Genomic DNA, 57,671 nt, shown 5'->3' with positions numbered 1-57,671 from the left:
GCTTCGCGGGGTACCGGGATGTGGCCTACGGTTTAAACACCTTTGATGCGGAAGTTTTTGTGCAGGCTCAAGCCGTTGCCAATTGGCATGGAAGCCATACACGGTGCCCGCGCTGTGGCAGCCCCACCGAGATCAAGTCTGCAGGGTGGATGCGTTTGTGCGCCCAGGATGGATCCGTACACTTTCCGCGTACTGACCCGGCTGCCATAGTGGCCATTGTGGGGAGCGATGACAGGATTTTATTGGCAAGTAACTTCCAGTGGGAAAAACACAGGTACTCGACCGTGGCTGGTTTCGTTGAGGCTGGCGAGAGCGCCGAACAGGCAGCAGTACGTGAGATTGCTGAAGAAGTGGGCGTGCACTTGCACTCCCTGGACTACATTTCTTCACAAGCATGGCCGTTTCCGCGGTCACTGATGCTTGGATTTATTGGTTATACCAATGACACTGTTGCAACACCTGACAATGTTGAGGTCAGGGAAGCGAGGTGGTTCTCCAGGGAAGAACTGCAGAGCGCCGTATCCAATGGTGAAGCTGTGGTCTCACACAGGCTCTCCATTGCCCGGTCCTTGATTGAGCACTGGTACGGCGGCCGTATTTTGGAGCCAGGTGAAAGCGAGTGAGTTTTGACCCGCAGCAATCGGGGCTGCCGGTGATGGATGAAAGCACGGCTGAAGAACGAATTTTGGCAGGTTTGGATGATGAGCAACGCACAGTAGCCACCACTCTAAGCGGGCCCTTGTGTGTTTTGGCAGGTGCCGGAACAGGGAAAACACGGGCCATCACACACCGCATTGCCTACGGTGTGCACACGGGTGTGTACAACCCGAACAGGCTACTAGCAGTGACTTTCACCGCCAGAGCAGCAGCGGAAATGCGTACCAGGCTTCGTGATTTGGGTGTTGGCACGGTCCAGGCCCGGACCTTTCACGCTGCCGCGTTGCGGCAGCTACAGTACTTCTGGCCGCACGCCGTTGGAGGCCAGCTGCCTGGTTTACTTGACCACAAAGCCCAGATCATCGCTGAGGCGGCACGGCGTTTGCGCCTGCCCACAGACAGGGCAGCCATCAGGGATTTGGCTGCCGAAATTGAGTGGGCAAAGGTGTCGATGCTGACGCCGGAAACCTACCTGATCAAAGCAGAAGACCGTGGGGAGCCTGGCGGCCTGGACAAAGTTGCTGTGGGGCGTCTTTTTCAGGCATACGAGGATGTGAAAGCTGACAGGAACCTCATTGACTTTGAGGATGTTCTGCTGATCACTGTAGGCATTTTACAAGAGGACCCGCGTGTGGCTGCCACCGTACGCGACCAGTACAGGCATTTTGTTGTTGACGAATACCAGGATGTGTCCCCGCTCCAGCAGAGAATGCTTGATCTGTGGCTCGGCGGTCGTGACGAGCTATGCGTTGTTGGTGATGCGAGCCAGACAATCTACTCGTTCACGGGTGCCACTCCGCGGCACCTCTTGGATTTCCCTAAGCGTTTTCCAGCAGCCAGCATGGTAAAACTCGTGCGCGATTACAGGTCCACACCCCAAGTAGTGGGGTTGGCCAACACTCTACTAAGTAGCCGACGCAGCGGTGGGCTCAGCGCCGACGCCCTATGGTCCAAACCGTTGGAACTGGTGGCCCAACGCCCAGGCGGGCCAGCACCTGAATTCCTTGAGTGCAGCGACGACGAGGCTGAAGCGGCTGCCGTTGCGGCCAAAATCAAGACGCTGATCGCCAACGGCACTCAAGCAAGCGAGATCGCCGTCCTGTTCAGGACCAATGGGCAGTCCGAGGCTTATGAGCAAGCGCTCACATCTGCCAGTGTTGGCTACCAGCTGCGCGGCGGTGAACGTTTCTTTGCCCGCAAAGAGGTTCGTGATGCCATGCTGCAATTGCGAGCAGCCTCACGTGCGGCCGAGGATGAGCAATTGGGGCAGCTAGTCCGTGATGTGCTCAACAACCTTGGTTACCAGCCCGAAGCGCCTAAAACTGGAGGGGCAGTGCGTGAACGCTGGGAGTCGCTGTCAGCAATAGTTGCCCTCGCTGACGAACTGGCAGTCTCCCGAAGCACCCCTGAACACACCTTTACGCTGATTGATTTCGTGGCGGAACTTCAAGATAGGGCCTCGGCTCAGCACGCACCCACTGTCCAGGGTGTCACACTGGCCTCGTTGCACTCAGCTAAAGGTCTTGAATGGGATGCGGTCTTCCTGGTTGGCCTGAGCGAAGGGTTGATGCCAATTTCCTTTGCTGACACATCGGAAACCGTGGATGAAGAGCGCAGGCTGTTATATGTGGGAATCACCCGTGCCCGCGAGTTCCTGAACTTCTCCTGGTCCACGGCGCGCACTCCAGGGGGCCGTGCCAACCGCAAACCCTCCAGATTCCTTGACGGGCTGCGGCCCAACTCAGTGGGTGGAGCCCCCACGGGACCGCGCCAGCCCACGGTACGAAAGTCACGGACTGCTGTTGGCCCTTCTGTGTGCAGGGTGTGTGGGAAGATCCTCAACACAGGTGCCGAACGAAAAGTGCAACGCTGCCCGGACTGTCCGCCAAATTACGATGAGGCTATTTTTGATCAGCTGCGTCAATGGCGGTTAGCTGAGTCCACCACCAATGCGGTGCCGGCGTTCGTGGTCTTTACGGATGCAACGTTGATGGCGATTGCCGAAGCGGCCCCGCAAAACCTTGACACGCTTGCGGGGTTGCCCGGGGTGGGACCTGCAAAACTGGAGCGTTACGGAGAAGCAGTGTTGGAGATTGTGGCCAAGGACTGACTTTGCCATTGGCAGCCGCAGTCAGGATGGGTAGAGAACTCCTGGTGCGTCCATCTGCCGTTATCCGGGTGAAACGTCAAGACTGCTGACCACGAGCTTGGGCGGTTAACTGCGTCGAGAAACAGTAAAACGTGCGTGGCTGCAGTGCCAGCCAATGTTGCAGCAAGGGCTGTACTCTCTAACAGTTCTGCCCGGGGCCGCCGATCCGCCGACTGTGCCGAAACTGTGGCAAGTTGGTTGCAAACATCCAGCCATTGCGGATCATGGAGGTTTCGGTGCCTTTCAACGCATTCAGCGCATGCCGTTTCTCCGGGCAGAACAAAAGGACCCACCGTACCGTCCTGCTCGCGCAAGAGGACAAAGAGGTGTGGCCGGTCAGCGGCAAGAAAGCGCGCAGCTGTTTGCGCTGGAACGGCATCGTGGCCCACCACAACGGCAAGATCAAGGCATCGCAGGCTGGGACCTCCGGCACCGCCGTCGTGCACTATGTGAGCATGGCAACTTGGGTCGATGCTTAGCAGGTGTCGACGCACGGCAAGGGATCGTGACAGGCCAATATCGCTGAGTCTGAATGAGCCTGGACTGACGTCAGTTGCAGCTACGGGGCTGTCGTCCTCAAGAAGGAGTGTGCCCACGCCGGCGCTGACCAGAATGGCGGCTAATGAGGCCCCGGTGCGCCCCAAACCAATAAGATGGACGACTCCGTGTTCGCGCCTTGCCATGAAGTCGCGGCACGGGGACTGGTATAGGCCCAGCAGCGCCGAATGCTCAGGTGACAACCGCTCGGCCCGGTAACCCTGCGTGTGCAGTTGCGCATCGGTGAAAAGCAGGTCAGCGAGTTTCAAGCAAATTTCCTGCGCTCGCAGAGTATCTACGCCCAAGGAGAGTGCCCGCTCCCAGACTTTGCCATCGGGGATTCCTTGACGCAGTTCCTGAATAAAGTCCAGTTCAGAGTCCTGCAGCCCTTCAAGTATCAACCCACCGGCACTAAGGCCTATCTGAACGCTGTGGTGTCCGCGACGGACCATACGCAGGCCCGGGTTAAGCTGTGTCATGGCTGCCTCACGTAACATTTTTCTGGAGAGCACTAGGGTGTGGTCTTGGGCTACGATCATCGCATTTTTAGACAGCTGCTGGGAGGGGTTTTCCACAGCTGAAAGTTATCCACAATCCACGACGTCATTTTCAAATCCACAACAATTTGGCTGTACTCTCGAGGCATGGCAGCACCATCAACACCACGTCCACTTGCTAGCAGGAAGTCTGGCGGCGCGAATCGACCCCAGTCCCTCGGCAAAGGAACACCGGGCCCAATGGGTGACTCATTTTCGCTTTACAAGCTCAGTAACGGGGAGCCTGTTCTTGTGAGACGAACAGCGAGACGCAAGAACGGCTTGGCTGCTTTCTGGGAGGCTGGCCAGGCGGTGATTGCCGTACCTGCGAGATTAACTCTGGAAGATGAGCATTATTGGGTGCCGCATATGGTTGCGAAACTTGAACGTGGTGCACAGTTGCAGGCAGGACAGCGCAGAGCACCCGCAAACGATGATGCCCTCATGGAACGCAGCCTGATGTTGTCAGGGAAATATCTGGGTTCGGCTGCAGTTCCGGAATCCGTGCGGTGGGTGCTCAATCAAAATGACCGGTGGGGTTCGGCAACGCCTGCCCGCAAATCAATTAGAATTTCCCACCATGTGCAGGGCATGCCTGAATGGGTGCTGGATTACGTGCTGCTGCACGAACTGGCCCATTTGATTCATGCCAATCACAGTGCAGAATTCTGGGCTGAGTTGGCCAGCTACCCCCAACTTGAGAGGGCCAGAGCATTCCTCGATGGTGCGTCCTTTTCAGCGGCAAGAAACATCAGAAGCATGGACCCCAGCCCCGAGGACCCCAGCCCCGAGGACCAGCGTGAGGCAGACGCGGGTTGAGGGCTGGAGCAGTAGTGCTTGTGTTGTGCCACGAACCACAGGCTACTGGTCCGTTTCTGTATCCTCTGGGTCCGTGCCGTCCTTGGGATCAGGAGCGTCGGAGTCGGTTCCGATGCTCTCAAATCCGCCGTCCAGAAGCTTGGCCAAAGCGGCATCCACGTCAGATTCGGAGGCGTCTGCGGCTTCGCGTCTGGCACTAAAACCCGCTGCGTCATCCAGATCAGCGGAAGTCGGGAGCAAATCGGGGTGGGCCCAGATGGCGTCACGGCCGGCGATGCCACGCTGTTCCTTCAGCGAGGACCACAGGGCAGCTGCTTCCCGGAGTCGCCGTGGGCGAAGTTCCAAGCCAACAAGTGAGCCAAAGGCGTGTTCGGCCGGCCCGCCGGTTGCCCTGCGGCGGCGGATGGTTTCACGGATTGCGGCAGCGGAAGGCAAATTGGCCGCCGCATCAAATGTCAGCTCGTCAACCCACCCTTCAACAAGGGCAAGTGCTGTTTCCAATTTTGCCAACGCCGTATCCTGCTCCGGTGTGCGCGCAGGCATAAATACCCCTTCGGAGAGGGCAGCCTGCATGGCTTCCGGGTTGGCGGGATCGAGATTCTGAGCTAGATCTTCGATCCGTGACATATCAATATGGATACCGCGGGCATACGATTCAATAGCGCCTAATAAGTGTCCCCGCAGCCACGGAACCTGAACGAACAATCGAGCATGTGCTGCCTCCCGTAGGGCAAGGAATAGACGAATTTCCTCTTCGGGTACTTCAAGTCCTTCACCAAAAGCCTTGACGTTGGCAGGCAGCAGCGCCATCTGCAAGTCTGCCAGCGGGATACCGATGTCGGTGGAGCCCACCACTTCCTTAGCCAGGGCGCCAACGGCCTGACCAAGCTGCAAACCAAACAGCGCACCGCCCATGTTTTGCATCATGGAGGAAGCATCGCCCATCATCGACTTCATTTCTTCGGGAAGCTGCTCATTCATGGCTTTAGAGATGGCAAAAGCGATGCTGTTCGCCACCGGTTCGGTCAACCGTTGCCAGGTGCCCAGCGTTTCTTCAACCCATTCTGCACGTGACCATGCACGCCCAATAATGCCAGTGGCGGCAAGCTCGGTGAACGGATCAAGCCACATCTCGGCAAGGCGTAGCGCAGAATCCACTTCGCGTTGCTGGGCTTCTGTCACAGAAGGATCGTCGCCCGCGGCTGCCTTCCTGGCCGCATCGTGGGCAAGATCCCAGTTCACGGCAGCATCCGAGGACCCGCTCATCATGTTCTGAACTTGAGAGAACATTTGGGCCAGCATGTTCGGATCTGAGGGTAAACCCGCAGCCTTGGCCAGCTCTGCAGGATCAAAACCCTCCATGCCTTCGCCGCCTAAAAGCTTGGCGAGCATTTCCTGAAGGGGATCCTTCGGGGTTTCGTCGTCGTTATTGGCTGGTGTGGAAGACATGATGGCCCGTTCGTTGGCGTGGACGCTGAATACTTCACGTTACCGCCGTCGTCCTGCGTTGTCGCCCCATAACAGCCCACTGTTCGCTCTAGGCAAAGGGGCTCTAGGTAAAGGGTTGGGGCTTCTTGCACATCATGTTCGGAAGAAGCGCTGTCATTGGGTGTCAATTTTCAGGGTGCTCACAAGCACAGCACAACTGAACACAGTAGGGTGGGTGGTCGGTGCTCGTTTTGTGGGTCTACCGGTGCGACCCAGGAAAGCTTGGAAAGGTCATAGCTTTGAGCCAGGAAAATTCAAAAACGGCGACGCCGCCAAACCCTGTCCGCGACCGCCGATTCTCTGTGATGGTAGTTTCAGGTGTCCTCTCGGTAGTCCTTGGTGTAGCGGCCATGACGATTCCTGTCCCTTATGTGATTGAGTCTCCCGGACCAGCCATCAACACCATTGGTGAGATGAACGGGAAGCCGATTATTACTGTCACAGGTCATGAGAGCTTCCCGGCAAGCAGCGGCAGCCTGGATCTCACCACTGTGCGCGTGAGCGGTGGACTACCTGACAGCCAAATCAACTTCTTTGATGCTATGCAGGCGTGGCTGACCCCGGCGCACACCCTCTATCCAGCTGAACTGCTTTATGCACCCGGCATCAGTCAAGAAGCAGTAAATAACGAGAACTCCGCAGCCATGGCAGGCTCTCAAGAAAACGCCACCGCCGCAGCGCTGAACGCGTTGGACATCGGCTTCGAGTCGAGCTTGGCAGTTAACTCCGTTCCCGGCGACGGTGCCGCGGCAGGGATTTTGAAGCCCGACGACGTTCTCCTGACGATCAACGATAAAAAAGTGACGGATCTAAAGGTCATCCAAGATGTTCTGGCGCAGGGCAAAGGTGCACCGGTGGAGGTTGTGATCCGTCGTGGTGAGACTGAGACGCCGCTTTCAGTGACGCCAAAACTAGGAGATGCAGGCAAGTATCTTCTGGGGATTGCCCTGCAAAATAAGTTCACGTTCCCTTTCGATGTAAAGATCTCACTTGAGAACATTGGTGGCCCTAGCGCTGGCATGATTTTTGCTCTTGGCATTATGGACAACTTGACGCCAGGTGAACTCACGGGCGGTAAACAATTTGCTGGCACCGGGACCATCGACTCAAAGGGTGACGTCGGTGCCATTGGTGGGATCGCCCAAAAGATGGTTGGGGCACGCACTAGCGGTGCTGATTACTTCTTGGCGCCCAGCGCAAACTGTGAAGACGTAGTAGGGCACATCCCAAAAGGGCTTCAGGTCATCAAAGTCAGTACACTCAAAGAAGCTTATGATGCTGTTTCTGTGATTGGCTCCGGTCAGGATGGATCCGCTCTGCCAACGTGCAAATAATTCAAGTACTGATATTCAGAGACTTCTGCACGTAACGATTGAGCATCATACGGAACTATGGTCACGGACCATTCGTGGCAGAAGCATAGAAACAAACGGCATTAATTCATTTACACCAGTTGAGTAAGAGGTAGAGAGTGACATCCCGACCATCCCCGTCGTCGAGTAGGCCCGTCAGGCCCAAACGTCGCAGCGCATTGATGCCCACCATTATTGTGGTGGCCGTATTGATCGTTGCCGTGCTGATTTTCTCCGGGATATATACAGACCTGCTGTGGTTTAATCAGATCGGCTTTTCCGAAGTGTTCTGGACAGAGCGCATCGCAAAACTGCTGATTTTCATTGCAGGGTTCCTGATCATGGCCGTTGGAGTTTTCTTCTCCATCCGTGCCGCCTACAAGGCGCGACCTGTTTACGCCCCGGATAATGCACGTGAGGACAACCTGGGGCGGTACCAGGCACAGCTTGAGCCCATCCGCCGCGTTGTCATGGTGGGTGTGCCGATTGTCTTTGGTTTGTTTGCCGGTACTGCAGCCATGGCCCAGTGGGAAAAGGTGATGCTGTTCGTATACCGGGTTCCCTTTGGTTCACAAGACCCGGAATTTGGTTTGGACATCAGTTTCTACACCAACACTCTGCCGTTCCTTGGCTTCCTTGCAGGCATGCTGATCAGTGTCACGGTGATTTCTTTTATTGCCGGGTTGCTCACTCACTACCTGTACGGCGCTATCCGGCTGACCGAACGTGGGATCTTCACCTCACGTGCGGCCCAGATTCACATCGCTATTTTGGCCGGCGTGTTCCTTCTCCTGCTTGCTGCGAACTTCTGGCTGGGGCGCTACGGAACCCTGCAGGACAACAGCGGGTACCGTTCCGGGGCATTGTTCACGGACGTCAATGCAGTGATTCCAACGAAGGCCATCCTCGCGGCTGCGGCCGTGATTGTGGCGATTTTGTTCATCATTGCCGCATTCATGGGCAAGTGGAAACTGCCGTTGATCGGCACAGGCATGTTGGTGGTCACGGCCATTGTTGCTGGTGGTCTTTACCCATGGGCTGTTCAGGAATGGCAGGTGAAGCCGTCACAGGGAAACCTTGAGGCCCAATTTATTGATCGCAACATTGAGATGACGCGTCAGGCCTATGGTCTGGCGGATATACAGGTTACCCCCTATAACGCAACGACGACGGCGGAAGCTGGCGCCCTGCGTCAGGATGCCGACACAGCCGCCAACATTCGACTGCTTGACCCGAACCTGCTCTCGGCAACGTTCCGGGAGTTGCAGCAGTACCGCCCGTACTACGAGTTCCCCAAGACACTGAACGTTGACAGGTACACGATTGATGGGAAAGTCCAAGATGCGGTGATCGCTTTGCGCGAGTTGAACCCCAAGGGTCTTAACCCCGCACAGCAGAACTGGTACAACCAGCACCTGGTATACACGCACGGGTACGGAATGGTTGCCGCGTATGGCAACACGGTAACAGCCGATGGAAAGCCTGTATTTATGCAGTCAGGCGTGCCTTCGGAAGGTAAGTTGGGCACCGACACCAGCTACCAACCCCGTGTTTACTTTGGCCAGTCCACCACCGATTATTCCCTTGTGGGCGCTCCTGAAGGCGCGGACCCTATTGAGCTGGATCGCCCCCAAGGCACCACAGAGTCGAAAAAAGATGACAGTGTTGGCGCCGAATCACTGACAACGTTTACCGGAGACGGTGGCCCCAGTGTGGGGAACCTATTCAACCGCATCATGTATGCCTTGAAGTTCCAGTCAACCGATCTATTGCTGACAAACGGTGTCAACAATAAGTCACAGATCCTTTACGATCGCACCCCGGAGGAGCGCGTTGCCAAGGTTGCTCCGTACCTGACAATAGACAGCAACCCGTACCCGGCCATCGTGGATGGCAAAGTCAAGTGGATTGTTGATGGATACACCACCAGCTCTTACTACCCGTACTCGCAGCAACAGCAATTACAGGAAGCCACCACGGATTCGCTGACGGCCAACAACGGGCCGGCAGCACTGCCCAACGCGTCAATAAATTACATCCGCAACTCGGTCAAAGCCACAGTGGATGCCTATGACGGTTCGGTTGATTTGTTTGCGTGGGACACACAGGACCCGATCCTGCAGGCGTGGCAGAAAGTCTTCCCCACCAGCGTCAAACCACTGACAGAGATGACCGCAGACGTCATGTCTCACGTGCGCTACCCGGAAGACATCTTCAAGGTCCAGCGAGAACTGCTCGGTCAGTACCACGTGACAGATCCCGATAAATTCTTCAAAAACACCGAAGCGTGGAGCATCCCTGATGACCCCACAACTGCGGGTACGGATAAGCAGCCTCCGTATTACCTGTCCTTGAAAATGCCAGGGGAGGAAAAGACGGCCTTTTCACTAACAACCTCGTTCATTCCCCAAGAGGTTGCTGGCACCGACTCACGTAACGTGCTCTACGGCTTCATGGCTGCCAACGGTGACGCTGGCAATGTCAAGGGTGTCAAGAGCCCCGACTACGGCAAGCTGCAACTATTGGAGCTTCCGGTAGATACGCAGGTACCAGGACCGGGCCAGGTGCAAAACACGTTCCAGACGGATCCCACTGTCTCTGAACAGTTGAACATCCTGACCTTGGGACAATCTGAGGTCAAGAACGGTAACCTTCTGACCTTGCCTGTTGGTGGCGGTCTGCTCTACGTGCAGCCTGTTTACCTGCAGTCAACCGGTTCTACCTCCTACCCCACCTTGCAGCGTGTGCTTGTGGCGTTCGGTAACAAGATTGGCTACGCGGCCACACTTGATGAAGCTCTTGACCAGCTCTTTGGCGGTGACTCTGGTGCAGCTGCCGGGGACGCCGGCGTAGATAAGAGCCCGGGTACCACAGGTGGCTCCGCAGATCCGAATCTGCCTCCGTCGGCAAGTAATAATGCTGCTTTGGCCAAGGCCCTCACCGACGCCAATACGGCGTTGAAGACTGGCCAGGCGGCTCTGGCAAAGGGTGACTTTGCCGCTTACGGCGCGGCGCAGAAGGAGCTCGAGGCTGCCATCGCTGCTGCCGTCGCTGCCGAAGGCGCAGCAGCCACGCCTGCTGCCCCCAAGGCAACGCCTGAGGCGACAACGAAAGCAACACCTTAGTTCCGCCGTCGTACCTCTCGCGTTGAGGCCTTACCGCTCCAGTTGAGGTTGGAGATAATGACGTCCACGAAACAATTGTGGCGTCATTATCTCCAATCTCACGGGGGCGGAACTGGTGAGCAGAGGGAAATTCGCCGTCGAGACGAAGGTCACGTACTGCGAGTTTGGCGTGCAGGATGGACCCGAGTAAAGTAGTAAATACAACGCGGGGTGGAGCAGTTCGGTAGCTCGCCGGGCTCATAACCCGGAGGTCACAGGTTCAAATCCTGTCCCCGCAACCAGATGAGAAAAACCCCCGACCAGACGGTCGGGGGTTTTTCGTTTCCCTGATAGCTGCCACTTCTGAGTCTGGGCGGTAAACTCGGCGGGAACGGCGACGGATAACATGTTGCCTGCGCCATCCTCTTCGCCCGTCGCGCTTGGATAGAAAGCGGTACCAGGACAGTGTCAATAAATCCGGAGGCCCTTGCATGGCTGCTGCTGGCAGGGCACGTCATCCTCGGCGCGATCGCTGTGGCGTATATTTCCGCTCGACGCCGCCCGGCCACAGCCATCGCCTGGATGCTCATGATCATTTTTGTGCCGTATCTAGGGATCGTGGCGTTCATGATGGTGGGCTTTTCGCGCCTGCCCAAGTCTCGTCGGGACAAACAAAAGTTTGTCAACGAGCTCATTTTGGAGCGCACCGAGGGTCTAGACCAGCTCAGCCACAGGGAGGACTGGCCCCAAGGTTTGGCGGGGCTCGTTACCCTCAACAGCACCCTTGGCGCGTTGCCTATGGTTGGTGGCAACGACGTGGAACTGCTGCCCGATTATCACGGCTCCATTGCTGCCATGGCGCAGGCGATTGATCAGGCCGAGAGCTATGTTCATGTGGAGTTCTATATTTTGGTTTTTGATTCGGCCACAGAACCGTTCTTTGAAGCGTTGGAGCAGGCTATTGGCCGTGGGGTTACGGTGCGGGTGCTCTCGGATCATCTGGCCTCGCTGATGAATCCTCGACGCAGGGAAACTCTTGCACGGTTGTCCGCTATGGGGGCGCAATATCAGGCCATGCTGCCGCTGCGCCCGTGGAAGGGTCATTGGCAGCGCATTGACCTGCGTAATCACCGCAAACTGCTCGTTGTTGACGGCATAGTTGGTTTCGCCGGTTCTCAAAACCTTGTGCACCAGAGCTATAACAAGAAGAAGAATATTGCCCGCGGGTTGCGATGGCATGAGTTGATGATGCGGGTTCACGGTCCCGCGGTTAGGGAGCTTGACGCCGTTTTTGTCACCGATTGGTTTAGCGAGACAGATGATTTGTTGGTCCTTGACACCTCACCTGTGGTGCTGGATCCTGCCGTTCACAGGGTGGATATGCAGGTTGTGCCCAGCGGTCCCAGCTTTGAAAATGATAATAGTCTGAAACTCTTTGTTGCCATGATCCAACAGGCCACCGAGCGGGTAAGCATTACCAGTCCCTATTTTGTGCCGGAGGATTCAGTTCTGCTGGCGATCATTACAGCCGCTGGGCGCGGGCTCTCGGTTGAATTGTTTGTGTCTGAGATTGGAGATCAAGCCATGGTCTACCACGCACAGCGCTCCTATTACGAGGCACTGCTGCGAGCAGGGGTCAAAATTTATCTGTACAGGGCGCCGGAAGTTCTGCACTCCAAGCACTTCAGCATTGACTCCGACGTTGCCGTCATTGGCTCGTCCAATATGGATGTGCGGTCCTTCTCCTTGAACATGGAAATCTCCGTGTTGATCCACAGTGAATCCTTTGTCCAGGGGTTGCGTGTCATTGAGGACGGGTACCGCGCCAACAGCCGGGAGTTAGAACTTCAGGATTGGATCAAGCGGCCTGGCATGGAGAAATTTTGGGACAGCGCGGCAAGGTTAACCTCCAACCTCCAGTAACCCCAACGCTCGCTCACTTTACGCTGCCTTTTTCGGAACGCTCGCGCACCAAGGTGCGCGAGCGTTCCGAAAAAGTGGACGTAAAGTGAGCGAGCGTTGGGCGGTGGTGCAGTCGACGAACGTCTGGATCACTATCCCTGGAAACTTCTTATTCCCGCAGTATCCACGCTGCATTGTTTGGTTGCAGCCAACCGGCATCAAGCAGTGGCACGGCACTGAATAAGACAGTGCCGGGTGGGAGGCTTGCAGCTTCGGTGCCCATCGCAATAGCCACCAAGAACTGATCGTTGCGTTCGCAGATCAGCAGATTTCCCGGGTCTACCCGCCAATGACCGCCGTCGTTTGTGGTAAAAACTCCATGAGCCCAAAGCTTTCGACGTATTGAGAGGCATCTCTTTGTGAGGTTAAGCGTGGATCCGGGATCTTGTTGCTGCAGCTCAACCGCATGCACACCCCAGTGCGGCGGGACTGGCAGCCATGGCTCTGCGGGCCGTGCCGTTGTTTGTTCTTTCAAAGTGAAACCGTGGTTTTGGGCCGGACTTTGGGTCCATGGCAGTGGAATTCGTGCACCATCACGACAAACACCGCCGCGAGCCCACATCGGATCGACGCGGGCCCGAATCGGGACATCCACCTCAGACAAGCCAAGTTCTTGGCCCTGATATAGGTATGCGGGCCCGGGTAAACCAAGCAGCGCCACTATGGCTGCACGGGACCTGAGACTACCCAGCTCTCCGCCACCAAAGCGGGTGACGGTGCGGACAATATCGTGATTCTCAAGTGCCCATGTTGGCGTGGCACCATGAAGTTGGCGGGCTGCCTCTAGCTCATTTCCCACTGCTGCCCAGGTGTTTGGATCCCAGCCGAGTTTAACGAACGCAAAGGCGAAAGCCTGCTGCATCTCATCCGCTCTGGTATAACGAGCTGCACGTTCTGGTTCTAAGTTGACCTCTCCGACCAGTAAACGATGAGGCTGATATTGCTCCGCAAGCAGGCGCCAGCGCCTGTAGACCTCATGGACCTCTTCTTGATCCGAAACCTGTGCGTTAGATCGCAAACCGTCCACAACCCCACTTCCGGAGACCGAGTCAGGTAACCCTTTGGCTTTGAAGAGTGCATGCGCGACGTCGATACGTAGACCATCGACGCCTTTGTCAAACCAGAAACGAAGGACAGCTTCGAAGTAGTCACCCACAGCTAGGTTGCGCCAGTTCCAGTCCGGCTGCTCGGCCGAAAAAAGATGCAGATACCAGTCTCTATCTGTTGTAGATTCTGGGTTGGCCCGGCTCCATGCCGGACCGCCAAAGACGCTCTGCCAGTTGTTTGGTGGTGCGCTGGTCTCTGAATCCTGGTTGTCAGCGTCTTCCGACGGGGTGACAAAGTGAAACATGTCCCGCTCTGGAGACCCCGGCGCAGCCCTGAGCGCCTGCTGGAACAGTGGGTGTTCGGATGAGCAATGGTTGGGTACAACATCTAGCAGAATGTGAAGTTTCAACGAATGGGCTAGGTCCAGGAGTTCATCGAATTCTTCCATGGTGCCAAACAGGGGGTCCACCCCGCAGTAGTCGCTGACGTCGTAACCCTGGTCTATTTGTGGGGAGGGCTGGAATGGGGTGATCCAGATACCCTCCACGCCCAGTTCCGCAATGTAGGGCAGCTTGGCTATGAGCCCTGAAAGATCTCCCACACCGTCACCGTCGCCATCCGCGAACGAACGCGGGTAGACCTGGTAAATAACTGCAGATTCCCACCACTCAGTGGTGGGAATGCTGCGGGTTTCTTGACCCACAGCCAGCGGATGTGAGCTCACTTGTTGGCACCTGCGGTGAGTCCTTCAACGATGCGGCGTTGGAATATCAGCACCATAATCACCAACGGTATTGTCACGATTACGCCGGCGGCCATTTGCTCGCCGAAGGGTGCCTGGAATTCAGTGGCGCCGGTGAACTTGGAAATTGCGACCGTAGCGGTCTGAACTTTTGGATCGTTGATCATAGATAGTGCAATGATGAATTCATTCCAACTGTGAATGAATGTCAGGATCGCTGTGGTGAAGACTCCAGGAGCAGCCAAGGGGAGCAAAACCCGACGAAATGCTTGCCATTTTGTGCAGCCATCGATCATGGCGGCCTCTTCGAGGTCGAAAGGCAGGGATTTCATTAAAGTGGTGAGGTTCCATACCGCAAGGGGGATTGCAAAGGAAAGGTTCGGGACAATCATTGCTTGGTAAGTATTGATCCAGCCGATGTCCGTGAACAGACGCAAAAGCGGTACAACGACAGAGATGCCCGGAAACATTGAGGTAGCAATAATCACGCCAAGGATCAGAGATTTGAACGGAAAATTCAGTCGAGAAATGGCGTAGGCGGCAAAAATACCTAGGATCAGTGCCAATACTGTTGTGGTTGTGGCCACGATCAAGGAGTTCAGCAGGGCTTGGCCAAAAAGAGTGGAACCATCAAAAACCTTAAAATAGTTCTCAAGCGAAAAGGGTGCTGGCAGCAGTGTGTTATCGAAAATGTCTGAGGTACGGCGCAGACTAGAGACCAACATCCAATAAAACGGGGCAAGGCAGTAGGCAAAGATCAGCGCCAAACCGATATAGATGCCATAGGACCGCCATGTGCGGGGAGGCTTCGCCTCAAGCCCGCTGTTACTTTTACGCTTTGAGGCAGTGGTGCCGGTGCCGGAGGACGCGGCTGCGCTGCGCAGCTCGGAGATGGTCATAGAGTGGCCTCAGTCTTCGTCGGATCGGAGTTCCGCTGTGCTGCAATCGCATTTTTGCGGCTCTTTTTGGAGAGTAATTTCAGTTCCTTTGCCCCGGTAACATCCGCGCCGAGCACCTTTACAAAGACGATCGCGACGACAGCCACATAGAGGAAGAGGATGACGGCGAACGCGGAGGCAGATCCGTAACGTAGCTGATTCGATTCATCCCAAGCCAGCATGGAGAGAGTTTCTACCGACTCTTTACCCGGGCCGATCAACACAAAGGGTAGGTCAAACATGCGCAGAGCGTCCAGCATGCGGAAGAGTACTGCGACCAACAGTGTGGGCTTCACCAATGGCAACGTGATGGCTCCAAGCTGCCTCCACCAGCCGGCCCCGTCTATCTTGGCGGCCTCATATATTTCGCCGGGGATAACCTGCATTCCAGCAAGAACAAGGAGACCAATGAAGGGGGCGGTCTTCCAGACTTCGGCGACTATGATGGCAATTTTCGAAGAATTTCCTTCAGCCGTCCATAGAATTTCGCTACCCAGCAGGTTGTTGGCAATGCCGTCAGACTGGAAAATCCAGCGCCACAGCAAACCTGAGACAGCGGTGGGAACTGCCCATGGCACGAGGATGCTGGCACGCAGGAATGAACGGCCGCGGAAGGCGCGGTTCATGGCAAGAGCCAAGGTCAGACCCAGAACGGTTTCTAAGATCACCGTGGTGAGCGTGAAGAACGTGGTGTTGGCGAACGCGTTGAGAAATCTCCGGCCGGATTCACCAACGAATACATCTACATAGTTGGCAAGACCCACGAAGGATTCGGTGTCGGAGACGAAACCATCTGCATCCAGCCCGGACTCTGCACGGAACATGGACTGGTGTATTGCTGAGAGCAGCGGGTACACAATCACAAGTGCTAGTACCAAAATGGTGGGGGAGAGCAGCATCGCGGCCATGCGTCCTTCACCCTGTGAACGTTTGTTGCGTTTGCGGAATCTGGCAGGGCGGGAGTTGCGGTTGTGTGCACCGGCGGGGTGGGCAGTCGTGGTCATGGTTGGTACCTCACTGGAGTTGCAATAGCCTAGCGAATTGGCTGGCCGGATGTGTCCGGCCAGCCAATCGGTAGTCTCTGGGCTTCTCGGGGATAAAAAGCTATGCCTGAATTACTTGACCAACTCGGCGAGTTTGCTTTGCATGTCTTTCAGAGCCGTGTCAGTGTCCTTCTTGCCAGTGATAGCCGCATAAGCCTCTTCTTGAATGGCCTTGGTGGTGGCGCCGTACTGGACCACCTTGGGGCGGGGCTGCGCATTATTTAGTGAGGTCAGAAGGATCGGGAAGAACGGTCGCTTGGCAATGACGTCGGGATCGGCGAACAGTGAAGCGTAGACCGGGGCTCGCGAGGACAGCGCAAGACGCTTTTTGGACTGCTCCTCACTAGTGAAGAACTTCAAGAATTCCAGGGCTGTTGCCTTATTTTCGGTGAAAGGAGAGATGGCGAGGCTGCGGCCTCCAAGGGTGGAGACGCCCGGACCGTCCGTACCTGGAATGGCGGAGATATCAAACTTTCCGGCCACCTTACTTGAGCCGTCTGTGGCGCTTAGCGAGGCATGCAGGAAGGGCCAGTTACGCATAAAGACGAGTTCCCCATCTTGGAAGGCGCGCCGTCCCTGCTCTTCAAGGTAGGTGATGGCGTCAGAAGGGAACATTCCCTCCTTGAAACCATCCACTAGCAGGTTCAGTCCGGCTTTTGCCTCAGCAGTATTAACAGTAGGTTTGCCGTCGGCGTCCACCACGGTGCCACCGGCGGAGGCTACGGCCTCGGAGAAGTTGACCGTGAGGGCCTCGTTTTTATCGAATTGGCCGGTGTAACAGGACATACCCGCAGCTTCGGGCAGCGCCAAGATCGACGCGCAGGCGCTCTTCATCTCATCCCAAGTTTTGGGTGGGTTGGCAATTCCAGCGGCTTTGAGGAGATCTGAGCGGAAGTAGAAAAGGGCGCCGTCGGTGTAGTAGGGAGCACCAACCAAAGTGTCGCGGTAGCTCGCCGCATTGACGGTGGCTGGAATCATATCCGCCGTGGGAACGGCGTCCTGGGGCAGCGGCATAATCCACTTGTTAGCGGCGAACTCTGAGGTCCAGACAACATCAAGATTCAATACGCTGAAAGTATCTGATTTGATCTGGGCGTTCTGGATCAGCTGCTGACGTTGCTGGTCCGCAGAGTCTGGTAGTTCAATGAAAGTAACCTTCTCATCCGGGTGGGCTGTATTCCACTCGTCGATGCTCTTGTTTGCAGCACCGGAAGCGTCGCGATTTGAGACGTAGTTGATAGGGCCCTTACCTTCGAAAGACACGGCAGTGTCTTTGGAAGTGTCTTGTGTTTCTGAGGCCGTGCCACCGCAACCGGTAAGGGCGACGGCGACGACGGTTAGGGATGCGCTGGTGGCCAGAAGAGTCTGCCAAGTGCGGCGGCGTTGCCTCATGTGATGCTCCTTATTTTCTTTGTAAAGCAGATTGTTTGTTGTGTTGGGAAATATTTCTGGAGTGCTGGCGGCACAGAGCACGGCAGCTACCACCGGAGTGGGGACTGTGGGGTAAACGAATTGGTATCTTCAGCAGCGGGCTTCGATAGCGTCATATGGTGCTAAGGACTGCCGTGGAGCCTCTCTCAATCAACCTGTGTGGCATGATCTTTGGTCCGAGGTCACGGGAGCGAAGCAGTTTTTTCACTGCCATTCGTCCCATTTCTTCAAGCGGCTGTGACATGGTGCTCAATGGGGGGTTCACATGCAGGGCTGTTGCGGTATTGTCGAAGCCCAGAACCGAGATATCTTCTGGAACCCGCAGCCCACGGCGTTGAAGTTCATTGACGGCTGCTGCGCCCATTTCATCGCTCAACGCGAAGATGGCGGTCAGAGAAGGATCTTGCTGCAGTAGTTTTTCAACCCCTGCTGCACCACTTTCGTAGAAGAAGTTGCCAGCAGCGGTAATAGGACTACAGCCGGCTTCGGCCATGGCGCGGAGGTAACCGCGTTTGCGAGGCAATGCGACGTATATTGATGCCGGATCCCCCTCTAGTAGACCGATTTGGCGGTGGCCGAGTCGGAGTAAATGACGGGTGGACTCATAGGCTGCCAGTTCATCGTCAATTGCCACGCTGGGGGAGCCGGATTTGTCGCTGATGGCGACTGAGATTAAGGGCACCTTAGTCCCCAACAACTGCCGCGTCTCAGAGGTGATCACAGCGGAAATGAGGATGACACCCGCCGCTCGGTAAGTGCGCAGCGTCCTTAGATAACTTGCTATATATGTTGACTTGGCACCTGTGCGGCCAAGCATCACAGCGTAGCCTCGTTCCCTTGCTTCATCTTCAACTCCCAACATGACCTGCGAGGCTAAAGCATCCGAAACCATGGGGGCCAGTAGTCCGATCACGGAGGTTTGCCGCGTCTTGAGGCCTCGGGCGAGAGAGTCCGTTTCATAGTTCAGCGTTTTCACTGCGTTTTCTACACGGCATCGGGTCTCATCTGAGTAACCCACCAGCCCATTGACAACCCTGGAAACAGTGGCAGGAGAAACGCCCGCATGTTTGGCAACATCGCGGATAGTGACCACAGTTCCTCCTCCATAGTTTCTTCGTCCTGATCACCCTCACGTCTGTGGGAGAGATCACGCAAACGGTTTACGTAAACGGTTTCGTAAGCGATAAAACCAACAGTAGCGCCTGCTTGAACTATCGCAATATGTTTCGTAAACGACGCTAATACGTGCGTCGAGAGGGATACTTGCACTCATTTTTTAGCTAGGAGGGCAGGCAAGTGCGGCCCTGCGAGAGCGCTCAGCCTTTTTAGTGGGCCTCTTGGGCGATGATCTGCTCTAGTTCGGCGCACCAGGCGTCAAGCACCCAGGTCCGCCGATTGGCGTCGTCGGTGAGGATATTGGCAAGACCAAGTCCGCGCCCCAGGTCAAGAGTGGCTGCGACGATGGCACGAAGTCGAGGGTTTTCCCTGTCGATGTTCAGTAGCGTTGCCGCCAGCCTGAATGCTTCTCGAGCCACAGTTTGTTCCAAGGGGATGATGTGCGCGCGCACCACTGGATCCACGGCGGCTGCCGTCCAAACCTGCAGCGCGGCTTTGAAGAGTGGACCTGTGTACAGGCCCACGAGGGAATCGAGAACTTCTCGCACGGGGGCTGAGCCCTCTGAATGGACTGCCAGGGCGGCTCGGACTTCAAGGACTCGCGCTACCGTCATGTGTTCGATTGCTGCTGTGAAGAGATCGTCTCTAGTGGGGAAGTGGTGCTGTGTTGCGCCACGGGAAACCCCTGCGTGAGTGGCAACGGTAGTGACGGTGGTATTGGTCCATCCCGTCTCAGAAAGCAAAGCCACGGCGCTTTCCAGAAGACGCTCACGCGTAATGCGACTACGGTCCTGCCGGGGTTCGATGGCCATTCTGCTCATACAAGGGACGTTAGCATGAAAAGAAAACAAGCAAGCTTGCTTGCTTTTTATTGATCTACGTCACATACTTGCATAACAAGTGCGATGACCGGATCAGCACCGCGCACCTTGATGATGGCAGTAGTCCTGACACTGCGGAACATGCGTGACTTACCTCTATAGATGGCAGCGGGTAAGTAGTTCTGCGAACCTCAACGAACGGAGTTGGAACATGGTGGATTTGGCAGGCATACTGAACGATTTGGAAGCTGAATCGATGGTCTTGGACGAGATGCTCACGGCCATGCCTGCTGCGGGTTGGACCATGGCAACGCCGGCCCCTGAGTGGAGTGTGGCGCACCAAATAGGACACTTGGCCTGGACAGATGAAGTGGCAACTGATGCTGCAGCGGCGGCCAACGGTCAGCCAGCAGCATTTACTGCCATAGGTGCCGCTTTGCGCGCGGGGCAGATCTCGATTGACAGCGCCGCCGCAGAATGGGCTGCCATGCCACCGGCTCAGTTATTGCAGAGATGGCGTGAGGGCCGGAAGCAGATGGCCCAGGCGCTGGAGAACGTGGCACCGGGTGTTAAGCTGCCTTGGTTTGGTCCATCCATGAGCGCCCTGTCCATGGCAACAGCACGCATCATGGAAACGTGGGCCCACGGCCAGGACGTTGCCGATGCGTTGGCGCTCATACGCGAGCCTACGGATCGGCTCCAACACATTGCCCACGTGGCAGTCCGGACACGCAACTTCGCCTTCACGGTGCATGAATTGACGCCTCCAGAGCACGAGTTCCGGGTTGAACTCGACAGTCCCACAGGAGAACTGTGGACGTGGGGACCGATAGATGCTGCGCAGCGAGTCAGTGGCCCAGCTCTTGACTTTTGTTTGCTGGCCGCTAAGCGCCGGCACCGTGACGATCTGGCTTTGGTAGCCCAGGGCGCAGATGCCGATAAATGGCTTGACATAGCGCAGGCATTCGCCGGCCCTCCCGGTAGAGGGCGAGAACCAGCCGCGACTGCAGAAACTCAGGAGGAAAAAGCATGAGTGCACTGCGCGTTGCCAACGCATCCGGATTCTACGGGGACAGGGCTGGGGCCTTCACAGAGATGCTGGAGGGTGGCCCGGTAGATGTAATTACCGGGGACTACCTTGCCGAGCTGACAATGCTCATCCTGGCCAGGGACCGGGCCAAGGACCCAAGTACCGGTTACGCGAAGACTTTCTTGGCACAGATGCGCGACAGCCTGGCACTGGCGATGGAAAAGGGCGTGAAGATTGTTGTCAATGCCGGCGGCCTCAACCCCGCAGGATTGGCTGCCAAGCTCCAAGAACTGACAGTCACGCTGGGTGTGGACGCCAAAATTGCCCACGTGTACGGCGATGATCTCATTGACCGTGCCACAGAGTTGGGGTTCAGCACGGCAGCTGGAAAACCACTCTCCGCCAATGCCTACCTGGGTGGATGGGGGATCGCCGCAGCCTTGGGGGCAGGGGCTGAGATTGTGGTCACCGGCCGCGTCACCGATGCCTCGCTGGTGGTGGGCGCCGCCGCACACCATTTCGGTTGGCAACCCACCGACTATGACAAAATTGCCGGGGCCATGGCCGCCGGGCATGTGATTGAGTGCGGCACCCAGGCAACTGGTGGGAACTACTCCTTCTTTGACACCATCAAGGATATGCACCGCCCCGGTTTCCCCATTGCCGAGATCTCCGCGGATGGATCTTCCGTGATCACCAAGCATCCAGGTACCTCTGGGGCAGTTACAAAAGGAACCGTCACCGCCCAGCTTGTCTACGAGATCACCGGTGCCCGATATGCCGGACCTGACGCGGTGCTGCGTCTTGACTCCATTGCCATTGACGACGACGGCCCGGACCGGGTGCGTCTGGCTGGCGTGCGGGGGGAGGCCCCGCCGGACACGCTGAAGGTCTCCATCAACGAATTAGGTGGCTACCGCAACGAGGTCACGTTCGTGCTGACTGGCCTGGATATCGACAAAAAAGCGGCACTGATCAAAAGCCAGCTCGCAGATGCAGTGCCCGAAGGAACACGCTGGAGCCTTGCCCGCACCGACCACCCGGACGCGGACAATTGTGAAGAAGCCAGCGCCATGCTCCATTGTGTAGCTCGCGGAACCGACCCTGCGATTGTGGGCCGGGCGTTCTCCAACGCCGCCGTGCAGATTGGCCTGGCCAGCTACCCAGGTTTCCACCTCACCTCACCCCCCGGCAATGCCGCACCCTACGGTATCTACCGGCCCGGCTGGGTTGCCGCGAGCGAGGTCCCACACAAGGTTGCGCTGCCCGACGGCACCGAAATCCTGCTCCCACCCGCCAGCGAAACCGTCACTTCCGCCGTCGCACTGGCACCGGTACCCGAACCGGAACTACCGCCATTGGAGCAATCAAGTACATCAACGCGTGCCCCACTAGGACGCGTGGCAGCGGCCCGCAGCGGTGATAAGGGCGGGGACGCCAACGTGGGTGTATGGGTGGAGAACGAACAGGCGTGGCCCTGGCTGGTCAACACTCTAAGCGTAGAAAAGCTCCAGGAGCTGTTACCGGAGACTCAGTCGTTGGAAATTCAACGCCATGTGCTGCCAAATCTGCACGCCGTGAACTTTGTTATTCGTGGACTGCTCGGTGAAGGCGTGGCCTCCAATGCTCGCTTTGACGCGCAGGCCAAGGCTTTGGGCGAATGGCTTCGAGCCCGCCACCTATCGATTCCGGAGGAACTACTGTGAGCGTTTTGCGCACAACTATAGACCCACTCAGTGCTGACTTCACCTCCAATAGGGCGGCTATGGTTCAGAAGTTAACTGAGCTCGACGGTGAATATGCCAAGGTTCGCCAAAGTGGTGGTGAAAAAGCTGTCACAAGGCACCGCAAACGCGGGAAGCTGCTGGCCCGGGAGCGGGCTGAGATGCTCATTGACAGGGATTCTCCGTTCCTTGAGCTCTCTCCTTTGGCAGCGTGGGGCACTAAGTTCCATGTGGGTGCCAGCGTTGTGACGGGCATTGGCGTGGTGGAAGGTGTGGAGTGCTTAATCGTGGCGCACGAGCCCACCGTCAAGGGCGGCACCTCCAACCCGTACACCACCAAGAAGATCTTCCGGGCCTTGGACATCGCCAGGGAGAATCGGCTGCCGGTGATCTCACTGGTTGAATCCGGTGGAGCGGATCTGCCCACCCAGAGCGAAATCTTCATCCCTGGCGGCAAACTATTCCGGGACCTCACCCGGCTTTCGGCCGCAGGAATCCCCACCATTGCACTGGTGTTTGGCAACTCCACAGCCGGAGGAGCATACGTTCCGGGCATGAGTGATCACATTGTCATGATCAAGGAACGGTCCAAGGTTTTTTTGGCTGGCCCACCTCTGGTGAAGATGGCCACGGGGGAGGAATCAGATGATGAATCCCTTGGTGGTGCTGACATGCACGCCCGGATCTCCGGACTGGCCGATTACTACGCACTGGATGAGATGGATGCGCTGCGGATTGGCCGTCGGATTGTGGCACGGCTCAACTGGGTTAAAAAGGGTGCAACTCCTGCCGCCTCCCAGGAACCCCGCCTAGCTGAGGAAGAGCTGTTGGGGATCATCCCCGCAGATCTCAAAGTTCCCTTCGATCCACGTGAAGTCATTGCCCGGGTTGTGGACGGCAGTGACTTTGATGAGTTCAAGGCCCTGTACGGCACGTCCTTGGCGACGGGCTGGGCAAGAATCCACGGACACCCGGTGGGTATTTTGGCCAACGCCCGCGGCGTGCTGTTCTCAGCCGAGGCGCAAAAAGCCGCCCAATTCATCCAGCTTGCCAACTCCGCCAACACCCCGCTGCTGTTCCTGCACAACACCACCGGCTACATGGTGGGCAAAGAGTACGAGCAGGCCGGGATCATCAAGCACGGTTCCATGATGATCAACGCCGTCTCCAACTCCACCGTCCCGCACCTGTCAGTTCTGATGGGTGCATCCTTCGGGGCAGGACACTACGGCATGTGCGGGCGAGCCTTTGATCCGCGATTCCTGTTCTCCTGGCCCAGCGCCCGGTCCTCCGTCATGGGGGCCGCGCAACTGGCGGGAGTCATGTCCATTGTGGGCAGAGCCGCGGCGGCATCCAGCGGACGTGACTTTGATGAGGACGCCGACGCCGCCATGCGCTCAGCCGTTGAAGCTCAGATCGAGGCGGAATCGCTGCCCACTTTCCTCTCCGGGAAGCTGTACGACGATGGCATCATCGACCCCCGCGACACCCGCAACGTAATAGGTCTGGCACTTTCTGCCATCGCCACCACCGACATCAAGGGCGCCGAGGGCTTTGGCGTCTTCCGGATGTGAGCCAAGGATGACACTCATGAGCCAACCCTCCACCAACACTGAACCCATCACCCGTGTGCTCGTGGCCAACCGTGGCGAAATTGCCCGCCGCGTGTTCCACAGCTGCCGCGAACGCGGCATCGGCACTGTTGCGGTTTATTCCACGGCCGACGCCGGAGCCCCCTTCGTAGCCGAGGCCGACACCGCGGTGCACCTGCCTGGGACAAGCGCCGCCGAAACCTACCTGCGCGGTGAGCTCATCATTGCCGCCGCTCTGCGCGCCGGTGCTAACGCCATCCATCCGGGTTACGGGTTCTTGTCTGAGAACGGCGACTTTGCCAGGAGTGTTCAGGCTGCCGGGCTGATCTGGATTGGACCGTCCCCGGAAGCCATTGATGCCATGGGGGACAAGATTTCAGCCAAGCTCCTGGTGGAAGCAGGCGGAGTGCCGGTCCTGAGCGAGTTGGACCCGGCCGCTATCACCGAGGCGCAGCTGCCCGTGCTCATCAAAGCATCCGCCGGTGGTGGCGGCCGCGGAATGCGCATAGTGCGCGCATTGGCAGATTTGCCGGCCGAGCTTGAGACTGCCCGAACAGAAGCGGCGAGCGCTTTCGGTGATGGAACTGTTTTTTGTGAGCCGTATCTGGAAACGGGCCACCACGTTGAAGTGCAAGTCATGGCTGACACCCACGGCACCGTCTGGGCGGTAGGGGAGCGTGAATGCTCCATCCAGCGGCGGCACCAAAAAGTTGTGGAAGAGGCTCCTTCACCCTTAGTGGAGCGAACACCCGGCATGCGTGCGAAGTTGTTTGCGGCGGCCGTTGCAGCGGCCAAGGCCGTCAACTACGTGGGCGCCGGAACGGTGGAATTCTTAGCCGATGCCTCTGGACGCTTTTACTTCTTGGAGACCAACACACGCCTGCAGGTGGAACACCCTGTCACCGAGTGCACCACAGGGTTGGACCTGGTGGCGCTGCAACTTGATGTGGCAGCAGGTGCTGCCTTGGCCGAACAACCGCCGGCACCACACGGCTCATCCATTGAGGTGCGCCTCTATGCTGAGGATCCAGCCGCTGGCTGGGCCCCGCAGACCGGTACGGTGCAGCGCTTTGACTTTGATGGGCTGGCGGCGAACTTCGCGCTGCCCACCCGTGAGCGGGGGGTGCGTTTGGACTCGGCTGTTGAAGCTGGTTCCACTGTCTCCATCCATTACGATCCCATGCTGGCCAAGCTTATTGCCTGGGCGCCCACCCGGGTGGAGGCGGCCCGCTCACTGGCCCGGGCATTGTCCCGTGCGCGGATCCACGGTGTCCGCACCAACCGGGACTTGCTGGTGAACATCCTGCGGCACGAGGCCTTTCTGGCCGGTGAAACAGATACAGCATTCCTTCCCACCCATGGGCTCGAGGTATTAGCGGCCCCGGTGGCCGGAGCGGACGAGGAAAAAGTTGCGGCGCTCGCAGCAGCCCTTGCGGCAGCGGCGCTACGCCGCACACAAGCCCCCACGTTGGGGCTACTACCCAGCGGTTGGCGGAACTTGCGCTCCATGCCACAGCAATCCACGCTGGTGGGCCCGGCCGGGGAACACAACGTCTCATATGAGATGACACGAGACGGGCTAATGGCAGAGGGGTTCGGCGGTGCCGCCATTGTCCATCTCAGTGCCGAGAACGTGAGCCTTGAGCTGGAGGGACTGGTGCGCTCCTGGTCGGTAGCACACTACACCACCGCTGCTGGGACTGTTCTTGAGGTTGATGGTGACGGCGGCTCCATCACCTTTACGGAGGTGGAGCGTTTCCCGGACCCCAGCCTTGCTGTGGCAGAAGGTTCATTGACAGCACCCATGCCGGGCGCTGTGGTGAACGTGCATGTTGCCGCGGGGGATCAGGTGACGGCGGGGCAGCCGCTTCTGGTGTTGGAAGCCATGAAGATGCTGCACACCATCGGGGCGCCAGCGGACGGGATCGTTTCCGAACTGCATGTCACTGTGGGACAAAATGTGGACGTGGGCATGGTCCTGGCCGTCGTGGAAGTGCAGCCTGAATGAGCCCCGCCGGAACACTTCCCAAAAAAATTTTCCAACTCAATGAGGAGCAATAAATGAGCATTGTTGAAACAGACGAACAGCAGGCCTTGCGCGCAGCGGTGCGTGAGATCGTCAATAAATACGGTCCTGACTACGCCAACAAGCACGCGCGTGCAGGCGAAACCATGACTGAGCTATGGCAGGAACTTGGTGAGTCCGGTTTCCTGGGCGTCTCAATTCCGGAAGAATATGGTGGAGGTGGGCAAGGAATCTATGAGTTGACGGCCGTATTGGAGGAAACCTCCATACTGGGTGCGTCCATGCTGATGATGGTGGTTTCCCCCGCTATCTGCGGAACCATCATCGCCAAATACGGCACCGATGAACAGAAGCAGCGCTGGCTGCCAGGGTTTGCCGACGGTTCCATCGTCATGTCCTTCGGCATTACCGAACCCGAGGCTGGATCTAACTCGCACAATATTTCCACCGTGGCCCACCGCGATGGTGACGATTGGGTCCTGAACGGCCGCAAGGTCTACGTGACAGGCGTCAATAGTGCCGACTACGTTCTGATAGTTGCCCGCACGGTGGATGAGCGCAGTGGGCGCCTCCGTCCAGCCATGTTTGTGCTGCCTCGGGAAACACCGGGTTTTGAATACAGGGAAGTGGAGATGGACATCATTGAGTCCGAGAAACAGTACCTGCTTTTCCTGGACGATGTTCGCCTGCCAGCCGAGGCTCTGGTGGGAGGGACGGATGCACCCTTAGAAGCATTATTTGCCGGTCTGAACCCGGAGCGCATTATGGCTTCGGCCATAGCTGTCGGCACGGGCCGCTACGCCATCAACAAGGCGGTTGCGTACGCCAAGGAACGGGAGGTATGGGGTCAGCCCATTGGAGCGCACCAAGGTGTTGCCCACCCCCTTGCCAAGAGTCATATTGAGCTTGAACTGAGCCGGCTCATGATGCTGCGCGCCGCAGCTTTGTACGATGCGGGTGAAGATATGGCTGCCGGGGAAGCCGCGAATATGGCCAAATATTCTGCAGCCGAAGCCAGCATTAATGCCTTGGATACGGCTATCCAGGCCATGGGCGGGAATGGTCTGAGCAAGGAATATGGGCTGGCACAGATGCTGGGACTGGCCAGGATCGGCAGGGTGGCCCCGGTGAGCAGGGAAATGGTGCTGAACTTTGTGGCCCAGCATTCCCTCGGTCTGCCCAAGAGCTACTGATCCATGGCTACTGAATCCCAGCCGGGGCGCAGTGGGTCAGCTGACGCTGAGCTGGTGCATTATGGCCTTGCAGCCGGAATTGCCACTATCACCCTGGACTCACCGGCCAACCGCAATGCGCTCTCACAACAGCTAGTGGCGCAGTTACTGGCCAGGTTGGAACAGGCCTGTGCCGAGGCGGCCGATGGCAGTGTGCGCGTTATTGTGCTGGCCCATACAGGCAAGGTCTTTTGCGCTGGAGCGGACCTGAAAGAAGCTGGTGCGCAAGGAGTTGCGGAGGGCGCGCAGAATCTGGCGAAGATTATGCGCAGCATCCTGAGCGCCCCGGTGCCGGTGGTTGCCCGGGTCGACGGCGTGGCCCGGGCAGGGGGGCTGGGCATCTTGGGTGCCGCAGACATAGTTGTGGCCCATACGGCTGCCACCTTTGCCTTCTCTGAAGTGCGGATTGGGCTGGGCCCGGCCATCATCTCCCTGACCACCATGGGGCGCATGAGCAGCCGTTCGGTGTCACGCTATTACCTCACGGGGGAGAGCTTTGATGCTGTTGCTGCGCAGGAGTGCGGACTCATCACCTGCGCTGCGGAGGATGTGGATGGCGTCCTTGAACCTATTTTGGAAAATCTCCGCCTGGGTGCCCCGCAGGGGCTGGCCGAAAGCAAGAAGGTGGCGGCGGCACCCATGCTGGCCCAGTTGGATGCGGGGGTTGCAGAAATGACGGCACTCTCTACCAGACTCTTCACCACTGATCAGGTTAAGGAAGGCATGGCGGCATTCTTGGAACGCCGTCAACCGTCCTGGCAACTCCCCACTTCCTAGTGACGCTCCTTCAGGCAACGTTCACTTTGCACCAACGCTCCTTCACAACACGCCGTGGTTTGGCGCAACACTCGATCCACACAAGATAGAACCTCGCAGACCAGAAGCCGGCAATGATGCCGGCGCCAAAGAAAGGCTTGCCATGACCCTTGACGCCCTTGCGCCCCCAGTATTCCTCCAGGACCGACTTGATCATTGGGCGCAGCACCGCCCCGATGCTCCAGCAATCACCTTTGGTGACGTCAGCTACACATGGGCGCAATGGCGTCCAAGGATCCTGCAGCTCACCGAAGCCTTGCGTGCCGCAGGGATCAAGCGTGGCGAGCGCATTCTCACCTTCGATTTAAACCACCTCGCCATTATTGAGCTAACGTACGCGGCTTCGGCACTAGGTGCAGGCACTGTGGTGGGCAACTACCGTCTGGCACCAAGCCAACTGGCGTACGTTCTGAGGGACTCCGCGCCGAAGATTGTTTTTTATGGAGCGGAGTTACATAGCGTTGTGGAGGCAGCAAACGCCGAAACGCCCCTACCGCGCACAGTTGTCATTGGTGGAGACAATGACGAGTTTGAGGCATTCTTCTCTAGCGGTGCAGCGACCGCAGCTGAGGCAGAAGTAGACCAGGACGTTAACCCCGATGACACAGTTCTTGTCGTTTACACCTCCGGAACAACGGGAACCCCCAAGGGTGTGGAGCTGACTCACAAGAGCGTGAACATGCACAGTGTTGTCTCCAACTACGGATTGGGGATGGCACCGGAGCATGTCAGTATGGTGGGGATGCCCATGTTCCATGTGGGTGGCTCATGCTATTTCCAGGTGGGTGTTTATGCCGGTGCCAAGACCATTTTTCTTCGAGATGCCTCAGGTCCGGCCATGATGAAAGCTATTGCCGACGGTGCCACTCACTCCTTCATAGTCCCGGCTGTCATCCATGCTGTTCTGGCCGGCGGTCCTCAGGCAGCGGCGGCTTTTGCTCCGATGAAAAAGATTGCCTACGGTGCCTCACCCATGCCATTACCACTGCTTACCAGAACACTCACAGCGTGGCCCAATACTGAGCTGGCGCATGTCTTTGGGATGACTGAAATGTCCGGAATCGGCACAATGCTCCAAGATTCGGATCACCGAAACCCTCCACGTCCGGAAGTTTTGCAGTCAGTAGGCAGGGTCCTGCCAGGTGTGGAGATGAGAATCGCGGACCCCATTACACACGAGGTACTCCCGACCGGTGTCAATGGCGAGATCCAGATCCGCGGCGGGCAAAATATGAAGGGGTACCTAAATAAGCCGGAGGCAACAGCCAACTCCATCACCGCGGATGGCTTCCTTTGTTCCGGGGACATCGGGCACATGGACCAAGACGGCTACCTGTACATGGTTGACAGGCTCAAGGACATGATCATCTCCGGTGGCGAAAACATCTACTGTCCCGAAGTGGAGAATGCGCTCATGTCCCACCCCGAAGTCGCGGAGGGAATCGTCATGGGTGTCCCAGATCCCAAATGGGTAGAGACTGTCAAAGCTGTTGTTGTCCGCGCTCCGGGCAGTACAGTGAGCGAAGCTGACATCATCGCGTTTTGCCGTGAACGTTTGGCGCATTACCAGTGCCCCACCTCAGTTGATTTTATTGACGAACTGCCGCGTAATGCGACAGGAAAAATTCTGAAGCGCGATCTGCGTGCACCGTATTGGAGTGGTCATGAGCGAAACATCTAGTGAAATTTCAACACTGAAGGGAAAGACAATCCTCATGTCAGGAGGTTCGCGCGGCATCGGCTTGGCCATTGCCAGCCGGGCCGCCCGCGACGGCGCGAATGTGGTGCTAATTGCGAAAACGGACAGCCCGGATCCGCGATTGGAAGGAACAATCCACACTGCGGCGGCTGAGATTGAAGCGGCAGGTGGGAAGGTGCTCGCGGTGGTGGGCGACGTCCGCGACGACGAGACCATCGCCTCGGCCGTGCAGAACGCTGTGGACACTTTTGGCGGGATCGACATCGTGGTTAACAATGCCAGCGTGATTTCCCTGGATGGAACGTTGAAAGTGGCGGCCAAACGCTATGACCTCATGCAGGATGTCAACGTGCGCGGCACGTTCATGCTCAGCAAAGCAGCCCTGCCCCACCTCTTGCAGGCAGCTAATCCGCACATCCTCACGCTGAGCCCGCCGCTGAATTTAGACCCGAAGTGGCTGGGCGGGCACCCGGCCTACACGCTGGCCAAGTACGGCATGACGCTGGCGGCTCTGGGGTTCGCAGCAGAATTTGCCGGCCAGGGTGTGGCATCCAATGCCCTGTGGCCGCGCACCACCATCGCCACAGCAGCTGTGGCAAACCTGCTGGGCGGGCAGGGGATGATCCAGCGTTCACGGCACGCTGCCATCATGGCGGACGCCGCGCATGCAATCCTCACTACGCCCAGCAAGGAGCTGACTGGCCAGAGCCTCATTGACGAGGAATTCTTGCGTGCTCGCGGCGTGAGCGATTTCGCGAGCTACGCCGTTGACCCGTCAGCGGAGCTGATGATCGATCTCTATGTGGACCCCTAACCGCCCAGAGGTGATGTGAAATCAGATGGCCGGGATTGCTTCCTTGACGATCGCCCGCAGCGTGCTTGCCAACAGGGCGTGCACCTGCGGGCGGGTCAGTGACTTGCGCAGTAACCATTCACGGGCGCCACTGCGAGCAAGTTGGGTGTAAACCCTGAACATGGCCTTGATTTGCTCTTGGTCCTGTGTGCGCCCGCCCAGCCCGCACGCCTCGATCAGTAACTCGATGGAATCGTTCTCGGCCTCGATGAGGATTCTCTCAAGATCTGGATCGCGGCCCATACCGCTCGAGCCTAAAGCCAGCCAGGTAGCTCCGGATTGCTCCAATGAATCCAAGAACCACACCACAGCGAGATTTATGCGCTCGTGGATGGATCCTTCGGGCAGCAGTGTCACGGCCACCTCGGAGACAGTTGAGCTGACCTTGATGACTTCTAGATACAGCCCGCGCTTGTTGGAAAAGTAGTGGTTGATCAATCCGCGGGCAACACCGGCAGCCGCGGCAATGTCTGTGACCGAAACTTCCTCATACGGGCGAGCGTTGAAGAGTTTTTGGGCGCATAAAAAGATCTGCTGTCGTCGCTCGTCGGGGTTGAGGCGTTGCCGGCGCGGTTCAACTATTTCACTCTCAAGAGGTTTCATGGTGTCAATCTGTCTTTATCCACGGCAACCATTGTGGCAGGTCGTTTGGCACGCTCAACGGAAAGTGAGGAGGACGCTTTTCAAGGAACGATTCCACGCCCTCAGCAGCGTCTTTATGCTCTCCCACCCCGGAGATCAGTTGCGAATCAATAGCATGGGCGGGAAGAGGGGAGTCAAGGCCGCTGAGCCTATTGAGCATTTGTTTGATGACGGCAGTAGAGACCTCGGAGGTGTTCTCTATGAGGTCCCGGGCCAGGGTGTATGCGGCTTCAAGGACGTCCTCGGGTTCGTGCAATGAGGTGAGTAGTCCGGCGTCGAGCGCTTCAGCGGCCCCAAAGAGCCTGCCCGTGAGCATCCAGTCTGTTGCTTTTGAAACGCCCACAAGACGAGGTAGATACCAGACCGAGCCGCCCTCGGGGAAGATTCCGCGACGGCTGAAAGGGAAGGAGAAACGGGAGTCGTGTGCGGCCAGCCGGAAGTCACAGGAGAGCGTGATGGTTAGCCCGCCACCCACCGCTACTCCGCGCATGGCCGCAATGACAGGCTTGTTCATGGCATAGATGGTTTTTGAACAGCGTCCGGCAGGCTCCTGCCATTGCTCTGCATCGGAGAAGTCTGACATGACAAAGCGCCCGCCACTGAGCTCGGCACCAACGGAGAAGTTCTTGCCCACGCTTGTGAAGACCACAACCTGTACATCCGGGTCAGCATCTGCGCCCGTGAAGGCGTGCTCCAGCTCATCCGCCATGGTAAGTGTGTACCCATTGCGAGCCTCCGGACGGTTCAGCGCAACCGTCGCAATACGGTCGGTGACGACATAGGTGATGGCCGAGTAGGGGGTGTAAGGCTGCGCTGGCATGGTCATCGCTTTCAGTGCGGAAAGTAATCACTTGCATCAACTATTGACACGGTGTCAATAGTCCTGCACTATTGGCGTTATGTCAACAAGTTGGTTTTCCTTCGTCGGGATCGATGCGGATCTACCCGATGAATCCTTGTTGCACGGAGAATTCTTCACCGGCTGGCTGTAAGTCTGCCCTCATTTGTCACGGCAACATACGTCAAAACCGTAACCACCAACAGTTCTACCCACCGTCCCGCCCTGCACCCGTGCGGCTGGGAAGACAATGGAAGGAAAGCTCACGTGAGCCAACACGCTGTACCGGAAGCATTTGTCTACGACGCCATTCGCACTCCTCGCGGCAAAGGAAAAAAGGGTGCCTTGCATGGCACCAAGCCCATCGACCTAGTGGTGGGCTTGATCCAGGCACTGCGTGAACGTCATCCTGCACTCGATGAGTCCCTGATTGACGATCTCATCCTCGGGGTGGTCTCACCTGTTGGTGACCAAGGCGCTGTCATTGCCCGCACCTCGGTCCTCGCTGCAGGGTTGCCGGACACCGTGGGTGGCGTTCAAGTCAACCGCTTCTGTGCCTCAGGGTTGGAAGCGGTGAATATGGCAGCTGCAAACGTGCGCTCCGGTTGGGATCAACTCATTATTGCCGGAGGCGTGGAGTCCATGTCACGGGTGCCGATCGGTTCCGATGGTGGTGCCTGGGCCATGGACCCGGCCACTAACTATGACAGCTACTTTGTGCCCCAGGGTGTTGGTGCGGACCTCATCGCCACCACGGAAGGCTTCAGCCGGGTAGACGTGGATGCTTATGCTGTGCGCTCGCAGGAGCTGGCAGCTAAAGCATGGAAAGAGGGGCGCTTCGCCAACTCCGTCATCCCCGTCAAGGATCAAAATGGCCTTGTCATTCTCGACCATGATGAACACATGCGCCCCGAGTCCACTGCCGAATCCCAGGCCGGGCTGCGCCCCGCCTTTGCTGCCATGGGTGAAGCAGGCGGCTTTGACGCCGTGGCACTGCAGAAGTTCCATGCTGTAGAGAAAATTGATCACGTGCACACTGCTGCGAACTCATCAGGGATTGTCGATGGCGCCGCCTTGGTCCTTGTGGGCAGCGCTGAGGTGGGAGAGCAACTTGGGCTAAAACCACGGGCACGGATTGTGGCTACAGCAACCTCTGGTGCTGACCCAACCATCATGCTCACAGGCCCCACCCCTGCCACCAGGAAGCTGCTGAAAACGGCCGGCCTGGGTGTTGCAGATATTGACCTGTTTGAAATTAACGAGGCCTTCGCCTCCGTGGTGTTGAAGTACCAGAAGGACCTGGGCATCCCGGATGAGAAGCTCAACGTCAACGGCGGGGCCATCGCCATGGGGCACCCGCTCGGTGCCACCGGGGCCATGATTCTGGGCACCGTGCTGGATGAACTTGAACGCACGGAAAAGCGCAGGGCGGTTATCACCTTGTGCATTGGCGGAGGCATGGGCGTGGCTACATTGATTGAGAGGGTCTAGGACGATGAGTGAGACAGGGCAGATGAATCAGGCAACAGTGCAGAAGGCAAACACCATTCGCTGGGAGAAGGACGCTGATGGCGTCATCATCCTGACCATGGATGATCCGGCTCAGTCAGCTAACACCATGAACGCGAATTACATTGCGTCCATGCAGAAAGTCATAGATCGGCTCAGTGCGGAAATTGCAGCCGACCAGGCCAGCATTACAGGCATCATTTTAACCTCAGCTAAGAAGACATTCTTTGCCGGTGGCGACTTGAAGGACTTGGTGGGTGCTACTGCTGCCGATGCAGAGAGAATCTACTCGCTCGGCAAGAGCATCAAGACGCAGCTACGCACTTTGGAGACCCTGGGTAAGCCTGTTGTGGCAGCCATCAACGGTGCGGCACTGGGCGGTGGGCTTGAAATTGCCTTGGCCGCTCACCACCGCATTGCAGCGGACACCCGGGGCTCGGTCATTGGACTGCCCGAGGTTTCACTGGGTCTGCTTCCCGGCGGCGGTGGCATTGTCCGCACTGTGCGCTTGATGGGCATTGCTGATGCCACCATGAAGGTGTTGCTTCAAGGTCAAAAGTACAAGCCACGCAAGGCCCAAGAGATTGGTCTGGTCCATGACGTAGTAGACACGGTGGAAGAACTCATCCCCGCCGCAAAGGCCTGGATCCAGGCCAATCCAGAGGCGGTACAGCCCTGGGACGTGCCCAAGTACAAGATCCCCGGAGGCACACCGAGCACTCCAGCATTTGCCGCTAACCTGCCGGCGTTCCCAGCCAATCTGCGCAAGCAACTCAAAGGTGCAAACTACCCGGCGCCGCGCGCCATTCTGGCCGCCGCGGTTGAAAGTACCCAGGTGGACTTTGATACGGCGCTGGAGATTGAATCACGCTACTTCGTTGAGCTGGTGACGGGACAGGTCTCAACGAACATGATCAAGGCGTTCTTCTTTGACATGGCTCATATCACCTCCGGTGGCAGCCGCCCGGCGGGTTTCGAGAAGTACACGGCCAAAAAAGTGGCGGTGCTTGGTGCCGGCATGATGGGCGCAGGTATCGCCTATGTGTGTGCCCGTGGCGGCATGGACGTGGTGCTCAAGGACGTCTCCCTCGAGTCAGCGCAGCGGGGCAAGAACTACTCCAAGGTGCTCACCGACAAGGCAATCAAAAGGGGCCAGTCAACGCAGGAGCAGGCTGATGCCCTGCTGGCAAAGATCACGCCCACCACCGAGGCTGCAGACTTGGCTGGATGTGATCTTGTCATTGAGGCCGTTTTTGAAAATGTGGAAGTCAAGCAAAAAGCCTTCGCGGACATCCAGGACATTGTTGGTCCCGATGCGGTTTTGGGTTCCAACACCTCAACCCTGCCGATCACTACGCTTGCAGAAGGTGTAAACAAGGCAGAAAATTTCATTGGCCTGCATTTCTTCTCCCCCGTGGATAAGATGCCTCTATTGGAGATCATTGCCGGTAAAAACACCTCCGATGCCACGCTGGCCAAGGCCTTCGACATCGCCATGCAAATCCGCAAGACCCCCATTGTGGTCAATGATTCCCGTGGTTTCTTCACCAGCCGGGTGATTGGCACGTTCATGAATGAGGCCATCGCCATGTTGGGTGAAGGTATTGCTGCCCCGTCCATCGAGCAGGCCGGTTTGCAGGCGGGATATCCTGCCGCGCCCTTGCAGCTGGCTGATGAGTTGAATCTGACGCTCATGTCCAAAATCCAGAAGGAGACCAAGGCCGGTCTGGAGGCCGAATCCGGTGTGCAGAAGTATCAGGACCACGCAGCTTATGGGATTCTTGATCGGATGATCGAAGAGTTTGGCCGTAAGGGCAAACTGGGTGGTTCGGGCTTCTACAATTACGCTGATGGCCACCGTGACGGCCTCTGGGGAGGCCTGAAGGAGAACTTTGGCGGTACATCGGAGATTCCGTTCGAGGACATGAAAGAGCGCATGCTCTTTGCCGAGTCATTGGAGACCGTCAGGTGCCTTGACGAGGGAGTCCTGCGCAGTGCAGCTGATGCCAATATTGGCTCCATCCTTGGCATTGGGTTCCCGGCCTGGACCGGCGGGGTGCTGCAGTACATGAACGGGTACGACGGCGGCCTAGCTGGTTTTGTGGCTAGGTCCCGTGAGCTCGCGGCCAAGTATGGCGAGCACTTCCTGCCGCCAGCATCACTTGTTGCCAAGGCTGAAAAGGGCGAGCAGTACTGATGGAAACAGGTGCTCCAGCGGTGGGTGCCGCTGCGGACTTTGGCACCGCTGGGTCCGTTTTTACCCGTGCCTGGACCGCCTTTGAAGTGACGACGGCACCCGCCCCGGCAGTCGCCGTCGTCCGTCTGCTTGGACCGGGCCGCGGAAACATGATGGGGTTGGCCTTCTGGGCGGAGCTACCTCAGGTTTTCGCGGCCTTGGACGCTGATGAAAGCGTGCGAGCAGTGATCATGACGGGCTCCGGAGCGCACTTCAGCACCGGCCTGGACGTGCAAGAGGTGTTAGGCGGTTGGCTGGGAAGGCTCAGTGCCGGTGCCACCGCCCAGGCAACGCAGCGCACCGAGCTGCTCGGGATGATTCGGACGCTTCAGGACGGTGTTACGGCCGTTGCCAGTTGCCGTAAACCGGTCATTGCAGCAATCTCCGGCTGGTGCATCGGTGGGGGCGTGGATCTGATCAGCGCCGCAGATATTCGGCTCGCCTCCGCGGAAGCAAAGTTCAGCATCAGAGAAGCGCGGCTTGCCATCGTTGCCGATGTGGGCAGTCTGCAAAGGCTCCGCGGAATTGTTGGTGAGGGCCATTTGCGCGAGCTGGCTTTCACCGCCAAGGACATTGCCGCCGAGCGGGCCGAGCGTATCGGTTTGGTCAACCAGAGCTATGCCGACCCGGAATCACTCATGAGTGCCGCATTGGCGATGGCTGCGGAGATTGCCGCCAACTCCCCGTTGGCGGTGGCCGGGACCAAGGCCGTGCTGAATGAGGGCCGCGAAGAAACCATTGCCCGGGGGCTGCGCCACGTGGCCCTATGGAACTCATCCTTTTTACATAGTGAGGATCTGCTTGAGGCAGTGGCCGCCATGGGTGAGCGAAGACAGGGAGTTTTTCACGGTAAATAGTGCTCGGAAGTACGCAGGATCAGTTTGAAATTTCCTTATTACAAGTCAATGTCGATTTCTATCACGAGGAGCTTTTCATGTATCTCACCCAAGGTTTACACCGTTCCCTGCAGTGCGACCCGCAGGGCGTGGCCACCATCTTCAAGGACCGGGTTCGCACTTATGCCCAACACGCTGATCGGATAGCTCGCTTTGCTGGAGCACTCCAGAACTTGGGTGTGCAAGCAGGGGACAGGGTGGCGATCCTATCCATGAATAGTGACAGATATGCTGAGTACCTGCTGGCCGTACCGTGGGCAGGCGCGGCGGTGAACCCTGTCAACATCAGGTGGAGCCCGGCGGAAATTTCGTACTCTTTGAATGACTCGGACACGCGGATCTTATTAATTGACGACGCATTTGTGCCCATGGCTGCGCTGCTGCGTGAGAAGGCGCCCGTGCTGACAACGCTCATCCACTGTGGTGACGGGCCCACACCGGAAGGCATGCTCTCATACGAAGAACTGGTGGTCGGTAGTGAGCCGGTAGAGGATGCCTACCGCAGCGGTGATGATTTGGCCGGTGTTTATTACACCGGTGGCACCACCGGATTCCCCAAGGGCGTGATGCTCAGCCACACCAACTTTGTCACGTCCGGGCTGGGCACAACAGCCTCGGGCGAGTTATTGCGCGCGGGTTCGGTGCTACTGCATGCAGCACCCATGTTCCACCTTGCCGATCTTGCTGCTTGGTGCGGACTAACAATTCTTGGCGGAACCCACGTCATGGTGCCTTACTTTGAGCCAACCAGCGTGTTTAAAGCGATGGAAGAGCACAAACCTACCGATGTACTGCTGGTGCCCACCATGATCCAAATCCTGGTGGACCACCCTGATAGTGGAAACTATGATCTGTCCTCCATGCAAAGAATGCTCTACGGTGGATCTTCTATATCCGAGGGAGTGCTGGAGCGTACCAAACAGCGTTTCCCAGGTATCCGTCTGACTCAGGCCTACGGCCAGACAGAAGCCGCCCCTGTTATCACTTTGCTGTTGCCAGATGATCACGAGGGGGTGCCGATGCGCTCGGGTGGCCGGGCGGCGCCGCACTGCCAGGTCGCCATTCTTGACCTGGATGGAAAAGAAGTCACCGTTGGCGAGGTTGGCGAGATCTGTGCCAAAGGTGCCCACGTCAAGCGGGGCTACTGGAATAACCCGGAACAAACTGCACAAGCCTTGCGCGGCGGCTGGCTGCATACAGGAGACCTTGGCTACTTAGATGATGAAGGTTTTGTTTACGTTGTGGACCGCCTCAAAGACATGATCGTCACCGGCGGTGAAAATGTGTATTCGGCAGAGGTGGAAAATGCGCTGAGCAAGCACCCGGCTGTGGCGTCTTCAGCGATCATTGGTGTCCCTGATGAAAAATACGGGGAGCGCGTGCATGCTGTTGTGGTTCTGGCGCAGGGACAGGGTGTCACAGCCGAGGATCTTCAACTGCATTGCCGGGAGCACATCGCAGGATATAAGGTGCCGCGGAGTTTTGAATTTCCAGAAGCCCTGCCCATGTCCGGTGCCGGCAAAATTCTCAAACGCGAGCTGCGGGATAACTACACCGCATCGCAGGCGTAACGAGTGTGGGCCCGAGTTGGCAGTAGCTGAGCGGCAAGGGCTCACACCAGTACCAAATTTTTGTCAGCATTTTTAGCTCCTGGAGGGCATCATGATCACCATCACCGGCACCGAACAATTCCAAGCGTGGCAGGACAAGGTGATCCCTGCCGTGGAAGAGGTGCGTGCCGGTGTCTGGTCGATCCCTGTTCCTTTTTTTAACAACCCCATGCGTTACACGCTGTGTTACGTGCTTGTGGGCCAGGAATCTAACGGCGTGCGGGAGGTGGCGTTGGTGGATCCGGGCTGGGACTCTGAGGAGGGTTGGGACGTTCTCAAGTCCGGACTAAGAGTTGCGGGGTTGGAGCCAGCTGACATCACAGGGATCATTGTTACCCATTTCCACCCCGACCATCTCGGCATGGCGGCTCGGTTGCGGGCCGCCTCCGGGGCATGGGTGGCATTGGGGGAGAACGAGCCGCTACCTTCGCAGTGGCGTAGTGACTCGGATCGGTTTGTGGCTGAAGACAAAATTCAATTTACCCAGTGGGGTGTGCCCGCCGAATATTTGGATGAGGTGACTTTTGACGCTCACATGTGGATGCAAATGACAAACGTTGAAGAGCCGGAACATCGTTTGGCTGATGGCGAGCTGGTGCCCATCGCAGGGTTGAAAGTTCGTGTTATGGCCACTCCCGGGCACACTCCCGGGCATATCTGCCTCGTTGATGAGGCGAATGAACTCATTCTTACCGGTGACCACGTGCTGCCCCGGATCACACCGCATGTCTCCCTCGAAGCACAAAACCACTTGGACCCGCTGGCCGATTATTTGCGTTCCTTGGAGATTATGGGTGCAGGTGCGCAGATGGAGGTGCTGCCGGCACATGAATACCGTTTCCGCGGCCTGATTGACCGTGTGGGAGAACTGAAGGAGCATACTCTAGAACGGTCCCGCGAAGTCATGACAGTGCTGGATGCGGGCTCTGCAAAAACCGTGTGGGATGTTGCCCGGGAGCTGACGTGGTCGCGCGGATTCCCGTCCTTGCGAGGGTTCACACTGCGCCTGGCGCTGGCGGAAACTGCTAGCCACCTTGTCTATGTAAAGGGACAGGGCGTGGCTGTTGAGATTGATCTTTCACGCGGCACCCCGGTCCCACGCTGATGCTGCTGCGCCCATGTACCTCTAATATTCCAAAATACGACACCTTAAAATACGGTGCCCCAAGGGGTTTAGAGCGGATCCGGGTACTGAACGGGGTCTATGAAGTCACCGGAAGCGCGGCGGAAGCGGGCAAGGATCTGCGTCAGGACCTGCAGATCTGCCGCCGGAATGCCAGGGTCGGCAAAGACGCCGGAGTTCAGCGCCGCCGTCGCCTCTTCGGCAAGGAGCCGCCCGGCACCGGTCACAATCACCAAGGTGGCACGGCCATCCGTGGGGTGGGCCTCCCGGCGCACCAAGGCATCTTTTTCCAGTCGGTGCACAACGCTTGTCACCGAGGTGGGATGGACCTGAAGGCGGGCGCTGGCGCTTGTCATCGGCAGGGCGCCGTCGCGGGTGAAGGACAAAAGTCGCAGCAGTTCAAGGCGAGCGTAGGACAGACCCAATGGTTTAAGTGCAGCGTCAACCCTGCTGTACATCAACTGATGGGCGCGCATGACGGAGGAATACGCGGCCATGGCGTCGGCGGCGTCGGTCCAGCCGTGAGCAATCCACTGGCGTTTGGCCTCGGCAATGGGGTCTATGGGCAGTGGAGACGCGGGAACCATTGCAAGCACCTTTCCTACGTGGGTGAGCACCTGGCCGGCGCAGCTGTGAAAGAAACAAAAATTACTTCGTCACAACAATTTACTTGGAATCCCTAGTAAATACTAGTGGTACCTAGTATTCTCTAAATGAGAGCTAGGCATCATGCAAATACTTCATAAGGAGCTGTCAATGAAGATCGTTGTACTTATCAAACAAGTTCCCGACACTGCGGATGAGCGTACGCTCGTCCCGGAAACCGGTTGGCTGGATCGTGACGCGGCGGATAACCTCGTTGACGAGGTCAATGAGCGTGCGCTGGAAGTGGCTCTACGCGTCAAGGACGCGGATAAATCCACCGAGATTATTGCCTTGGCTATGGGCCCGGATGAAGCCACCAAGGCGATTCGTAAAGCCCTGTCAATGGGTGCTGACTCCGGAGTTCACGTACTGGATGATACGTTGGCCGGCGCGGATGCCGCACGCACCGCAGCCGTTTTGGCCGCGGCCTTGCGCACCGTTTCCGCAGATGTGATCCTTGCAGGCAAAGAATCAACCGATGGCCGTGGCGGGGTCGTTCCCGCGATGGTTGCCGAACACTTGGGCCTGCCCCTGGTTGGTGGGCTCTCCACAGTTGACTTGAGCTCTGGCACAGTATCCGGGGAGCGACAGGGTGAAACCGGTTCGCTCATCATCAGCGCACCTCTGCCTGCCGTTGTCACTGTCACTGAGTGGTCCGCCGAGGCACGGTTCCCCAACTTTAAGGGCATCCTGACAGCCAAACGCAAGCCTGTGACAACACTTTCGTTGGCGGATCTGGATGTAACGGCAACGCCGGCACATGCTGTTGTACTTTCACACAGCGAGCGGCCACCACGTGAGGCAGGACGCAAAATTGTTGACGATGGCACGGCCGGTTCACAGCTCGCTGCATACCTCATTGAAAATCGCTTGGTTTAGGAAGGGCATCCCATGACTCATGTACTAACACTTATTGAACTCACCGATCAGGGCGGTATTGCTTCATCCGCCCGTGGACTCCTTGGAGCTGCAAGCTCGCTGGGCACACCCGTTGCCGTGCTTGCCGTAGAAAACGAGCTAGCTGCCGACGTGGTGGAGCAGCTGGGCCAATCCGGCGCGGCTGCCATCTATCAAGCAGTGGGTCCCCTGGCCGGATCCGTGCTGACAGCCCCTGGCGTAGAAGCCTTGGAAGGCGCCGTTGCCGCTTTTTCGCCCTCCGCGATCCTCACAGCAAACTCAGTAGACGGCCGAGAAATTGCTGCCCGTCTAGCTGTCCGCGTTGGCGGGGCACTGTTGGTGGACGCCGTTTCATTGCGCCTTGACGGAGATCGCATTGTTGCCGGACACTCCATCTTTGGTGGGGCATACGACGTTGAGTCTGGCGTGGAGGGTGGTTTGCCCATCATCACAGTGCGCCAAGGCGCCATCGACGGTCTGACGGAGAACGCCAACACCGCCGGCGCTGTTGAAACAACAACAGTGGCACTGACCGGTGCCGGTATAGGTGCACAGATCGATTCGCGCAAAGACGCCCCTGCCACCAGCAGCAGGCCAGAACTGCGAGTTGCCAAGACGGTTGTCTCAGGTGGCCGTGGACTGGGCTCCAAAGAGAACTTTGTTTTGGTGGAACAGCTTGCGGATGCGTTGGGGGCAGCCGTTGGAGCTTCCCGGGCCGCTGTTGACGCTGGTTTTGTTGATGAGCATGCGCAGGTTGGACAGACCGGTGTGAGCGTCTCCCCTCAGCTGTACATCGCCTTGGGAATTTCCGGGGCCATCCAGCACCGGGCTGGTATGCAGACGGCAAAAACAATTGTGGCTATCAACAAGGACGCAGACTCGCCCATCTTTGATGTGGCAGATCTGGGTATTGTGGGGGATGTGTTCACTGTGGTGCCGCAATTCCTTGAGGCACTGGCAGCCCGCCCGTCCTAGTATGTAGTGCAGATCATCACTTGTTCCTCATTTACAGGCTCTAACAAATAGAGACTGATCGCGCAGCGAAATTATGCAACGGCCCTGGAGGCTGTGACTTCCTTAGAAGTTCTTGAAAGAGGTTTTTTAGACCATGTCGACCCCCACAAATAAGCAGGCCGCCGGCATCCAGGCTAGGTGGCAGGCCATGGGCCTGTGGACCAAAATTACTGTCTCTGCTGCAATTTTGGTGCTTATGTTGCTAATAGCCGTTCTTGTGGCTCGCTGGCTTACCGGTTTGGCGCCGGTTGCCTCTTTCATGCAGACCTATCCGGGAGCCTCTGAGTTACCGCCCGGAGCTCCGGTTGGGTTGCCCGCCTGGCTTGGCTGGCAGCACTTCGTGAACACGTTCTTGATCCTTTTGATCATCCGCTCGGGCTGGCAGGTGCGCACCACCAAGCGCCCGTCCGCCCACTGGGTGCGCAACAACAAAGGGCTGATCAAAACAAAGAATTCGCCAACCAAGATCAGCCTCGATTTGTGGTTTCACCTCACCCTGGATGCCCTGTGGGTGCTCAATGGCGCCATCTTCATTGTGGCGCTGTTCTTCACAGGCCAGTGGATGCGTATTGTGCCCACGAGCTGGGACGTTTTCCCGAACGCCCTTTCGGCTGGACTGCAGTATCTCTCCCTTGACTGGCCAACTGATAACGGCTGGGTGAATTACAACGGCTTACAGCTGCTGACCTACTTCATCACCGTCTTCATTGCCGCTCCGCTAGCCATCGCCACAGGCCTGCGGATGTCAGGTGCCTGGCCAAAGAACGCCACCACGTTGAATAAGATCTACCCCATCCAAGCCGCCCGGGCCCTGCACTTTCCGGTGATGCTGTACTTCGTAGGATTCATCGTGGTGCACGTGACCCTGGTCCTGGCCACCGGCGCCCTGCGCAACCTCAACCACATGTATGCCTCAAGTGACGCTGTGAACTGGTGGGGCTTTGGTATCTTTGCGGCATCCCTGGTTGTTATTGCTGCTGCCTGGTTCCTGGCCCAACCATTGTTCCTTCGACCCGTTGCATCCCTGATGGGCAAGGTCACCAAGTAAATATTTTTTGGCCGCCCATGATCTGGGCGGCCAAAATAGTCCGCCCACAATCCGGGTGACCAACAGGGAGCCCAACAACTGACGCCGCAACGATGCGGTACTAGGAGGCGCCATGAACGAGCTCACACCCGATCAAGAAGCAATGGTAGAAATGGTGCGCGACTTTGCCGCCACCGAACTAGCCCCGCACACGGCGCAATGGGATGAGGATAAGCACTTCCCGGTGGATGTGCTGGCCCAGGCCGGGGCCCTTGGCATGGGTGGTATTTATGTGGGTGAGGAGCATGGCGGCTCCGGACTAAGCCGCACCGACGCTGTTCTGATCTTTGAAGAGCTCGCTGCCGTTGACCCCACCATCGCCGCCTATATTTCCATCCACAACATGGTTGCGTGGATGATCGACGCCTTCGGCAATGATACTCAGCGCCAGCAATGGCTCCCTGGCATTACCGCCATGAGCGAGCTGACAAGCTACTGTCTCTCCGAACCCGGTGTTGGCTCTGATGCCGCCGCTATCACCACCAAAGCGGTGCTTGATGGCGATGATTACCTGATTAACGGAACCAAACAATTTATTTCCGGCGCGGGTTCCTCCGCCTGGTATTTGGTGATGGTCAGGACAGCCGATCTGGGCGGGCGCGGAATCACCGCCGTCGTAGTTCCCCATGACGCCCCCGGGCTGAGCTTTGGTGCCAATGAAAAGAAGATGGGTTGGCGAGCTCAGCCCACCCGCCAGGTGGTCTTTGACAATGTTCGCATCCCCGTAACCAACAGGCTGGGTGAAGAAGGCGATGGGTTCGGTATTGCCATGAAGGGCCTGAACGGTGGGCGTGTGAACATTGGCGCTTGTTCGTTGGGCGGGGGCAGGGCTGCGCTGGAAAAGTCCATCGCTTACCTCAAAGAACGGCAGGCGTTTGGTGGCCCGCTCATTGAAAAGCAACACCTGCTCTTCGAGATTGCCCAGATGGACACCGATCTTGAGGTCTCCAGGACCATGCTGATGCGTGCCGCCAACGCCCTGGATACTGGTGCCGGTGACGCCGTGAAACTATGCGCCATGGCCAAACTTGTTGCCACGGATGCAGGGTTTCAGGTGGCCAACCAGGCACTGCAACTGCACGGCGGCTATGGGTACCTCAGCGAGTATGGGCTGGAAAAGCTTGTCAGGGACCTGCGGGTGCATCAAATTCTTGAAGGCAGCAATGAAATTATGCGTTTAATCGTGGGCCGTCTGGCCGTGGAGCGCTGAACCGTGGAGGATGGAAACGTGGAGGATGGAAACGTGGAGCACAACGACGTACTTATAGAGCGCAGCGGCCAGCTGGGGCACTTGGTGCTCAACCGGCCTCAGGCCATGAATGCACTTAACCACGCCATGGTCAAGGCTGTGGCACAGGCGTTGGATGAGTGGGAAACGGACGACGGCGTTGCAACAGTGCTCATCTCCGGCGCCGGTGAGCGCGGCTTGTGTGCTGGCGGAGACATTGTCTCGATCTACCACGACGCACGCACCGGAGGGAACTCCAGCGAGCAGTTCTGGCGCGATGAATACCACCTGAACGCACGTATCAAACGCTATCCCAAACCCATTGTGACACTGATGGATGGGGTTGTCTTAGGTGGTGGGGTGGGAATTTCAGCGCACGCCTCCCACCGCATTGTCACCGAGCGCTCCCGAATTGGCATGCCGGAAACCGGGATCGGCTTTGTCCCGGATGTGGGCGGCACCTACCTGCTTTCTCGAGCCCCAGGTGAGATGGGGACGCACGCGGGCCTTACCGGATCCATGGTCAGCGGGGCCGATGCCATCGCCATGGGGATGGCCAGCCACTATGTGGATTCCGGGCTGCTGCCCACGCTGGTTGCTGAGCTGGCCGAACGCAACGCAAGCACCGTAGTTGCACGGTATGGCCAGCTCCCACCCGAGTCTGCCCTTGGCAAGCAGCGGTGGTGGATTGATGAGGCGTACGCTCCGGACTGCGTTGAAACCATCCTTGAGCGCCTGGCCCGTGTTGGCGACCCTGCCGCCACCGCGGCAGCGGAAAAGATCGCGGCGAAGTCACCAACTGCGGTAGCTGTCACGTTGGCCGCACTGCGGCGGGCACGGCTACAGCCTTCTTTGGAGGCGGGATTGAACCAAGAACTGCGCGTGTCGCTGCGTGCCCTGCGCTGGCCCGACTTTGCCGAAGGAATCCGTGCGCAGCTTGTGGACAAGGACAGAAATCCGCAGTGGTCCCCTGCCTCTGCTGCAGAAGTTCCCCACGACGTAGTGGAGGGGGCATTTGCTGATTTGGGTGACCGCGAGCTGAATTTAACTGCACCTGATCAGGACACTGACATGCAGTAATCCCCTCTTCAGGGGAGCGAGTTTGAAGCAGGGGCATGCGGCGCACGGGAGTGCGGGCCAAAGAAGTGCGGGCCAAGAAAATGTGGTCCACGGAAATGTGGTCCACGGAAATGTTGCCCACGGAAATGTGGCAGGGAGCAGTTGCGTAAACGGTAGGTCAGCGAACGGTGAAGGAGCGGGACCATGAGCGAAGAATCAATCACAGCACATGACACTGAAGGCGCCAGTAAGAAGGTTGCTTTCATTGGGCTCGGCCATATGGGCGGACCTATGGCGGCGAACCTGGTGGCTGCCGGGTATCAGGTGCACGGCTTCGATGTAGTGCCCGCTGCGCTGGCTGCTGCCGCGGAGGCCGGGGTGGTGGTTTGCGACTCATCAGGGCAAGCGGCCATGGACGCCGATGTCATCATCACCATGCTGCCGGCGGGAAAGCACGTCTTTGCTGCCTTGGAAGGCGAAGGGCCAGGCGGTGGGCTTCTGGCCGCGGCCAAACCAGAGGCGCTGTTCCTTGAATGCTCAACCATTTCTGTGGAAGATGCCCGCGCTACCCATAAATTGGTCAGTGGGCGTGGCCACAGGGCACTTGATGCGCCAGTTTCTGGCGGTGTCATGGGTGCCCAGGCCGGAACGCTGACGTTCATGGTGGGTGGATCCGAAGAGGACTTTGCGGCGGCGAAGAACCTGTTTGAGGTGATGGGCAAACGCATTGTGTTGTGCGGCGGGCCCGGCGCGGGACAAGCGGCCAAAGTGTGTAACAACATGATTCTTGGCGTGTCCATGATCGCCGTCAGTGAGGCGTTTGTGCTGGGCGAAAAGCTTGGGCTCACGCACCAGGCACTCTTTGATGTTGCCGCCAATGCCTCAGGGCAATGCTGGTCCCTGACAACCAATTGTCCCGTTCCCGGACCAGTGCCAACAAGCCCCGCAAACCGCGATTACCAGCCTGGATTTGCCGGCTCACTGATGGCCAAGGACCTGGGACTGGCCGTTGAGGCGCTCAATGCCACCGGGGTGGATGCCGTCATGGGCCGTACTGCTGAAGAAATCTACCGCGAATTCTCCTTGGACGGCGGAGCCAGCACTGACTTTTCCTCCATCATCAACAGCATCAGAGCGGCCTCTAGCAAAACCGAGGCGGACTGAGCCCCGCGTTTGAATCAGAGCCGATAGAGCTTCAACCAATTATTTTCTTCGCGATTAACCTGCGCACGATCAAACGAACGGAACTTCTCCATGACTGAAAACTCCCTGATCCTGACCGAACAACGTGGCCGTGTAGGCATTATTACGCTGAACCGTCCCGAGGCATTGAACGCACTCAGCGATGCCATGGGCCGTGAGATCCTTACGGCAGCGCAGCAGTATGATACCGATATTGGTATCGGGGCCATTATTATCACCGGGTCCTCCAAGGCTTTTGCTGCGGGGGCTGACATCAAGGAGATGGTGAACAAGTCCGCGGTGGAGATGTACCAAGCCAACTGGTTCTCAGCGTGGGATGAGTTGGCACGGGTTCGCACGCCGATCATCGCTGCAGTGGCAGGCCATGCACTAGGTGGTGGCTGCGAACTGGCAATGATCGCGGACTTCATCATCGCCGCTGATAACGCCAAATTCGGTCAGCCCGAAATTAAGCTTGGCGTTATCCCCGGTATGGGCGGTTCGCAACGGTTGACTCGTGCTATCGGTAAGGCCAAAGCCATGGAAATGGTCTTGACCGGACGGGTCATGGGAGCACACGAAGCCGAACAGGCGGGCCTTGTTGCCCGCGTTGTTCCCGTGGATTCACTGATGGAGGATGCGCTGGCCACCGCCGCGACGATTGCGGGGATGTCAAAGCCTGTGGCCATGATCGCCAAGGAGGCGGTTAATGCTGCGTTTGAGACCACCTTGGCTGAAGGCGTTCGCATGGAACGCCGTTCAATTTTCGCCTGCTTTGCTACGGAAGATCAAAGTGAAGGCATGAAAGCTTTCACTGAAAAGCGTCCGGCGGAGTTCAAGCACCGCTAGCGTCAGGGAGAAAGTGTCCCGTTTCTGGTGCGGGTACCTCCTCGAGTTGGTGATTGGAGAAATCGCATGTACTGTTGAGGACGCAACGCGGGGTGGAGCAGTTCGGTAGCTCGCCGGGCTCATAACCCGGAGGTCACAGGTTCAAATCCTGTCCCCGCAACCAGATGAGGAAAATCCTCGGCCATGTAGGCCGGGGATTTTTCGTATCCCGGCCCATTTATACTTGCGCCGAGATGAACCTCGCGGAAAATACGCCGGAAAAACTGGCCAGGAGCACAGAAATGCCGTATGCCAAAGTGGGTCAACCTGCCGGCGAAGATTTCCAGCGGCCGTCCTTAGAGAGGTCCATCTCGGGAGCCGAATTTTTACGTTGGTGCTGGCTCAAAACCGAACTTGCCGTCTTTGCGCGCAGCCATGGACTCTCAACAACAGGTGGGAAGGAACAACTGAGCGAGGCGTTGAGCGCTGCAACGGTTGTGCCAGAAGGTCAGCGCTGGCGCCAAATCCTGCGGGCCTGGTTCACGCGCACGTGGTTTGCTGAACACCCCGATGGCACCCGCAACGAACTGCAGAAAGCGTGGCAGCTGCACCGGTCACTGCCGGTGGATCAGAGACCGTGAGAGGCGATTGCGTCCATGGCGGCCGGGTACAGCAACCCTAGGCCGGGTACAGCACCACTTCGGCAGCTTTGACAACAAAGTAAACCTCGGTTCCCGGCGCCAAACCCAGATCAACCGTGGCGGCGGGTGAGATGTCCGCAGAGAGATTCCCGGCCCTGACCCGGATCAGGGCTCCCTGCGGTTCCAGCTCGTCCACGCGGACGCTAAAACAATTGCGTGGGCTTCCCTGCGGTGGTGTTAAAAATACGGAAACAGCCGACGGCGGGAAGGCGCCAATGCCTGCCTGGTGGGGCTGATCTGTGGGCGCTGGTGCCAAACCAGCGATAGGAACGCCCGTGACCTGGTTGCCATCGGAGGTGCAAAGACTGGAACCGCTCATGGTGCCGGGCAGGACATTGAGTCCCGCGAGGGAGGCAGCGAAGGAACTGCGTGGCCGTGCAAGAATAGCGGCTGTGGGGCCAGCTTCCACGATGCGTCCTGCGTCCATGATGATAATCCTGTCCGCGAGCATGAGCGCGTCCAAGACGCTGTGGGTGACGATGATGGCGCGACGTCCGCACAAAACACGTTTCAGCAGACTGCGCAGGAACGGAGCGTTATTCACGTCCAGGGCGGACATGGGCTCATCGAGCAGCAACAGTTGGGGATCTGTTGCCAAAGCACGGGCGAGTGCCACCCGCTGAGCCTGACCACCGGAAAGTTCCGCGGGTAGCCGCTTGGCCAGAACAGAGGCATCAACTTCAGCTAACCAGTGATGGGCAGCAGCACGGCTATCTGCTTTAGATTCTCCCCGGCTCCGCGGACCAAACGCCACGTTCTCAAGGACACTCAAGTGTGGAAAGAGCAACGATTCCTGTGCCAAAAGACCGATTCCGCGTTCATGCGGTGGACGCCATGTGGTGCCGGGGGAGATCCGGAACAAACCCTCTCCATTGAGGCTGGCCTGGCCAGAATCGGGTTTCAGCAGTCCGGCAAGGATCTGGATAATGGATGACTTCCCCGCACCATTGGGCCCCATGATAGCGACGGTCTCTGTGGCTCCCACAGACAAGGAAATATCCAGATTTCGTAGGGTGAGGATGGCATTGAGCTCAAGAGTCATGGCGAAGACACCGGATGATCTGCCCTGCGGTGCCCAGATAGTGCCCGCAACGGGGCTTTTGGCGCTCGGTAGGTCAGGGCAACAACTATGACGGCGACGGCAATCAGCAGGAAAGACAGGGCCACGGCGGCATCCGGGTCGCTCTCACGCTGGAGATATATCTCCAAAGGAAGCGTCCGGGTGACACCCTGTAAGCTGCCCGCGAAAGTCAGTGTCGCACCGAACTCACCCAAGCTGCGTGCAAAGGAGAGCACGGCCCCGGAGATAAGACCAGGGAGAACCAGCGGCAGAGTGATTCGGCGCAACACTGTGGAAGGTCGTGCGCCTAGAGTGGCGGCTACAGCCTCATACTTCTGACCAGCCGTTCGCAGCGTGCCTTCCAAGCTAAGCACTAGAAATGGCAGAGCTACAAAAGTCTGCGCCATGACGACGGCAGTGGTGGAAAAGGCCACGTTAATGCCTACTATGTTCAGGGATTTGCCAATCAAACCCTGCCGGCCAAAGGTGTACAGCAGTGCCAACCCGCCCACTACCGGTGGCACCACTAGGGGTAACAAAATGAGTGCACGCAGGATTCGTTGGCCAACGAACTGAGCCCGGGCCAGGAGCAAAGCTAGCGGAACACCGAATGTAATGCACAAGGCAGTGCTGGCCGTGGCCGTTTTTAAGCTCAGGCCCAACGCTGCAAGTGATGATTCAGAGGTAATCAACGTCAGGAACTGGCCCCAATTTACCTGGGCCACCATGCCGATCAATGGCAACATAATAAAGGCGGCACCAAGTGCGCCCACGAGATAAATCCATCGTGGAATAGCCCTGTACTCCCACACAGTCTGGCGTTTTGCTGACATGTTAGGGTGCGCCAAACCCTGCATCCCTGAGTACTTTTTGACCGTCGTCACTTGCAACAAGGGAAATAAAAGCCTGCGCTAGCTGCGCATTCTTGGAGTCTTTAACGGAGGCAATCGGGTAGTGATTGACAGTTTGCTTCGCTAGTTCCAGCGGGATACTGCGTACTTTATCGCCAGCTTTTTTCGCATCGGTGACGTAGACCAGCCCGGCATCAGCTTCTCCGGAAATGACTTTGCCCAGAACACTAGTCACTGAAAGTTCCTCACTCACTGGAGTCAGGGATAGCCCAGCGCTGGCGGCATCTGAGACCGTGGCACTTCCACACGGCACCTGTGGAGCACAAACCACAAGTTTCACGCCGGGCTTGCTGACATCAGCAAAACTGGAAATGTTTGCCGGATTGTTCGGCGGAACTACTAGTGTCAGGACATTGCTGGCAAAATCGGTAGGGGATCCACCAGTGAGGCCAGCCTCGCTAAGTTTAGTCATATTGGCGGTATCGGCTGATGCAAAAACGTCGGCCGGAGCTCCTTGAATGATCTGTGTGACCAAGGTAGAGGAGCCATCAAAGCTGACAGAAACTTTTACGTGTGGGTGCGCGGACTCAAATTCCGAGGCCAACGTCGTGAAAGTAGTTTTCAAGGAAGCGGCAGCGTAAACGTTGAGTGATCCGGAGAGCTCGTTTGGGGTAACCTCCAAAGAGCTGGGGGCAGAACCGGTCCCGGAAGCTGTATCTGCAGGTGGTGCGCAAGCGCTAACTCCCAAAGTCAAGATGGCAACGGTAGCTCCGACCCACAAGCGGTAACCCCTGACGCGGTTAGCAGTGAATAGCCTCATGATTCGCTCCTGGTGTGTGGCACTTCGATGATGACGTTAGTGGATTTAACCACAGCGGTGGCCACGGAACCTGGCGCAAGGCCCAGGTCCCGAACGGCTTCACTGCTCATGAGTGAGACAACGCGGAACGGACCACACTGCAGGTCAACCTGTGCCATAACCGTGTCCATCACAATATTGGTCACCAGCCCCACAAAGCGGTTGCGGGCTGAACTGCCAATCCCAGTTGGATCTTGCGGCAGCTGGGCTTGCTTCTGGGCAAGGGCCGCCAACTCCACACCAGGAATAACCAGGCGACCTTGCCGGTCTTTACTGCCGTGCAGCGTGCCGTTATCCAACCAGCGGCGCACAGTGTCATCACTCACACCCAAAAATCTGGCGGCTTCAGAAACTCGAATAAGGGTCATAATGGTGACTATATCCGCATATGAGGATATTCGTTGATTTACCTGATGCAAATGCTGAAACGATCGCCAATACATACGTGGTATTTGCAGCCGTGTTTATACGTGCCGGCAGACCCTACACCCATGGCGTACAACGCCAGCGTGGCAGTTTTAGTTCGGAGGAATTTTGGCGACTTTCAATGTGCGTCAATGCTGTGATGAGCCTAGGCTAGGGGAAACCGCCCTCAACGGCGGAGCGAATGAAAGGAACCAATTTTCATGACCGAGTCCAAAACCTCACCAGCGGCAGTTCCAGAGCTGACATTGAACAATGGCGTGACCATTCCGCAGCTTGGGTTTGGCGTTTTCCAGATTCCGCCCGAAGAAACGCGTGTGGCAGTTGGGCAGGCATTGGCTGCCGGCTACCGCCATATCGACACAGCAGCTGCATATGGCAATGAATCCGGGGTGGGTGCCGCCATTGCCGAATCGGGACTGGCACGCGAAGAAATCTTCATCACCACCAAGCTCCGTAACGGGGATCAAGGCAGCCCGCGTGCTGCCTTCGAAGCCAGCCGCAAGGCCCTCGGCGTGGACTGGATTGATTTGTACTTGATCCACTGGCCGGTGCCCTCACAGGGTTTGTTCACGCAAGCGTGGAAGGAAATGGAATCGCTCTACGCACAAGGGGTGATCCGCGCGATTGGTGTTTCAAATTTCCTGCCGGAGCACTTGGATGAGCTACTGGCTAACTCCACGGTAATCCCCGCGGTGAATCAAATTGAAGCGCACCCAACATTCCACCAGAGTGAACTGGCACAAAAGTGCAGGCACCTGGACATTGCTGTGGAAGCGTATAGTCCCCTTGGCCAAGGCAAGGATCTCGAGAACCCGGTGGTGAGCGAGCTAGCGGCCACATACGGTGCCACACCCGCCCAGGTTGTGCTTGCCTGGCATTTGGGACTGGGAAATATTGTGATTCCGAAAACTGTCACGCCAGAACGCATGAGCGAGAACTTGGCGGCCACCGGAATTCAACTCAGTGCCGAAGATCTAGGCCGGATTTCTGCTCTCGAGAGCGGTGAACGCATCGGTGCCGACCCTGCCGTGGCAGCGTTCACACAGATGTAAAAACAGAACAGATGTAAGAACGAACGGGTGCGCTGCCTTCAGCAAAGGCAGTGCACCCGTTCGTTGTGGATCTTCTCTTACAAGTTCTCGAATTCGTCTTCATCCACTGTGGATGGAGCGGTAATTGCTGATTGTGATGGAGCTCCGCCTGACTTCAGGGCCGCAAGCCGGGCCTCCACCTCAGTTTGTTCGCCTAAATCCTCCAAAGAGTTGAACTGGGCGTCCAGACTAGAAGCAGCGAGCTCGTTCTGTCCGCGCACCTTGGCTTCTTCGCGACGGATCTTTTCTTCGAAGCGGCTCACCTCGCTGGTGGAGTCCATGATGTCAATGCTCTTGAGCGCATCATGGACCTGGGTCTGGGCAGCGGCAGTCTTGGAACGGGCAATGAGCTCGTTGCGCTTGCTAGCGAGCTCATTGAGCTTGACGTCCATCTGCGCAAGTCCAGTCTTGAGCTTTTCCACAACATCATTCTGGGCGGCAATGTTGGGTTCAGCGGAGCGGGCTTCATTTTCTGCTGAGATCTGACGCTGCAGGGCAACTTTGGCCAAATTGTCAAACTTCTGCGCGTCGCTTGCGTCACCGGCGTTACGGAATTCATCTGCTTTTCGGCTGGCCGCAAGAGCTTTTGAGCCCCAGTCCGAAGCTGCCTTGATGTCCTCGTTGTAGTCGTCTTCAAGCATGCGCAGGTTGCCAATGGTCTGGGCAACCGCTGATTGAGCCTCGTTGATGTTGGCTTTGTAATCCCGCACCATCTGGTCAAGCATCTTCTGCGGGTCCTCGGCCTGGTCCAATAGCGCATTGATATTGGCCTTCGCCAGCTGCGCCATCCGACCAAAAATTGATTGCTTTGCCATTCTTTACCCCTTATGTTTGCTGGTTGTATCAAATGAAAACTCAATAGCTGCTACCAAGGTGGTCCTCGTCAGGCGAGTCTAGAGCACCTGTTCCGATTCTTCCCTTTAGGCACCTCTCAGTGCAATTTGCTGTGCAATGACCTGTGCAATGACCAGTGCAATGACCAGTGCAATCTCATGACCTGCACTCCATCCTTACCGTCGGGGGCGGGTTAGAAGTTTCCGCCGCTTCCGCCGAAGCCACCGCCACCGCCGCCACCTCCACCGAAGCCACCGCCGCCACCTCCGCCAAAGCCGCCCCCGCCGAAGCCGCCTCCACCCCCGCCGCCGGAGAGCAGGCCACCGATGATGCCACCGAGGATGGCACCGCCCATGCCGCCGCCCATGGAACCGCGGCCGCCACCCATAGGACCGCCTGTGCCCCCGAAGCTATCGACATCATCTTGTGCGTAATTGATGGCTTGCTGTGCCAACTGTTGTGCCTGCTGTGCATAGTTCAGGGCATTGCTCGGATCAGTTTCGGCAATGGAAACTGCGTAGTCAAAGTTCCGCTCGGCTTCAGATAAGCGGGTTCTGGCGGCCGATCGTACCCCGCCACGACGGGCTGCGATAAAGTCCTTTGCAGTGGAAATGGTGGCCTGCGCACCAGCAATAGCTTGTTGCAATGATGCCTGGGCCCGTAGTGCCTGCTGTTGTTGGTCACGAATGCCTGTCAGTAGTTCATCCAGCTGTCCATGCGCTTGTTGCACGGCAGCTAATTCAGCGACAGGATCAGGTTTCTTTGCTGCTGCACTCATACGCACGTCATCGAGCTGCGCTTCGGCGCCTTGGACGGTTGGTGCGTAGCGGGCAAACCGATCTGAGGCCACCATGGATTTTGCCTGCGCCAAGTCAGCCAACGCGTCCGGGAGGGCCGTTGTCAACGTTGTTGCAGCCTCGCCAATGGCACTTTCAGTCTTAGTAACGGCCTCCACCAGCACCGTGCACTGCAGCAGGCTCTCCTGCGCCGCCTTCACTGACAGGGCCGCTCCTGCGGTGTCAGAAGCCGCTAGCTTGGAGTCGGCATCAGCGGCCGCGGTCTCCACAAAGTCAAGGCGCTCCTTGGCCTCAGCCACATTCTCACGGACGGGTCTCAACGCAGCATCCGAGTATTGCGAAGTCAGTGTCAGTAGCTTGTGCTCAGTTTCAGCCACGGCATTTTGTGCCGTGGCAACTTGAGCGCGGATAGCGGCCAAGACTTCCGGGGCAGTGCGCTCCAGTTCACGCAACTCATCAAAGGCAGCCTTTTCGGCTTCGAGGGCGGCGTTGGCATCTTCACTTCGCTTAATGATTTCACCAAGCCACGTGCGTTGCTCTTCGATACTGTCAGGAATTTCATCATCTAGTTGTTGTTGGAGTTTGAAGGATTCGGAGAGATGTTTTTTGGCGTCATCCAGTGCGGCTTGGAACGGCTTGATGGCTGCAATCCCGTACGACGCCTGGGCAAAACCAATCTCATGTTCACTGGTGTTGATGGCGTCATCAGCGGCGATCAACAATGATCCGGCCTTGGAGCGTAGCTCCGAAATGCTCATGCCGGCGTTGGGATCAAGCGGAGAACCGTCAGCTCCATAACCCTTGGCTGTGGCCTCTGCCGCAGATTTCTTGCGTTTGTTGCACAAATACAGGGCTGTTCCGGCGCCACCGGCAACAATGACTCCACCAACACCCAGAGCGATGAAACCTCCCGTCGGGTCAGGAACATTGCCTTTTCCGCCGCCCGCTGCATCGCCCAATGCGGCGGCAGCGTCGATAGCTGCCGCGGCCCAGTTGCCTTCGGCAAGCTGGGGTTTGATCACTTTGGTTTGGATATTTTGGTTTTTGCTATCCGGGATGACTGACTTATCAGCTAGAAGTGCGTATGCCTTGTCCTGGGTGGCAACCACCAGCAGTGCATCATTGGTACCCAAGTGTTTACTCTGGGCAACCTGGGTTCCCCAATCCACACCGCTGAGGCCGTCAAAGGAGTCGACATAGACCACAAAGAACGTCAACCCGTGGTCTTTGCCCAACGTGTCGATGGCTGCTTGGACATCCGCCTTTTGGCCGCCAAGAACATTGGAGTTATCAACAATGTAGGTGCCCCCGGCAATGCTCACCGGTGGTTCAGCTTGTGCAAACCCGACCGGGCCCAGCATGAGGGCCATGAGGGCCAGCACGGCCAGAATGGGGGACAACAGCTTTATTTTTGCAAACATCGCTCACCTTTGATGTGGGGCCCTGGGGAGTTCGAGCTTAATACTCCAAACGATACTATGGGGTTAGCGGTCATAATGTGTGTATGCAAAGTGGCTTTTGACCAGTAATCATATGGGATGCAGGGCCTTGTACATGCTTTGAAAGCATGTATGGTGACAGTTCCCAAGAACCACCCCCGTTGTGGTGTATGTGCTCAGAAGCTTGTGAAGAACGGTTCGACCAGTGCAGGTAAAACCCGGTGGCGGTGTAAATCCTGTGGTGCTTCCAGTACTCAATCCAGGGTTGATATCAGCAAGAAAGCAGAGTTCGCCGCTTTCCAGTCATGGATCACTGGCAAGACCCGTCAGGACGCCCATGCCAGCTCATCACGGACCTTTCGGAGACAGAGTGCTTGGTGTTGGAACGTGGCCCCACAAGCCCCTGTGACCGGGGAAATTCACCCGGTGCTCATCCTCGATGGAACGTACTTCAACGGCTGGTGCGTGCTCATTGCTTACACCGGTGATCACGTTGTTGGCTGGCAGTGGTGCGATCGGGAAAAACATGCTTCCTGGTCAGCGTTACTCAAGCAACTCCCGGCCCCTGCCATGGTCGTCATCGACGGGCACAAAGGCCTCGAGAGTGCGTTGGGTCAGCACTGGCCAGAAACAAGAGTGCAGCGGTGTTTGTTTCATATTCAACAGAACATCCGTACCCACCTCACGATGCGTCCGAAACTCGATGCTGGCAAGGAATTACTGGCCCTAGCGAAGGCTTTAACACCGATCCAGTCCCTGGATCAAGCCGCTGTGTGGGTCGGTGAGTTCGCGTCCTGGGAAGCACGCTGGGAGAAGTTCTTGAAGGACCGCACCTACGCGAAGAAGAACGGTGAAAGGCCCTCACACGTGCGGGCAAACCAGAACTGGTGGTTCACGCATCTTCGTCTGCGCCAAGCCCGTGGAACACTAGCCACAGTCCTGCAGAACGATCATCTGTTTACTTGGCTCACCCACGCCACCGAAGACCAGAAACTCCCTAGGACAACGAGCCCGCTCGAGGGTGGGATCAATGCTGGCTTGAAGCACCTTCTTCGGGACCATCGAGGTCTTAGCGATGATCATGCCAAACGAGCCGTGGACTGGTACCTCTACCACCACACCGAGGCCCCTAAAGATCCCTGGGACCTAGTGAAGGCCCACCACTGGCAACCAAAAAAGAAGAAACGACAAATGGTTCACGAGCCCATCGGCCCTGCCCTCTACGACACAGCCTTCAGCCCAGAAGACGGCAATGGAATTCAACAAGGATGGGGCGGAAGAAGCCACTGACACGCCCGGGCTGTACACACATTTTGGCCGCTAACCCATACTATGGCCCATGCTATTGCCAAGCTTGGAGGTAGGGTCCTGAATTTTGCATTCAGCGAACAACGCCACTAGCGCCAGGTGTAGGAGATAATGGAAGCTGAGGAACCTTCACAGCTGCCTTCCAGCCAACGTTCGTCAAGGCACCAGCCACAGCCGAGATGATGAAACTCAAGAAACAATTCATCACATGAGATTTCAATGAAGGGAAAGCTGATGTCACAGAACAACGGTGAAGACACCACCCCCAGCGAGGAACAGGCCAAGCACGCGGATCACGGTCTTGGCATGTCTGCTGCCACGGACGCTCCCCAGACATCGCATGAGTCCCAAACGGCCACGCCTCCCCTCGGAGCCACTCCTGCATTGTCGAACCCTGCAGAGACGGCGCCGATCCCCAACGATTTTACCTACCAGCACCAGCCGTATGCTGGCCAACAGGGCCAACCCGGCTATCCCAGCTATTCGGAGCAGCCGCGATATCCCGGCCAAGCCAACCACCCTGAGCAGCCCACCCAGCATCAGCAACCCGGTGGACAGGCAGGACCGGGGTACCCGGCGTCGAACGCATACCCACACACCCTGGCCCCAGCCGTCACAGCCCATCCCAAAGAACGAAAAAAAGTTGGCATGGGAATGTTTGCCGGCGGAGTCCTGGCGGCAGCCCTGATCGGCGGTCTTGTGGGTGGCGGCTCGGTGCTCTTGGTGGACCAGCAGAACAACACCACCGTGGCCGGTTCGAGCCAGCAGAGTTCACCTTTGGTGATCAATAACCCCAC

General features: G+C 57.5%; 47 protein-coding genes and 2 tRNA genes (2 of these 49 only partly in view). 32 read left to right on the top strand and 17 right to left on the bottom strand.

The genetic code is table 11. From position 1 onward, the window contains the following. Positions 1 to 623, top strand: the 3' portion of a protein-coding gene (nudC, locus tag AAFM46_RS12585; RefSeq protein WP_343318121.1) for an NAD(+) diphosphatase. Its footprint begins 325 nt before the window's first position; only the last 623 of its 948 coding nucleotides appear in the window; its start codon lies beyond the left edge, outside the window; it ends in the stop codon at positions 621 to 623. Positions 624 to 655: 32 nt separating this feature from the next. Beyond that, on the top strand, positions 656 to 2,767 hold the full coding sequence (locus AAFM46_RS12580; protein ID WP_343320445.1) for an ATP-dependent DNA helicase UvrD2: 2,112 nt from the start codon (positions 656 to 658) through the stop codon (positions 2,765 to 2,767). Here the strand turns inward: AAFM46_RS12580 and AAFM46_RS12575 are convergent. After that, positions 2,728 to 3,918, bottom strand: a complete 1,191-nt coding sequence (locus AAFM46_RS12575) for a TOMM precursor leader peptide-binding protein (RefSeq protein ID WP_283530911.1) — start codon at positions 3,916 to 3,918, stop codon at positions 2,728 to 2,730. The genes AAFM46_RS12580 and AAFM46_RS12575 overlap by 40 nt on opposite strands. 162 nt (positions 3,919 to 4,080) lie before the next feature. Between AAFM46_RS12575 and AAFM46_RS12570 the strand changes: the two genes are divergently transcribed. After that, a complete protein-coding gene (locus AAFM46_RS12570) occupies positions 4,081 to 4,698 on the top strand; it encodes a M48 family metallopeptidase (RefSeq protein ID WP_283530910.1) in 618 nt (205 codons plus the stop codon). A gap of 42 nt (positions 4,699 to 4,740) precedes the next feature. Here AAFM46_RS12570 and AAFM46_RS12565 read toward each other — a convergent pair whose 3' ends face one another. Then, complete coding sequence (locus AAFM46_RS12565; protein WP_283530909.1) at positions 4,741 to 6,147, bottom strand: zinc-dependent metalloprotease; 1,407 nt, start codon at positions 6,145 to 6,147, stop codon at positions 4,741 to 4,743. A gap of 278 nt (positions 6,148 to 6,425) precedes the next feature. Between AAFM46_RS12565 and AAFM46_RS12560 the strand changes: the two genes are divergently transcribed. The 4 genes from AAFM46_RS12560 (at position 6,426) to cls (ending at position 12,565) form a co-directional block, all read left to right on the top strand. Next, positions 6,426 to 7,520: a S16 family serine protease gene (locus tag AAFM46_RS12560; RefSeq protein WP_283530908.1), complete on the top strand. Its 1,095-nt coding sequence runs from the start codon at positions 6,426 to 6,428 to the stop codon at positions 7,518 to 7,520. Between the two features lie 200 nt (positions 7,521 to 7,720). Beyond that, on the top strand, positions 7,721 to 10,663 hold the full coding sequence (locus AAFM46_RS12555; protein WP_283531187.1) for a UPF0182 family protein: 2,943 nt from the start codon (positions 7,721 to 7,723) through the stop codon (positions 10,661 to 10,663). Between the two features lie 204 nt (positions 10,664 to 10,867). Further along, positions 10,868 to 10,944 (top strand) — tRNA-Met (locus AAFM46_RS12550). 163 nt (positions 10,945 to 11,107) lie between these two features. Continuing rightward, on the top strand, positions 11,108 to 12,565 hold the full coding sequence (cls, locus tag AAFM46_RS12545; protein WP_343318119.1) for a cardiolipin synthase: 1,458 nt from the start codon (positions 11,108 to 11,110) through the stop codon (positions 12,563 to 12,565). Between the two features lie 148 nt (positions 12,566 to 12,713). On the opposite strand, the gene AAFM46_RS12540 is transcribed toward cls, so the two are convergent. From AAFM46_RS12540 to AAFM46_RS12515, 6 genes are all read right to left on the bottom strand, one after another. Next, the gene (locus AAFM46_RS12540) at positions 12,714 to 14,375 is read right to left on the bottom strand and encodes an alpha-amylase family glycosyl hydrolase (RefSeq protein WP_343318118.1); all 1,662 of its coding nucleotides are present in this window, start codon (positions 14,373 to 14,375) and stop codon (positions 12,714 to 12,716) included. Then, complete coding sequence (locus AAFM46_RS12535; protein ID WP_343318117.1) at positions 14,372 to 15,292, bottom strand: carbohydrate ABC transporter permease; 921 nt, start codon at positions 15,290 to 15,292, stop codon at positions 14,372 to 14,374. Before AAFM46_RS12535 ends, AAFM46_RS12540 begins: the two co-directional genes overlap by 4 nt. Then, entirely contained in the window at positions 15,289 to 16,335 is a 1,047-nt protein-coding gene (locus AAFM46_RS12530) for a sugar ABC transporter permease (protein ID WP_343318115.1), read from the bottom strand. The genes AAFM46_RS12535 and AAFM46_RS12530 overlap by 4 nt, the downstream gene beginning before the upstream one ends. Positions 16,336 to 16,446: 111 nt before the next feature. Continuing rightward, complete coding sequence (locus tag AAFM46_RS12525) at positions 16,447 to 17,766, bottom strand: ABC transporter substrate-binding protein (protein ID WP_343318114.1); 1,320 nt, start codon at positions 17,764 to 17,766, stop codon at positions 16,447 to 16,449. A 151-nt stretch (positions 17,767 to 17,917) separates the two neighbouring features. Then, the gene (locus tag AAFM46_RS12520; protein WP_283530902.1) at positions 17,918 to 18,898 is read right to left on the bottom strand and encodes a substrate-binding domain-containing protein; all 981 of its coding nucleotides are present in this window, start codon (positions 18,896 to 18,898) and stop codon (positions 17,918 to 17,920) included. A gap of 232 nt (positions 18,899 to 19,130) precedes the next feature. Next, a complete protein-coding gene (locus AAFM46_RS12515) occupies positions 19,131 to 19,742 on the bottom strand; it encodes a TetR/AcrR family transcriptional regulator (RefSeq protein ID WP_283530901.1) in 612 nt (203 codons plus the stop codon). Positions 19,743 to 19,953: 211 nt separating this feature from the next. Between AAFM46_RS12515 and AAFM46_RS12510 the strand changes: the two genes are divergently transcribed. The 8 genes from AAFM46_RS12510 (at position 19,954) to AAFM46_RS12475 (ending at position 30,675) form a co-directional block, all read left to right on the top strand. Next, positions 19,954 to 20,775 (top strand): TIGR03084 family metal-binding protein, encoded by an 822-nt coding sequence (locus tag AAFM46_RS12510; protein WP_343318112.1) that lies wholly within the window; start codon positions 19,954 to 19,956, stop codon positions 20,773 to 20,775. Next, positions 20,772 to 22,478, top strand: a complete 1,707-nt coding sequence (locus tag AAFM46_RS12505) for an acyclic terpene utilization AtuA family protein (RefSeq protein ID WP_283530899.1) — start codon at positions 20,772 to 20,774, stop codon at positions 22,476 to 22,478. Before AAFM46_RS12510 ends, AAFM46_RS12505 begins: the two co-directional genes overlap by 4 nt. Next, a complete protein-coding gene (locus AAFM46_RS12500; protein WP_343318110.1) occupies positions 22,475 to 24,070 on the top strand; it encodes a carboxyl transferase domain-containing protein in 1,596 nt (531 codons plus the stop codon). Before AAFM46_RS12505 ends, AAFM46_RS12500 begins: the two co-directional genes overlap by 4 nt. 16 nt (positions 24,071 to 24,086) lie before the next feature. Next, complete coding sequence (locus tag AAFM46_RS12495; protein WP_343318109.1) at positions 24,087 to 26,096, top strand: biotin carboxylase N-terminal domain-containing protein; 2,010 nt, start codon at positions 24,087 to 24,089, stop codon at positions 26,094 to 26,096. A 53-nt stretch (positions 26,097 to 26,149) separates the two neighbouring features. Next, on the top strand, positions 26,150 to 27,307 hold the full coding sequence (locus AAFM46_RS12490; RefSeq protein WP_283530896.1) for an acyl-CoA dehydrogenase family protein: 1,158 nt from the start codon (positions 26,150 to 26,152) through the stop codon (positions 27,305 to 27,307). Positions 27,308 to 27,310: 3 nt separating this feature from the next. Then, complete coding sequence (locus AAFM46_RS12485) at positions 27,311 to 28,123, top strand: enoyl-CoA hydratase family protein (RefSeq protein WP_283530895.1); 813 nt, start codon at positions 27,311 to 27,313, stop codon at positions 28,121 to 28,123. Positions 28,124 to 28,265: 142 nt separating this feature from the next. Beyond that, positions 28,266 to 29,843, top strand: a complete 1,578-nt coding sequence (locus AAFM46_RS12480; RefSeq protein WP_343318107.1) for an AMP-binding protein — start codon at positions 28,266 to 28,268, stop codon at positions 29,841 to 29,843. After that, positions 29,827 to 30,675, top strand: a complete 849-nt coding sequence (locus AAFM46_RS12475; RefSeq protein ID WP_343318105.1) for an NAD(P)-dependent oxidoreductase — start codon at positions 29,827 to 29,829, stop codon at positions 30,673 to 30,675. Before AAFM46_RS12480 ends, AAFM46_RS12475 begins: the two co-directional genes overlap by 17 nt. Before the next feature lie 21 nt (positions 30,676 to 30,696). Here AAFM46_RS12475 and AAFM46_RS12470 read toward each other — a convergent pair whose 3' ends face one another. Together AAFM46_RS12470 and AAFM46_RS12465 are read right to left on the bottom strand one after the other, a co-directional pair. Next, positions 30,697 to 31,317: a TetR/AcrR family transcriptional regulator gene (locus AAFM46_RS12470; RefSeq protein WP_343318103.1), complete on the bottom strand. Its 621-nt coding sequence runs from the start codon at positions 31,315 to 31,317 to the stop codon at positions 30,697 to 30,699. A 4-nt stretch (positions 31,318 to 31,321) separates the two neighbouring features. Beyond that, positions 31,322 to 32,176: an enoyl-CoA hydratase-related protein gene (locus AAFM46_RS12465; protein WP_283530891.1), complete on the bottom strand. Its 855-nt coding sequence runs from the start codon at positions 32,174 to 32,176 to the stop codon at positions 31,322 to 31,324. Positions 32,177 to 32,461: 285 nt separating this feature from the next. On the opposite strand from AAFM46_RS12465, the gene AAFM46_RS12460 reads away from it, so the two are divergent. The 5 genes from AAFM46_RS12460 (at position 32,462) to AAFM46_RS12440 (ending at position 39,550) form a co-directional block, all read left to right on the top strand. Beyond that, entirely contained in the window at positions 32,462 to 33,685 is a 1,224-nt protein-coding gene (locus AAFM46_RS12460; RefSeq protein ID WP_343318102.1) for an acetyl-CoA C-acetyltransferase, read from the top strand. Between the two features lie 22 nt (positions 33,686 to 33,707). Next, the gene (locus AAFM46_RS12455; protein WP_343318100.1) at positions 33,708 to 35,900 is read left to right on the top strand and encodes a 3-hydroxyacyl-CoA dehydrogenase NAD-binding domain-containing protein; all 2,193 of its coding nucleotides are present in this window, start codon (positions 33,708 to 33,710) and stop codon (positions 35,898 to 35,900) included. Continuing rightward, entirely contained in the window at positions 35,900 to 36,796 is an 897-nt protein-coding gene (locus AAFM46_RS12450; protein WP_343318099.1) for a crotonase/enoyl-CoA hydratase family protein, read from the top strand. Before AAFM46_RS12455 ends, AAFM46_RS12450 begins: the two co-directional genes overlap by 1 nt. 77 nt (positions 36,797 to 36,873) lie before the next feature. Beyond that, positions 36,874 to 38,406 carry a long-chain fatty acid--CoA ligase gene (locus AAFM46_RS12445; RefSeq protein WP_343318097.1) on the top strand — a complete coding sequence of 511 codons (1,533 nt, stop codon included), beginning with the start codon at positions 36,874 to 36,876 and terminating at the stop codon, positions 38,404 to 38,406. Between the two features lie 91 nt (positions 38,407 to 38,497). Then, complete coding sequence (locus AAFM46_RS12440) at positions 38,498 to 39,550, top strand: MBL fold metallo-hydrolase (protein WP_343318095.1); 1,053 nt, start codon at positions 38,498 to 38,500, stop codon at positions 39,548 to 39,550. 68 nt (positions 39,551 to 39,618) lie between these two features. Here the strand turns inward: AAFM46_RS12440 and AAFM46_RS12435 are convergent, their stop codons facing one another. Further along, positions 39,619 to 40,155, bottom strand: coding sequence for a MarR family transcriptional regulator (locus AAFM46_RS12435; RefSeq protein WP_283530885.1), 537 nt, complete (start codon positions 40,153 to 40,155; stop codon positions 39,619 to 39,621). A 169-nt stretch (positions 40,156 to 40,324) separates the two neighbouring features. Here AAFM46_RS12435 and AAFM46_RS12430 point away from each other — a divergent pair, with 169 nt between their 5' ends. The 9 genes from AAFM46_RS12430 (at position 40,325) to AAFM46_RS12390 (ending at position 48,149) form a co-directional block, all read left to right on the top strand. Continuing rightward, positions 40,325 to 41,092 (top strand): electron transfer flavoprotein subunit beta/FixA family protein, encoded by a 768-nt coding sequence (locus AAFM46_RS12430; protein WP_343318093.1) that lies wholly within the window; start codon positions 40,325 to 40,327, stop codon positions 41,090 to 41,092. A gap of 12 nt (positions 41,093 to 41,104) precedes the next feature. Beyond that, the gene (locus AAFM46_RS12425) at positions 41,105 to 42,085 is read left to right on the top strand and encodes an electron transfer flavoprotein subunit alpha/FixB family protein (RefSeq protein ID WP_283530883.1); all 981 of its coding nucleotides are present in this window, start codon (positions 41,105 to 41,107) and stop codon (positions 42,083 to 42,085) included. A 187-nt stretch (positions 42,086 to 42,272) separates the two neighbouring features. After that, positions 42,273 to 43,172 carry a cytochrome b/b6 domain-containing protein gene (locus AAFM46_RS12420; RefSeq protein ID WP_283531186.1) on the top strand — a complete coding sequence of 300 codons (900 nt, stop codon included), beginning with the start codon at positions 42,273 to 42,275 and terminating at the stop codon, positions 43,170 to 43,172. A 112-nt stretch (positions 43,173 to 43,284) separates the two neighbouring features. Continuing rightward, the gene (locus AAFM46_RS12415) at positions 43,285 to 44,421 is read left to right on the top strand and encodes an acyl-CoA dehydrogenase family protein (RefSeq protein WP_283530882.1); all 1,137 of its coding nucleotides are present in this window, start codon (positions 43,285 to 43,287) and stop codon (positions 44,419 to 44,421) included. 18 nt (positions 44,422 to 44,439) lie between these two features. Continuing rightward, on the top strand, positions 44,440 to 45,519 hold the full coding sequence (locus AAFM46_RS12410; protein ID WP_343318092.1) for an enoyl-CoA hydratase/isomerase family protein: 1,080 nt from the start codon (positions 44,440 to 44,442) through the stop codon (positions 45,517 to 45,519). Between the two features lie 183 nt (positions 45,520 to 45,702). After that, positions 45,703 to 46,662, top strand: a complete 960-nt coding sequence (gene mmsB / locus AAFM46_RS12405) for a 3-hydroxyisobutyrate dehydrogenase (protein ID WP_343318090.1) — start codon at positions 45,703 to 45,705, stop codon at positions 46,660 to 46,662. Positions 46,663 to 46,752: 90 nt separating this feature from the next. After that, a complete protein-coding gene (locus tag AAFM46_RS12400; protein ID WP_283530879.1) occupies positions 46,753 to 47,529 on the top strand; it encodes an enoyl-CoA hydratase in 777 nt (258 codons plus the stop codon). 86 nt (positions 47,530 to 47,615) lie between these two features. Further along, positions 47,616 to 47,692, top strand: a tRNA-Met gene (locus tag AAFM46_RS12395). 118 nt (positions 47,693 to 47,810) lie between these two features. Beyond that, positions 47,811 to 48,149: an SAP domain-containing protein gene (locus AAFM46_RS12390; protein WP_343318087.1), complete on the top strand. Its 339-nt coding sequence runs from the start codon at positions 47,811 to 47,813 to the stop codon at positions 48,147 to 48,149. A 37-nt stretch (positions 48,150 to 48,186) separates the two neighbouring features. Here the strand turns inward: AAFM46_RS12390 and AAFM46_RS12385 are convergent, their stop codons facing one another. The 4 genes from AAFM46_RS12385 to AAFM46_RS12370 are packed head-to-tail and all read right to left on the bottom strand — an operon-like array spanning position 48,187 to position 51,347. Next, a complete protein-coding gene (locus tag AAFM46_RS12385) occupies positions 48,187 to 49,251 on the bottom strand; it encodes an ATP-binding cassette domain-containing protein (RefSeq protein ID WP_343318086.1) in 1,065 nt (354 codons plus the stop codon). Next, complete coding sequence (locus AAFM46_RS12380; RefSeq protein WP_343318085.1) at positions 49,248 to 50,102, bottom strand: ABC transporter permease; 855 nt, start codon at positions 50,100 to 50,102, stop codon at positions 49,248 to 49,250. The genes AAFM46_RS12385 and AAFM46_RS12380 overlap by 4 nt, the downstream gene beginning before the upstream one ends. A gap of 1 nt (position 50,103) precedes the next feature. Next, positions 50,104 to 50,940: a molybdate ABC transporter substrate-binding protein gene (gene modA, locus AAFM46_RS12375; protein ID WP_343318084.1), complete on the bottom strand. Its 837-nt coding sequence runs from the start codon at positions 50,938 to 50,940 to the stop codon at positions 50,104 to 50,106. Continuing rightward, positions 50,937 to 51,347: a helix-turn-helix domain-containing protein gene (locus AAFM46_RS12370; RefSeq protein WP_283528518.1), complete on the bottom strand. Its 411-nt coding sequence runs from the start codon at positions 51,345 to 51,347 to the stop codon at positions 50,937 to 50,939. The genes modA and AAFM46_RS12370 overlap by 4 nt, the downstream gene beginning before the upstream one ends. Before the next feature lie 258 nt (positions 51,348 to 51,605). Here AAFM46_RS12370 and AAFM46_RS12365 point away from each other — a divergent pair, with 258 nt between their 5' ends. After that, positions 51,606 to 52,457 (top strand): aldo/keto reductase, encoded by an 852-nt coding sequence (locus AAFM46_RS12365; RefSeq protein WP_283528516.1) that lies wholly within the window; start codon positions 51,606 to 51,608, stop codon positions 52,455 to 52,457. Between the two features lie 77 nt (positions 52,458 to 52,534). On the opposite strand, the gene AAFM46_RS12360 is transcribed toward AAFM46_RS12365, so the two are convergent. Together AAFM46_RS12360 and AAFM46_RS12355 are read right to left on the bottom strand one after the other, a co-directional pair. After that, entirely contained in the window at positions 52,535 to 53,311 is a 777-nt protein-coding gene (locus tag AAFM46_RS12360) for a PspA/IM30 family protein (RefSeq protein WP_283528514.1), read from the bottom strand. A 212-nt stretch (positions 53,312 to 53,523) separates the two neighbouring features. Then, positions 53,524 to 55,548, bottom strand: coding sequence for a TPM domain-containing protein (locus tag AAFM46_RS12355; RefSeq protein ID WP_343318083.1), 2,025 nt, complete (start codon positions 55,546 to 55,548; stop codon positions 53,524 to 53,526). Positions 55,549 to 55,701: 153 nt separating this feature from the next. Between AAFM46_RS12355 and AAFM46_RS12350 the strand changes: the two genes are divergently transcribed. Both AAFM46_RS12350 and AAFM46_RS12345 read left to right on the top strand, forming a co-directional pair. Next, positions 55,702 to 56,856, top strand: a complete 1,155-nt coding sequence (locus AAFM46_RS12350; RefSeq protein WP_343320324.1) for an IS1249 family transposase — start codon at positions 55,702 to 55,704, stop codon at positions 56,854 to 56,856. 252 nt (positions 56,857 to 57,108) lie between these two features. After that, a protein-coding gene (locus AAFM46_RS12345; protein WP_343318081.1) for a trypsin-like peptidase domain-containing protein crosses the window boundary here: on the top strand, positions 57,109 to 57,671 show its 5' portion. The gene runs 1,048 nt beyond the window's last position; only the first 563 of its 1,611 coding nucleotides appear in the window; the start codon lies at positions 57,109 to 57,111; its stop codon lies beyond the right edge, outside the window.

This window comes from Arthrobacter sp. TMP15 (assembly GCF_039529835.1).
Classification (GTDB): Bacteria; Actinomycetota; Actinomycetes; order Actinomycetales; family Micrococcaceae; genus Specibacter.
Note: the sequence above shows the minus strand (reverse complement) of the source record. Positions and strands in the feature narration are given on the sequence as shown.

Excerpts from the sequence above, each read along its gene's own strand:
- AAFM46_RS12580 (WP_343320445.1), top strand. The coding sequence starts at position 656 with ATGGATGAAAGCACGGCTGAAGAACGAATTTTGGCAGGTTTGGATGAT.
- AAFM46_RS12570 (WP_283530910.1), top strand. The coding sequence starts at position 4,081 with ATGGGTGACTCATTTTCGCTTTACAAGCTCAGTAACGGGGAGCCTGTT.
- AAFM46_RS12565 (WP_283530909.1), bottom strand. The coding sequence starts at position 6,147 with ATGTCTTCCACACCAGCCAATAACGACGACGAAACCCCGAAGGATCCC.
- AAFM46_RS12555 (WP_283531187.1), top strand. The coding sequence starts at position 7,721 with ATGCCCACCATTATTGTGGTGGCCGTATTGATCGTTGCCGTGCTGATT.
- AAFM46_RS12535 (WP_343318117.1), bottom strand. The coding sequence starts at position 15,292 with ATGACCATCTCCGAGCTGCGCAGCGCAGCCGCGTCCTCCGGCACCGGC.
- AAFM46_RS12530 (WP_343318115.1), bottom strand. The coding sequence starts at position 16,335 with ATGACCACGACTGCCCACCCCGCCGGTGCACACAACCGCAACTCCCGC.
- AAFM46_RS12525 (WP_343318114.1), bottom strand. The coding sequence starts at position 17,766 with ATGAGGCAACGCCGCCGCACTTGGCAGACTCTTCTGGCCACCAGCGCA.
- AAFM46_RS12515 (WP_283530901.1), bottom strand. The coding sequence starts at position 19,742 with ATGAGCAGAATGGCCATCGAACCCCGGCAGGACCGTAGTCGCATTACG.
- AAFM46_RS12510 (WP_343318112.1), top strand. The coding sequence starts at position 19,954 with ATGGTGGATTTGGCAGGCATACTGAACGATTTGGAAGCTGAATCGATG.
- AAFM46_RS12505 (WP_283530899.1), top strand. The coding sequence starts at position 20,772 with ATGAGTGCACTGCGCGTTGCCAACGCATCCGGATTCTACGGGGACAGG.
- AAFM46_RS12495 (WP_343318109.1), top strand. The coding sequence starts at position 24,087 with ATGAGCCAACCCTCCACCAACACTGAACCCATCACCCGTGTGCTCGTG.
- AAFM46_RS12490 (WP_283530896.1), top strand. The coding sequence starts at position 26,150 with ATGAGCATTGTTGAAACAGACGAACAGCAGGCCTTGCGCGCAGCGGTG.
- AAFM46_RS12485 (WP_283530895.1), top strand. The coding sequence starts at position 27,311 with ATGGCTACTGAATCCCAGCCGGGGCGCAGTGGGTCAGCTGACGCTGAG.
- AAFM46_RS12480 (WP_343318107.1), top strand. The coding sequence starts at position 28,266 with ATGACCCTTGACGCCCTTGCGCCCCCAGTATTCCTCCAGGACCGACTT.
- AAFM46_RS12475 (WP_343318105.1), top strand. The coding sequence starts at position 29,827 with ATGAGCGAAACATCTAGTGAAATTTCAACACTGAAGGGAAAGACAATC.
- AAFM46_RS12470 (WP_343318103.1), bottom strand. The coding sequence starts at position 31,317 with ATGAAACCTCTTGAGAGTGAAATAGTTGAACCGCGCCGGCAACGCCTC.
- AAFM46_RS12465 (WP_283530891.1), bottom strand. The coding sequence starts at position 32,176 with ATGCCAGCGCAGCCTTACACCCCCTACTCGGCCATCACCTATGTCGTC.
- AAFM46_RS12455 (WP_343318100.1), top strand. The coding sequence starts at position 33,708 with ATGAATCAGGCAACAGTGCAGAAGGCAAACACCATTCGCTGGGAGAAG.
- AAFM46_RS12450 (WP_343318099.1), top strand. The coding sequence starts at position 35,900 with ATGGAAACAGGTGCTCCAGCGGTGGGTGCCGCTGCGGACTTTGGCACC.
- AAFM46_RS12445 (WP_343318097.1), top strand. The coding sequence starts at position 36,874 with ATGTATCTCACCCAAGGTTTACACCGTTCCCTGCAGTGCGACCCGCAG.
- AAFM46_RS12440 (WP_343318095.1), top strand. The coding sequence starts at position 38,498 with ATGATCACCATCACCGGCACCGAACAATTCCAAGCGTGGCAGGACAAG.
- AAFM46_RS12435 (WP_283530885.1), bottom strand. The coding sequence starts at position 40,155 with ATGGTTCCCGCGTCTCCACTGCCCATAGACCCCATTGCCGAGGCCAAA.
- AAFM46_RS12430 (WP_343318093.1), top strand. The coding sequence starts at position 40,325 with ATGAAGATCGTTGTACTTATCAAACAAGTTCCCGACACTGCGGATGAG.
- AAFM46_RS12425 (WP_283530883.1), top strand. The coding sequence starts at position 41,105 with ATGACTCATGTACTAACACTTATTGAACTCACCGATCAGGGCGGTATT.
- AAFM46_RS12420 (WP_283531186.1), top strand. The coding sequence starts at position 42,273 with ATGGGCCTGTGGACCAAAATTACTGTCTCTGCTGCAATTTTGGTGCTT.
- AAFM46_RS12415 (WP_283530882.1), top strand. The coding sequence starts at position 43,285 with ATGAACGAGCTCACACCCGATCAAGAAGCAATGGTAGAAATGGTGCGC.
- mmsB (WP_343318090.1), top strand. The coding sequence starts at position 45,703 with ATGAGCGAAGAATCAATCACAGCACATGACACTGAAGGCGCCAGTAAG.
- AAFM46_RS12400 (WP_283530879.1), top strand. The coding sequence starts at position 46,753 with ATGACTGAAAACTCCCTGATCCTGACCGAACAACGTGGCCGTGTAGGC.
- AAFM46_RS12390 (WP_343318087.1), top strand. The coding sequence starts at position 47,811 with ATGCCGTATGCCAAAGTGGGTCAACCTGCCGGCGAAGATTTCCAGCGG.
- AAFM46_RS12385 (WP_343318086.1), bottom strand. The coding sequence starts at position 49,251 with ATGACTCTTGAGCTCAATGCCATCCTCACCCTACGAAATCTGGATATT.
- AAFM46_RS12380 (WP_343318085.1), bottom strand. The coding sequence starts at position 50,102 with ATGTCAGCAAAACGCCAGACTGTGTGGGAGTACAGGGCTATTCCACGA.
- modA (WP_343318084.1), bottom strand. The coding sequence starts at position 50,940 with ATGAGGCTATTCACTGCTAACCGCGTCAGGGGTTACCGCTTGTGGGTC.
- AAFM46_RS12370 (WP_283528518.1), bottom strand. The coding sequence starts at position 51,347 with ATGACCCTTATTCGAGTTTCTGAAGCCGCCAGATTTTTGGGTGTGAGT.
- AAFM46_RS12365 (WP_283528516.1), top strand. The coding sequence starts at position 51,606 with ATGACCGAGTCCAAAACCTCACCAGCGGCAGTTCCAGAGCTGACATTG.
- AAFM46_RS12360 (WP_283528514.1), bottom strand. The coding sequence starts at position 53,311 with ATGGCAAAGCAATCAATTTTTGGTCGGATGGCGCAGCTGGCGAAGGCC.
- AAFM46_RS12355 (WP_343318083.1), bottom strand. The coding sequence starts at position 55,548 with ATGTTTGCAAAAATAAAGCTGTTGTCCCCCATTCTGGCCGTGCTGGCC.